Annotated in this window: 45 protein-coding genes (1 of these 45 running past the window's edge); 15 read left to right on the top strand and 30 right to left on the bottom strand. The window is 68.7% G+C overall.

Annotated elements, in window-relative coordinates; genetic code table 11:
- The first annotated feature begins 91 nt into the window (after positions 1-91).
- Entirely contained in the window at positions 92-1,102 is a 1,011-nt protein-coding gene (locus tag JMV16_RS23895) for an STAS-like domain-containing protein (RefSeq protein ID WP_201496835.1), read from the top strand.
- Positions 1,103-1,162: 60 nt separating this feature from the next.
- Here JMV16_RS23895 and JMV16_RS23890 read toward each other — a convergent pair whose 3' ends face one another.
- Positions 1,163-2,296, bottom strand: a complete 1,134-nt coding sequence (locus tag JMV16_RS23890; RefSeq protein WP_201496834.1) for a hypothetical protein — start codon at positions 2,294-2,296, stop codon at positions 1,163-1,165.
- Positions 2,297-2,299: 3 nt separating this feature from the next.
- On the opposite strand from JMV16_RS23890, the gene JMV16_RS23885 reads away from it, so the two are divergent.
- Complete coding sequence (locus JMV16_RS23885) at positions 2,300-2,491, top strand: hypothetical protein (protein ID WP_201496833.1); 192 nt, start codon at positions 2,300-2,302, stop codon at positions 2,489-2,491.
- Positions 2,492-2,706: 215 nt separating this feature from the next.
- Here the strand turns inward: JMV16_RS23885 and pyk are convergent, their stop codons facing one another.
- Positions 2,707-4,137 carry a pyruvate kinase gene (gene pyk, locus JMV16_RS23880; RefSeq protein WP_201496832.1) on the bottom strand — a complete coding sequence of 477 codons (1,431 nt, stop codon included), beginning with the start codon at positions 4,135-4,137 and terminating at the stop codon, positions 2,707-2,709.
- Between the two features lie 562 nt (positions 4,138-4,699).
- Here pyk and JMV16_RS23875 point away from each other — a divergent pair.
- Positions 4,700-8,173 carry a hypothetical protein gene (locus JMV16_RS23875; protein ID WP_201496831.1) on the top strand — a complete coding sequence of 1,158 codons (3,474 nt, stop codon included), beginning with the start codon at positions 4,700-4,702 and terminating at the stop codon, positions 8,171-8,173.
- Positions 8,174-8,336: 163 nt separating this feature from the next.
- Here the strand turns inward: JMV16_RS23875 and JMV16_RS23870 are convergent, their stop codons facing one another.
- From JMV16_RS23870 to def, 9 genes are all read right to left on the bottom strand, one after another.
- The gene (locus JMV16_RS23870) at positions 8,337-8,651 is read right to left on the bottom strand and encodes a hypothetical protein (protein WP_201496830.1); all 315 of its coding nucleotides are present in this window, start codon (positions 8,649-8,651) and stop codon (positions 8,337-8,339) included.
- Positions 8,652-8,771: 120 nt separating this feature from the next.
- Positions 8,772-11,087: an NADP-dependent malic enzyme gene (locus JMV16_RS23865; RefSeq protein WP_201496829.1), complete on the bottom strand. Its 2,316-nt coding sequence runs from the start codon at positions 11,085-11,087 to the stop codon at positions 8,772-8,774.
- A 95-nt stretch (positions 11,088-11,182) separates the two neighbouring features.
- Entirely contained in the window at positions 11,183-12,376 is a 1,194-nt protein-coding gene (locus JMV16_RS23860) for a phosphoglycerate kinase (protein WP_201496828.1), read from the bottom strand.
- Positions 12,377-12,419: 43 nt separating this feature from the next.
- Entirely contained in the window at positions 12,420-12,752 is a 333-nt protein-coding gene (locus JMV16_RS23855) for an AzlD domain-containing protein (RefSeq protein ID WP_201496827.1), read from the bottom strand.
- Complete coding sequence (locus tag JMV16_RS23850; protein WP_201496869.1) at positions 12,752-13,423, bottom strand: AzlC family ABC transporter permease; 672 nt, start codon at positions 13,421-13,423, stop codon at positions 12,752-12,754. Before JMV16_RS23850 ends, JMV16_RS23855 begins: the two co-directional genes overlap by 1 nt.
- 159 nt (positions 13,424-13,582) lie before the next feature.
- Positions 13,583-14,287 (bottom strand): head GIN domain-containing protein, encoded by a 705-nt coding sequence (locus JMV16_RS23845; RefSeq protein ID WP_201496826.1) that lies wholly within the window; start codon positions 14,285-14,287, stop codon positions 13,583-13,585.
- Positions 14,288-14,396: 109 nt separating this feature from the next.
- A complete protein-coding gene (locus JMV16_RS24380) occupies positions 14,397-14,807 on the bottom strand; it encodes a hypothetical protein (RefSeq protein WP_236580680.1) in 411 nt (136 codons plus the stop codon).
- A gap of 75 nt (positions 14,808-14,882) precedes the next feature.
- Positions 14,883-15,818 (bottom strand): methionyl-tRNA formyltransferase, encoded by a 936-nt coding sequence (fmt, locus tag JMV16_RS23835; protein WP_201496825.1) that lies wholly within the window; start codon positions 15,816-15,818, stop codon positions 14,883-14,885.
- The gene (gene def, locus JMV16_RS23830; RefSeq protein WP_201496824.1) at positions 15,815-16,342 is read right to left on the bottom strand and encodes a peptide deformylase; all 528 of its coding nucleotides are present in this window, start codon (positions 16,340-16,342) and stop codon (positions 15,815-15,817) included. Before def ends, fmt begins: the two co-directional genes overlap by 4 nt.
- 287 nt (positions 16,343-16,629) lie before the next feature.
- Between def and JMV16_RS23825 the strand changes: the two genes are divergently transcribed.
- From JMV16_RS23825 to JMV16_RS23815, 3 genes are all read left to right on the top strand, one after another.
- Positions 16,630-17,823: a LysM peptidoglycan-binding domain-containing protein gene (locus JMV16_RS23825; protein WP_411565067.1), complete on the top strand. Its 1,194-nt coding sequence runs from the start codon at positions 16,630-16,632 to the stop codon at positions 17,821-17,823.
- A 29-nt stretch (positions 17,824-17,852) separates the two neighbouring features.
- Positions 17,853-18,980 (top strand): DNA-processing protein DprA, encoded by a 1,128-nt coding sequence (gene dprA, locus JMV16_RS23820; RefSeq protein WP_201496823.1) that lies wholly within the window; start codon positions 17,853-17,855, stop codon positions 18,978-18,980.
- 100 nt (positions 18,981-19,080) lie between these two features.
- Positions 19,081-19,533, top strand: a complete 453-nt coding sequence (locus tag JMV16_RS23815) for a DUF494 family protein (protein ID WP_201496822.1) — start codon at positions 19,081-19,083, stop codon at positions 19,531-19,533.
- A gap of 17 nt (positions 19,534-19,550) precedes the next feature.
- On the opposite strand, the gene JMV16_RS23810 is transcribed toward JMV16_RS23815, so the two are convergent.
- The 8 genes from JMV16_RS23810 to JMV16_RS23775 all read right to left on the bottom strand — a co-directional run bounded on the left by JMV16_RS23810 (position 19,551) and on the right by JMV16_RS23775 (position 32,587).
- On the bottom strand, positions 19,551-21,941 hold the full coding sequence (locus JMV16_RS23810) for a DUF1631 family protein (protein WP_201496821.1): 2,391 nt from the start codon (positions 21,939-21,941) through the stop codon (positions 19,551-19,553).
- A 46-nt stretch (positions 21,942-21,987) separates the two neighbouring features.
- A complete protein-coding gene (secF, locus tag JMV16_RS23805) occupies positions 21,988-23,022 on the bottom strand; it encodes a protein translocase subunit SecF (RefSeq protein WP_201496820.1) in 1,035 nt (344 codons plus the stop codon).
- A gap of 14 nt (positions 23,023-23,036) precedes the next feature.
- Positions 23,037-24,908, bottom strand: coding sequence for a protein translocase subunit SecD (secD, locus tag JMV16_RS23800; RefSeq protein ID WP_201496819.1), 1,872 nt, complete (start codon positions 24,906-24,908; stop codon positions 23,037-23,039).
- A gap of 48 nt (positions 24,909-24,956) precedes the next feature.
- Positions 24,957-25,289 carry a preprotein translocase subunit YajC gene (yajC, locus tag JMV16_RS23795; protein WP_201496818.1) on the bottom strand — a complete coding sequence of 111 codons (333 nt, stop codon included), beginning with the start codon at positions 25,287-25,289 and terminating at the stop codon, positions 24,957-24,959.
- A gap of 78 nt (positions 25,290-25,367) precedes the next feature.
- A complete protein-coding gene (locus JMV16_RS23790) occupies positions 25,368-27,770 on the bottom strand; it encodes a hypothetical protein (RefSeq protein WP_201496817.1) in 2,403 nt (800 codons plus the stop codon).
- 64 nt (positions 27,771-27,834) lie between these two features.
- Positions 27,835-29,073 carry a pyridoxal-dependent decarboxylase, exosortase A system-associated gene (locus JMV16_RS23785; RefSeq protein ID WP_411565066.1) on the bottom strand — a complete coding sequence of 413 codons (1,239 nt, stop codon included), beginning with the start codon at positions 29,071-29,073 and terminating at the stop codon, positions 27,835-27,837.
- Between the two features lie 52 nt (positions 29,074-29,125).
- Positions 29,126-30,886, bottom strand: a complete 1,761-nt coding sequence (locus tag JMV16_RS23780; protein WP_201496816.1) for a hypothetical protein — start codon at positions 30,884-30,886, stop codon at positions 29,126-29,128.
- Positions 30,887-30,976: 90 nt separating this feature from the next.
- Complete coding sequence (locus JMV16_RS23775) at positions 30,977-32,587, bottom strand: acyl-CoA ligase (AMP-forming), exosortase A system-associated (RefSeq protein ID WP_201496815.1); 1,611 nt, start codon at positions 32,585-32,587, stop codon at positions 30,977-30,979.
- A gap of 222 nt (positions 32,588-32,809) precedes the next feature.
- On the opposite strand from JMV16_RS23775, the gene JMV16_RS23770 reads away from it, so the two are divergent.
- The 8 genes from JMV16_RS23770 to JMV16_RS23735 are packed head-to-tail and all read left to right on the top strand — an operon-like array spanning position 32,810 to position 40,614.
- Complete coding sequence (locus JMV16_RS23770; RefSeq protein ID WP_201496814.1) at positions 32,810-33,055, top strand: acyl carrier protein; 246 nt, start codon at positions 32,810-32,812, stop codon at positions 33,053-33,055.
- Between the two features lie 5 nt (positions 33,056-33,060).
- Positions 33,061-33,921, top strand: coding sequence for a hydrolase 2, exosortase A system-associated (locus JMV16_RS23765; RefSeq protein WP_201496813.1), 861 nt, complete (start codon positions 33,061-33,063; stop codon positions 33,919-33,921).
- Positions 33,918-34,784, top strand: coding sequence for a hydrolase 1, exosortase A system-associated (locus JMV16_RS23760; RefSeq protein ID WP_201496812.1), 867 nt, complete (start codon positions 33,918-33,920; stop codon positions 34,782-34,784). Before JMV16_RS23765 ends, JMV16_RS23760 begins: the two co-directional genes overlap by 4 nt.
- Positions 34,766-35,509 (top strand): tetratricopeptide repeat protein, encoded by a 744-nt coding sequence (locus JMV16_RS23755; protein ID WP_201496811.1) that lies wholly within the window; start codon positions 34,766-34,768, stop codon positions 35,507-35,509. The genes JMV16_RS23760 and JMV16_RS23755 overlap by 19 nt, the downstream gene beginning before the upstream one ends.
- Positions 35,510-35,547: 38 nt before the next feature.
- On the top strand, positions 35,548-36,768 hold the full coding sequence (locus JMV16_RS23750; RefSeq protein ID WP_201496810.1) for a DegT/DnrJ/EryC1/StrS family aminotransferase: 1,221 nt from the start codon (positions 35,548-35,550) through the stop codon (positions 36,766-36,768).
- Positions 36,758-37,855, top strand: coding sequence for a GNAT family N-acetyltransferase (locus JMV16_RS23745; protein WP_201496809.1), 1,098 nt, complete (start codon positions 36,758-36,760; stop codon positions 37,853-37,855). Before JMV16_RS23750 ends, JMV16_RS23745 begins: the two co-directional genes overlap by 11 nt.
- On the top strand, positions 37,852-39,162 hold the full coding sequence (locus JMV16_RS23740; protein ID WP_236580679.1) for a glycosyltransferase: 1,311 nt from the start codon (positions 37,852-37,854) through the stop codon (positions 39,160-39,162). The genes JMV16_RS23745 and JMV16_RS23740 overlap by 4 nt, the downstream gene beginning before the upstream one ends.
- 6 nt (positions 39,163-39,168) lie before the next feature.
- Positions 39,169-40,614 carry a lipopolysaccharide biosynthesis protein gene (locus tag JMV16_RS23735; RefSeq protein ID WP_201496808.1) on the top strand — a complete coding sequence of 482 codons (1,446 nt, stop codon included), beginning with the start codon at positions 39,169-39,171 and terminating at the stop codon, positions 40,612-40,614.
- 74 nt (positions 40,615-40,688) lie between these two features.
- Here JMV16_RS23735 and JMV16_RS23730 read toward each other — a convergent pair whose 3' ends face one another.
- The 7 genes from JMV16_RS23730 to JMV16_RS23700 all read right to left on the bottom strand — a co-directional run bounded on the left by JMV16_RS23730 (position 40,689) and on the right by JMV16_RS23700 (position 50,950).
- Entirely contained in the window at positions 40,689-41,435 is a 747-nt protein-coding gene (locus tag JMV16_RS23730; protein WP_201496807.1) for a class I SAM-dependent methyltransferase, read from the bottom strand.
- A gap of 206 nt (positions 41,436-41,641) precedes the next feature.
- A complete protein-coding gene (locus JMV16_RS23725; protein ID WP_201496806.1) occupies positions 41,642-42,769 on the bottom strand; it encodes an acyltransferase family protein in 1,128 nt (375 codons plus the stop codon).
- 64 nt (positions 42,770-42,833) lie between these two features.
- Positions 42,834-43,850, bottom strand: a complete 1,017-nt coding sequence (locus JMV16_RS23720; RefSeq protein ID WP_201496805.1) for an acyltransferase family protein — start codon at positions 43,848-43,850, stop codon at positions 42,834-42,836.
- 124 nt (positions 43,851-43,974) lie between these two features.
- Positions 43,975-44,913, bottom strand: a complete 939-nt coding sequence (locus tag JMV16_RS23715; protein ID WP_201496804.1) for a class I SAM-dependent methyltransferase — start codon at positions 44,911-44,913, stop codon at positions 43,975-43,977.
- A 170-nt stretch (positions 44,914-45,083) separates the two neighbouring features.
- Positions 45,084-48,164: a hypothetical protein gene (locus JMV16_RS23710; protein WP_201496803.1), complete on the bottom strand. Its 3,081-nt coding sequence runs from the start codon at positions 48,162-48,164 to the stop codon at positions 45,084-45,086.
- A gap of 399 nt (positions 48,165-48,563) precedes the next feature.
- Positions 48,564-49,757: a glycosyltransferase family 4 protein gene (locus JMV16_RS23705; RefSeq protein ID WP_201496802.1), complete on the bottom strand. Its 1,194-nt coding sequence runs from the start codon at positions 49,755-49,757 to the stop codon at positions 48,564-48,566.
- Positions 49,754-50,950, bottom strand: coding sequence for a glycosyltransferase family 4 protein (locus JMV16_RS23700; protein WP_255511434.1), 1,197 nt, complete (start codon positions 50,948-50,950; stop codon positions 49,754-49,756). The genes JMV16_RS23705 and JMV16_RS23700 overlap by 4 nt, the downstream gene beginning before the upstream one ends.
- Before the next feature lie 153 nt (positions 50,951-51,103).
- Between JMV16_RS23700 and JMV16_RS23695 the strand changes: the two genes are divergently transcribed.
- Positions 51,104-52,780: an asparagine synthetase B family protein gene (locus tag JMV16_RS23695; protein WP_201496800.1), complete on the top strand. Its 1,677-nt coding sequence runs from the start codon at positions 51,104-51,106 to the stop codon at positions 52,778-52,780.
- Between the two features lie 25 nt (positions 52,781-52,805).
- Here the strand turns inward: JMV16_RS23695 and JMV16_RS23690 are convergent, their stop codons facing one another.
- From JMV16_RS23690 to JMV16_RS23675, 4 genes are all read right to left on the bottom strand, one after another.
- Entirely contained in the window at positions 52,806-53,798 is a 993-nt protein-coding gene (locus JMV16_RS23690; protein WP_201496799.1) for a polysaccharide deacetylase family protein, read from the bottom strand.
- Between the two features lie 33 nt (positions 53,799-53,831).
- Positions 53,832-55,145, bottom strand: coding sequence for a putative O-glycosylation ligase, exosortase A system-associated (locus tag JMV16_RS23685; protein ID WP_201496798.1), 1,314 nt, complete (start codon positions 55,143-55,145; stop codon positions 53,832-53,834).
- Between the two features lie 72 nt (positions 55,146-55,217).
- Positions 55,218-57,134: an XrtA/PEP-CTERM system amidotransferase gene (locus JMV16_RS23680; protein WP_201496797.1), complete on the bottom strand. Its 1,917-nt coding sequence runs from the start codon at positions 57,132-57,134 to the stop codon at positions 55,218-55,220.
- Between the two features lie 8 nt (positions 57,135-57,142).
- Positions 57,143-57,671, bottom strand: partial view of a TIGR03088 family PEP-CTERM/XrtA system glycosyltransferase gene (locus JMV16_RS23675; protein ID WP_201496796.1) — the end only. The gene runs 626 nt beyond the window's last position; only the last 529 of its 1,155 coding nucleotides appear in the window; its start codon lies beyond the right edge, outside the window; it ends in the stop codon at positions 57,143-57,145.

Here is a 57,671-nt window from a genome sequence, read left to right as displayed (position 1 = left end):
ATGGCCCCGCTTTTCCGCCCGTGGCGCGCGGCCGCGGTTCGCCACACTTTGCGCCCGGCCGCCTTGAATTCGGCCGCAGACGAGGCCGCGCATGGCACGCATAGAACTCGCCCCGCTCACGCAATGGATCACCGCCGGGGCCGTCCACCACGGCGACACGCTGCCAGCCCAGCTGATGGAGAGGCTTGCCATCGGCCGCCGCCATGCTCATGCCTTGCTGGCGCGCCTGCAGGCGGCACAGTGGCTGGTGGCCGAGGGCCCGGCCCGCCGCCGGCGCTGGCTGCCAGGGCCGCTGCGCCAGGTGGTGCGCCGCTACGCGCTGGCGGGCCTACAGGAAGACCTGCCCTGGCGCCAGGACTTCGCGCCCTGCTTTGCGTTGCCCGCCACGGTGCAGCGCATGGCCCAGCACGCCTACACCGAGCTGCTGAACAATGCCATCGACCACAGCGGCGGCGGCAGTGTCACCATCTCCATGCGGCAGACGCCACTGCAGCTGCAGTTGCTGGTCTCGGACGACGGCTGCGGCCTCTTCGAGCGCATAGGACGCGACTTCGCCATCGCCGATCCGTTGCTGGCCATGTTCGAGCTGAGCAAGGGCAAGCTCACGAGCACGCCCGCAGCTCATCTCGGCCACGGCCTGTATTTCACCTCGCGGCTGGCCGATGTCTTCGACATCCACGCCAACCAAGCCGCCTTCCAGTGCCGCAGCTGGGACAGCCGCAGCTGGCATGCGGCGCGTCCGGCCACCCAGGACGGCACCTCGGTCTACCTGGCGCTGCAGCTCGACACACCGCGCACACTGGACGCGGTGCTGCGCGCCCACAGCGTGGACGGCGCCGGCTACGGCTTCGAGACCACCGTGGTGCCGCTGCAGCTGATCGGCGGGGCCACGCTGGCTTCGCGCGCCGACGCCAAGCGCGTGGCCGCGCGCCTGCCGCAGTTCCGCCGCGCCGAGATCGATTTCACCGGCATCGCCGAGGTCGGCCACAGCTTCGCCGACGAACTGTTCCGCGTCTTCCGCAACCAGCATCCAGGGCTGGACCTGCGGCCCACCGGGATGGCGCCGCAGGTGGCGGCGATGGTGGGCAGCGTGGGCGCCTGAAAGCGGCGCAGGCGGCGCGCAATTCCGGGCTCGGGGGCCCGCGGGCAGCCGTTCAGCGGATCATGGTGCCGGCGAAGGCCTGAACAGCGATTGCAGGCGGGCGCGCTTGGCGACGCCGGCCGCGATCCTGCCGCACGACTGCAGGGTGGCGCGCAGCACCGGGCGCCAATCGCCGGAGCCGAAATAGGGGAAGGCCTGCCGCTTGCCGCGCGGCCGCAGGGTCTTCTCGCGCCAGCACAGCTCGGCATAGGCCAGTGCGTCGCGCTCCGTGTCGTACCAGACGCAAGGTGTCTGGGGCGCCGGCGGCGTGACCGGCAGGCCCGCGGCCAGTTCGTACTCCATCAGCGGCAGGTTGAAGCCGGCACGGATGCAGACGTCGACCCAGAAGTCCGTTCGCCCTATGGTCGGCTCTATCGTCCAGTGCCGTCCCCGCGTGTCGCGCTTGGTTTCCAGCGAAACCGGCCCGGACAGACCCATGCCGTCGAAGAACTGCTCGGTCAGCCGCAGCACCTCAGGCTCGTCCACCGTCTCGCACACCGTGGCCTGGCCGCGCGCCAGCGGAAAGGACTTGAGCTTGCGCCCGGTCATGCCGTGCAGCACACGGCCGCGATCAAGCATCAACACGCCGAAGTAGATGGCGGTGTCGTCACCCTCGATGTACTCCTGGCACAGAACCGGGAGATCGGCGGCGCATTCGCGAAGCAAGCCCTCCAGCGCCTGCCGGTCCGCGGCCAGCAGCGTCTTGAAGCGCGACAGCGGGCGCACCGGCTTGAGGATGACGGGGAAACGGAAACCGGCCGCGAAGTCGGCAGGCGTGTCGGCGCCCACGATCTGCGAGCGCGGATAGGCCAGCCCGCGATCCAGGCTCAAGCGCTCCAGGAGATCCTTGCGCTGCAGCTTGACGATGGTCTCGGCGCGATCAGCCCAGGAAATGCGGTAAAGCGCCACCAGGCGGTCAAGATGGCGGGCGATGGTCTCGACCTGGCGGTCGTTGATCGGCATCAGCACGATCTCGCGGTCCTGCGGCAGGCGCGCTCGCAATTCGACCAGCGACGCGATCAGCCCCTCGCCTGAAAGCTCGGCAACGCGGAATATCTGCCGCACGCGGTTGGTGGCAGCACCCGGGATCTTGGGGTTCGCGTCCAGCGCATAGGTGGCGACGCCGGCATCGGCGAGCGCGCGGGCGACCGCCAATCCATGGACGTCGAGCCCAAGGACAAGCGCGGCAGCAACGACTTCGCCCATGGCCCGCGCCGAATCAGGAGGCGCCGGAAAATTGCGCCATCCGACCCGAAAGTTCTTGCATCCGTCCAGATTCCTTGGTTCGCCGCATGCTGGTTCTATTTTGTGCCGACGGACGCCCGCAAGGCGATTGCGCGGCGGAGCTGACGCGATCAGCCCGTCCCATTGTCAGGCCCGAAAGCCGTCAGGCCCAGCGACGGACGCTTCACGGCCACTTCGGCACGACGGAGTGCAAACTATCGCACGCTTGACACGCCGGGCGCGCGGTGGACAGTATCGAACCGATTCTGGCGCCGCCCCCTGCCTGCGGCCTCTGGCAAAAACGGGCCCGCCCCGGACCCGATCATCCGAGGCGCCGAAGGCTACCTCACCTGGCAGACCTTCAGCATATTGGTGCCGCCCGGATAGCCCATGGGCTCGCCGCAGGTGATGGCATAGGTGTCGCCGGGGCGCAGCACGCCGCGCTCGACCAGCAGCGACTCGGCCATCGCCAGCGCGGCGTCGCGGTCGGTCAGCTTGGGCATCAGCAGCGGGCGCACGTTGCGGTACAGCGTCATGCGGCGCTCGGAGTTCTGCTGCGTCGTGAGGCCGTAGATCGGCACCTTGATGTTGTGGCGGCTCATCCACAGCGCGGTCGAGCCCGATTCGGTGAGCGCGATGATGGCCTTGCAGCCCAGGTGGTGGGCGGTAAAGAGCGCGCCCATCGCGATGCTCTGGTCGATGCGGCCGAACTTCTTGTTGGTGAAGTCGGTCTCGATGGACACATCTTCGGCGCGCTCGGCCTCGAGCGCGATCTGCGCCATCTGCTCCACCGTCTCTATCGGGTACTTGCCGGCCGCCGTCTCGGCGCTGAGCATCACGGCGTCGGTGCCGTCGAGCACGGCATTGGCCACATCGCTGACCTCGGCGCGCGTGGGCACCGGCGCCAGGATCATGCTTTCCATCATCTGCGTGGCGGTGATGACCACCTTGTCCATCTCGCGCGCCATGCGGATCATGCGTTTTTGCAGCGCCGGCACGGCCGCATTGCCGACCTCGACCGCGAGGTCGCCGCGCGCCACCATGATGCCGTCGCTGGCGCGCAGGATGGATTCGAGCAGCGGAATCGCCTCGCTGCGCTCGATCTTGGCGATCATCGCCGGCTTGTGGCGCGTGGCCTCGCCGGCCACGTTGGCAAGCTGGCGCGCCATCTCCATGTCGGTGGCGTTCTTGGGAAAGCTCACAGCCAGGTACTCGCACTGAAAGGCCACGGCGGTCTTGATGTCCTCCATGTCCTTGGCGGTGAGCGCCGGCGCCGTGAGGCCGCCGCCGGCCTTGTTGATGCCCTTGTTGTTGGACAGCTCGCCGCCCAGCACCACGCGCGTATGTACCTCTTCGCCGCGCACCGCCTCCACCGTCAGCTTGATGAGACCGTCGTTGAGCAGCAAGGTGTCGCCGGGGCGCACGTCGCGCGGCAGTTCCTTGTAGTCGAGGCCGACGCAATGCACGTCGCCCGGCTCGCTGCGCTGGGCGTCGAGCACGAAGGCCGCGCCCGGTTCGAGCATCACCTTGCCTTCGGCGAACTTGCCGACGCGGATCTTGGGGCCTTGCAGATCGGCCATCAGCGCCACCGGCTTGCCCACGCGGGCGGCGATGGCACGCACCATGTTCGCGCGGTCGATGTGGTCCTGCGCCTTGCCATGGCTGAAGTTCAGCCTCACCACGTCAACCCCGGCCCGCAGCAGGCGCTCGAGCACCTCGGGGTCGCTCGACGCCGGGCCCAGGGTGGCGACGATCTTGGTGGCACGGGTCATGACGGAGTCTCCTCGTTGTAGGGCCGCGATTATCGGCGCCGCAGGGCGGCGCGGGTTACGGCTGCGTTACGGGGAAGTGGCGCGGCGCAGGCGGTTGCCAGCAGCTTCGGCACGCACTGTAGAAGGGCCTTTTGCACAGGCAAACCCTCCAGGTTAGCGAAGATCGGCGAAGGCCGGCAACTGTCAGTCCTGACAGCTTGCGCGCTGCGATTCGAGTTTCAGAATTTCAAGCCTTCGACAGATGCGAAGGGAAAAGCTCATGGGCCTGAGATTCGGTACTGGAGAGAAGCGCAGCCGTCGATGGGCAGCAGCAGTTCGATGCGCGTGTGGCCGGAGCAAAGCACTGCCTGCCATTGCCAATGACCCACGCGCCCTGGCTCGAACGTGGCGACAGGTAGCCGTACGGCAGACTCCGGCAGGAGTCATGCGGTCGCAGACACCCACCTGTTCACCAGGTGAAGAATGGAGTCCACCGAAGGAGAACCGAACGCGCCAAACCAGCCAGGGTAGTGAACCTGCCTTCGCGTGGATACGCCGGCTCGGAATTCTGGTCTTCTGCTGCATGCTGATTGGTGCCGCGCAGGCCGGATCGCTGAGATTCCGGGCCAGCGGCCTGCTTGCCACGGGGATGTCGGGCGCCCTCGCACTGGACCTTATCAACGGTGGCCTTGCTGCCAATCAGATCGTCCTGGGTGACTTCACGAGCGACGGGACACTGCGCGCAGGCCGACGAGCCGGTTCGGTTGATGGCGATCTCGCCTCCGGCCTCGTGCTGCGCGACACCAGTCCATTCAGCGAGATGCTGGTCGAGTTCGTCGGAACGGACAACCTGAGCTTCGTTTTCGATGCGACCTCGCTGACCCCAGAGGCGGAAGAGTTCGGAGACAGCTTCTCGATCTTGTTGCTTGGCACTGAAGGGCAACCGCAGTTGGAAACCGACGACCCCACCGGCAACAATGCCTTGTTGCTGCTGGTCGTGGACGGCACCAACGGCGGGCACTTGACGGTCTACCATGCGACAGCCGACGAGGGCGTATCCTGGAGCGCAACGCCGACAGAGATGGCTGCCGTGCCTGAACCAAGCGCATGGAACCTGGCATTGGCTTCACTGCTGGTGCTGGGGTTAGCGCGTTTGCGCTTGGGCCGCCGAGGTGTCGCGGCGCTGATGGCCGGAATCCTGTTGGCCGCAGGCGCCCAGGCCGAGAATCTGACGAGCGCTGTCCAGGTGGTACGTGGTGGTTTGGTGCCCAACCGCACGACCGGTACGTTCGACGCCCAGGTCACCGTCACCAACTGCTCGACCGACACCTTTCTCGGCCCGCTGGCGTTGGCCTTGGAGTCCGCCACGCCGGCTCAGATCGCGCTGTACAACAGCGACGGCCGCACGACAGGAGGTGCAGATTACGTCGCATTGCCGCTACCGGCCGGCACGCTGGCGCCGGGCGCATCGGTGTCCACCGTCGTGCGACTGCTCACCTATGGAAAGAGCGTGGGCACAACCGTGTTCGGCGTGCATGGGCGCAGGCTCGCAGATGCCAATTCGGCGCAGATCGTGGTCAGTGCGGTCTACCCGGCTGGAGTCGCAGGCCCGGGCGAGACGCCCGTCGGGGCGGGCTGGGAAGTCAGCGTCGACGGCGTCGTGCGAGGCATCACTGACGGCGCCGGGAAGTTGTCGATCCAGGCACCCACTGATAGCCGGACCATTGCCGTCACGCGTCCGCCCAATGAGGGCGGCAGCAGCCTGCTTCCACCCACCGTCGCCGGGTCGAGTACGCCGGTGAAGATTGTGGTCGACGAGGGCAAGGAAATAGGTGTCGGCAGTTTGGTGAGAATCGAGCAGGTCCGGCAGCGTGTGCTGCCACGCGGCAGTGCCGCTGTCACGCTGCGTTTCTTCAAGGATGAGAAAGCCGTGAAGCTCGTGAGCCTGGACAACGTCAGCCTTGTCGACGTTCGCGGCAACTACAGCAACCTTGGCCAACTGTTCACGCTGCAAGCCGACGGCAGTGCAGCAGCCAACGGTGCTGACTTCATCCAGGCACTGGCCGGCAAGCTGGGCCGGCTGAGACTGGAGGTGGGCGGCTCCGACCTGGCTGGCGCCGTCCATGTCGCTTCCACGTCCTTCTACCTGGCCGCCTACCGGGTACGCGTGCAGTTGGTCGCGCCGCCGTCGAACCAAGCCCTGCCACTGGCGGGGGTACGCATCACCGCCGCGGTACTCAACAGCGACGTCCGCTTTGTCACCCAATCCGACGCCAATGGCTTCATCGCGCTTCCCGACGTCCCCGCTGGCAACCTCAGCTTCAGCGGCGGCCTATCCGCTGGCACCACGATGTATGTGGCCTCAGGCAGCGCTGCGATCACTCGCGACACCATGGTGCGCCTGACGCTGCGCGGGCCAGCCGACATCCTGGCCAACGTGCCGCCGCTTTCGATGCAGCCCCTCCCGATCAATGCGATGGGAATCGATACCGGCCGAACTGCCGAGCACGCCACCTTGTCCTCGGAACAGCTCGCTGCGCGCAGGTCCGCCATTGCACGAGCCGCGCAGCCTGCCCGGCTGCGGGCCCCAGCAACGGCCTTGATCGATGCCACCAGCGCCACCGTTGCGGCGGAGGGTGCCGCGCGTAACGTCATCGCGCAGGGTGCTGCTCGACTTCCAGTCAGGCAGGGCACGAAGAAGGTGACCCTGAGGTACTCTGTCTTCACGAATGAGTATCCGACCTTCGTATTGCAAGACAGCATATTCGATGACGTGTGGGGCATCTCGGTGCATGCGCCCGATGGTGAGCTATTGTTCGATATCAGGCGGCAAATCAATTCGCAGTTGACCACAGAGCCGGTATGGCGCGGCGACGGAGCCACGGACGAGATCAAGCACGAGATCGATGTCGAGGCACTGGCAGCTGCCAGCGACACCGCGCTGCTACTGTACGCCACCAGCGTCAACGTCGGTGACGACCGATTGGCGACGGAGGTATTGGCAACGCTGGAATCGACGGCGACCTTGTTGATTGGCGCCGTCAGTTCCGACACGATTCCGGGCGCCGCCAACGATGGCAATTACTACAGTATTCCTCGCCCCTCAGCGAGCAACTTGCTTCAGCGCACCTTCGACATCGATGTGAGTAAACCATCGAGGTCGGTACTGAGAAACTTGAGTGTGGAACTGCGCAGCGGTTCAGGTGAGGTATTGCAAACCGTGCTTCAGGACGCGACGCCAGGCTCTGCCGAGGTGCAGGTCATATCTCTGGACGATACCAGCGCCATACTTCGAGTGCGCGTCACGCATGAGATGTCAGCATCCATTGTGGCCAGCCAACCCCCGCCTGCACGCGATATCGTCTACCGCTTCATGGTCACAGCAACCACCGCCGAAGGTGGCGATCTGCGGGACGAAAAAAGTGTCGGCGTCAAGAGAGCGCTGTGGCGCATGCCTGACGGCATCGCGCGCTACGGCCGCCGCGACGCGGGCGGTGACGACTGGGTCGCTCGCGGCACTTATGGTTGGTTGCTGACCAACTCCGGACTGATACGTGAAATCGATGACATATCGGGCGAACACGGACGCAATATCCGGCACCATACGCACGGTCGGGGCACCGACGTCGATACTTTTCACTTCTACCGTTTTCCCGGTGCCGGCAGCGGAGGTCAGAACTTCCTTGCGTTGCAAACCAATGTAATTGGCGCATTCGGGTTGCTCTCCAGTCCGGCGCCACAGGCGGCCATCCAGGCGTACAACCGCGTCGCGGCTTGGGTCACGGCCACTCGGAATGGACTTGCCGCACTGGCGGAACTCGACAGTGTGGCGCAGATCATCTATTGCAGCGGCACACCGATAAGCGGAGTCGCCGCAGGATGGTGTTCTGCGCTGATACGCACTGGAGTTATTTCACGCACGCGCTTCGAAACGTCAGGATCGGTAGTGGAGTCCTTGAACTTTGGCGGAAGCTTCTCGAATGCAAAGGTCATCTTTCGCAATGATCACAATGATCATGTGCATGTGACATTGAGCGCGGCGCAAATCGGCGAGTAGTGAATGCCGCCCACAAAAACCGACACACGATTCAAGCGCGCCGAATCATGCGCCCCGTTCTAACGGCCTGGGCTTGGGAACCGACGCCAAGATATGTCCCACCCATGGCGCAAGAGCGCGGAACCCGCGCCGCGCCCAATGCGGCCCCGCGGCCCCTCACTCCCTACTTCTTCGCACTCGGCTTGCGGATGATCGTCCGCTGAAACCAGGCCTCGTTCATCGCCCCCAGGAACTGCATGCTGGGGTGGAAGCCGGACTTGTCGCCAATCACCGATTCGCTGCCGCAGCGCGGGCAGAGGGCGGTCTGCTTGGCGATGGCGGCGGGGTCGTCGAAGTTGTCCATCTCCAGTCCGGCCCAGGCGACGATCTCGTCAGGCGGAAAGATCTGCATGCAGGCGCAGCAGCCGCAGGTCTTGCTGGATTGGATTTCCTGCCAGTTGTTCGAAACGTGGCGATAGGCGGCAAGCAGGTCAACCATCTTCGCTACACACGAGGTTTCAAACGGAGCCCAAGTATAGCGGGGGGCCTTGCGGCGTCAGGGCGGGCGCCCGGGGGGCGGCGCCCGACCCGGCCCCCTGCCCGCCAGCCCGCTCGTCCCTCAGTCGACCTCGGCCGCGTCGGCCACCGCCAGCGCCGTCATGTTGACGATGCGGCGCACCGTCGCCGACGGCGTGAGGATGTGTACCGGCTTGGCCGCGCCCAGCAGGATGGGACCGACGGTGACGCCGTGGCCGCCGGTCATCTTGAGCACGTTGAAGAGGATGTTGGCGGCGTCCAGGTTGGGCAGCACCAGCAAGTTGGCGGCGCCGCTCAGCGTGGTCTCGGGCAGGTAGCCGCGGCGCACCGTTTCCGACAGCGCCGCGTCGCCGTGCATCTCGCCGTCGCTCTCAATGTCGTGCGGTGCGCGCTCGCGGAACAGCGCGTTGGCCTCGCGCATGCGCCGCGCCGCCGGCCGCGACGAACTGCCGTAGATCGAGTGCGAGAGAAAGGCCACCTTGGGCGGCAGGCCGAAGCGGCGCACCTCGGCCGCGGCCATCAGCGCGATGTCGGCCAGTTCTTCGGCGCTGGGCTCCTCGTTGACGAAGGTGTCGGTGATGAAGAGGGTCTGCTCCTGCAGCATCAGCGCATTCATCGCCGCCAGCGTGCGCACGCCCGACTTGCGGCCGATGACGTGGCGGATGTGCTCAAGATGGCCGTCGTAGCGGCCGACGAGGCCGCAGATCATCGCGTCGGCCTCGCCGCGCTTGAGCATGATGGACGAGATCAGCGTGTTGCTGCGCCGCACCGCCGACTTGGCCACCTCGGGCGTGACGCCGTCGCGCCCCATCAGGCCGCGGTAGGTTTCCCAGTATTCGCGGAAGCGCGGGTCGTTCTCGGGGTCGCAGATCTCGAAGTCGCGCCCCACTTGCAGGCGCAGGCCGGCACGCTCGATGCGCATCTTCACCACTTCGGGCCGGCCCACCAGGATGGGCTTGGCCAGGCCTTCGTCGAGCACCACCTGCAGCGCGCGCAGCACGCGCTCGTCCTCGCCCTCGGCATAGACCACGCGCGCCGCACCCTTGGAACAGGAGGCCTTGGCGGTGGCGAACACCGGGCGCATGAACATGCCGGTCTGGTAGACGAAGCGCGACAGGCTCTCGCGATAGCCCTCGAGGTCGGCGATGGGGCGCGTGGCCACGCCCGACTCGACGGCCGCCTTGGCCACCGCCGGCGCGATGCGCAGGATCAGGCGCACGTCAAACGGTGTGGGGATCAGGTAGTCGGGGCCGAACTTGAGCTCGCGGCCCTGGTAGGCGGCGGCCACCTCGTCACTGGTCTCGGCCTTGGCCAGGGCGGCGATCTCGCGCACGCAGGCCAGCTTCATGGCCTCGGTGATCTTGGTCGCGCCGCAGTCCAGCGCGCCGCGGAAGATGTACGGGAAGCACAGGACGTTGTTGACCTGGTTGGGGTAGTCGCTGCGCCCGGTGGCGATGATGCAGTCGGGCCGCGCGGCCTTGGCCAGTTCGGGGCGGATCTCGGGCTCGGGGTTGGCCAGCGCCAGGATGATGGGCTTGGCCGCCATCGTCATAACCATCTCGACGCTGAGCACGCCGGCGGCGCTGCAGCCGAGAAAGACGTCGGCGTCCTTCACCACGTCGGCCAGGGTCTTGCTGTCGGTGCGCTGGCAGTAGCGCAGCTTGCTCTCGTCGAGGCGGGCGAAGTCTTCGCGGCCTTCGCGAATCACGCCCTTGCTGTCGCAGACGAAGACGTTCTCGCGCTTGACGCCCAGGCCCACCATCACGTCCAGGCAGGCGATGGCCGCCGCGCCGGCGCCCGAGACCGCGAGCTTGACCTCGCCGATGTTCTTGCCCACCAGTTCCAGGCCGTTGAGCAGCGCCGCCGACGAGATGATGGCCGTGCCGTGCTGGTCGTCGTGGAAGACCGGGATGTTCATGCGCTCGCGCAGCTTCTTCTCGATGTAGAAGCACTCGGGCGCCTTGATGTCCTCGAGGTTGACGCCGCCCAGCGTGGGCTCGAGCGCGGCGATGATCTCGATCAGCTTGTCGGGGTCGTGCTCGGCCAGTTCGATGTCGAAGACGTCGATGCCGGCGAACTTCTTGAACAGGCAGCCCTTGCCCTCCATCACCGGCTTGCCGGCCAGCGGGCCGATGTCGCCCAGGCCCAGCACCGCCGTGCCATTGGTGACCACACCCACCAGGTTGCCGCGGCTGGTGTATTCGTGGGCCAGCGAGGGGTCTTCCTCGATGGCCAGGCAGGCATAGGCCACACCGGGCGAATAGGCCAGGCTCAGGTCGCGCTGGTTGGACAGCGGCTTGGTCGGCGTGACCGCGATCTTGCCGCGCGTGGGCGCCCGGTGGTATTCGAGCGCGGCTTCGCGCAACGCCTGTTCGGCATCAGAGAGCTTGGGGGCCACGGCGGTCTCCTGTTGGGATTGTTGGATGGCGGCAGACTACTGCGGATCGCGCTGTTTCTCGCTCCGCAGTGTCCACTTGGGCAGGCGGCGCGCGCTCAGCCCTGGGCGCGCCTGGACAAGATCTCGAAGGCCGGCAGCGTCTTGCCCTCGAGCACCTCGAGGAAGGCGCCGCCGCCGGTGCTGATGTAGCCGATGTCGCGGTCGAGCTTGTACTTGGCGATGGCCGCCAGCGTGTCGCCGCCGCCGGCGATGCTGAAAGCGGGGCTTGCCGCAATGGCGCGCGCCACCGTCTCGGTGCCGTGGGCGAAGGCGTCGAACTCGAACACGCCCACCGGGCCGTTCCAGACGATGGTGCCGGCGGCCATCAGCTTCTTCGCCAGCAGGGCCGCGGTCTCGGGGCCGATGTCGAGGATGAGATCGTCGGCGGCCACGTCGGCGGCGGCCTTGACGGTGGCCTTGGCGTCGGCGGCAAAGCTCTTGGCGGTGACCACGTCGGTGGGGATGGGCACCTCGGCGCCGCGCGCCTTCATGGCCGCGATGACGGCGCGCGCCTCATCCACCATCTCGTGCTCGGCCAGGCTCTTGCCGATGGGCAGGCCGGCGGCCAGCAGAAAGGTGTTGGCGATGCCGCCACCGACCACCAGGCCATCGACCTTGGACGCCAGGCTTTGCAGGATGCTCAGCTTGGTGCTGACCTTGCTGCCGCCCACCACCGCCAGCAGCGGCCTCTTGGGGTTGGCCAGGGCCTGGGTGATGGCGTCGATCTCGGCCGCCAGCAGCGGGCCGGCGCAGGCGATGGGCGCGAACTGCGCGATGCCGTAGGTGGTGGCCTCGGCGCGGTGGGCGGTGCCGAAGGCGTCATGCACGAAGATGTCGCACAGCGCCGCCATCTTGCGCGACAGCGCCTCGTTGTTCTTCTTCTCGCCCTTGTTGAGGCGACAGTTCTCGAGCAGCACCACCTGGCCCGGCTCGACCTCGACGCCGTCGACCCAGCCGTCGCGCAGCGGCACCTGGCGGCCGAGCAGCTCGCCCAGGCGGTCGGCCACCGGGGCCAGGCTGTCCTCGGGCTTGAACTCGCCTTCGGTGGGGCGGCCCAGGTGGGAGGTGACCATCACCGCGGCGCCGGCGTCCAGCGCCAGGCGTATCGCCGGCACGCTGGCGCGGATGCGCGTGTCCTCGGTGATGCGGCCCTCGTCGTCCTGCGGCACGTTGAGGTCGGCGCGGATGAAGACCCGCTTGCCGGCCACGCGGCCCTGGGCAACGAGATCGGCCAGTCGGAGCACGTTCATGGTTCTCTCCTGTCTTGGATAGCGGGGGAATTCTAGGTTCGGACTACCAGCCCAGGCCCAGCCGCAGCGGCAGCAGCACGGCCATGCCGGTGAGGATGGTGCCGAGGATGCCGCGCCGCCACCAGAAGTAGGCCAGGCCGGCGGCGGCGGCAAAGAGGCGCGCGTCGCGCCAGGTGCTGATCAATTGGCCCTGGCTCATCACCACCTCGGGCAGCACCACCGCGGCCAGCGCCGCCAGCGGCGCATAGCGCAAGCCCTGGCGCAGCCATTCGGGGATGGGAATCTCGCGCTCGGAGAGGAAGAAGAAGCCGCGCGTGACCACGGTGATCAACGTCAGGCCGACGACGGCGATCGCGCCTTCCCAGAGGCCCATCATCAGGTGCGGTCGTCCATGGCCGGGGATTCGCGCGTGTGGTGGTCGATCAGCAGGCCGATGGCCACGGCCGCCGCGATGGCCACCACGATGTTGAGCTTGAAGGGCAGGCCGTAGGCGGCCACCGCGGCGCAGCCGGCCACGGCGCCGGCCAGGCCGGTGGCCCGGCCGTGCAGCAGCGAAGCCGCCACGCCCACCAGCGCCAGCGTGCCGGCGAAGCCGAAGCCCCAATGCACCGGCACGGCATCGGCCAGGAAGATGCCGCTGATCGACGGTATCTGCCAGGCAAACCAGTTCGCGGCGGCGCCACCCCAGTAATAGGGCAGTTGGGCGGGCTCGGGGCGCGGCTCGGGAAAGCGGCGCAGGAACATCACGAAGTTGAGGTCGGCGGCGAAATAGGCCAGGCACAAGCGCTCGCCCAGCGGCCGGCCCATCACATATGGGCGCCACTGGGCGCTGAAGATCATGAAGCGCAGGTTGACGCACAGCGCCGTGGCCCACACGACCCAAAGGGGCGCGCCAGCGGCCATCAGCGGCAGCACGGCAAGCTGGGCGCTGCCGGCAAACACCAGCAGCGACATCATCACCATCAGCGCCGGCGGCAGCCCGCTCTTGCCCATCGCCACGCCGGTGATCAGGCCCCAGGCCGCGATGCCTAGGGCCGTACCCGCCATTTCGCGGGCGCCGCGGGCGAACTCGGGATGGCGCCAAGCGGGCGCGGCGGGGGCGACGGTCACGCCGCCATTGTCACCGCCTGCGCGGCCCTTGCCCGCCTTGCCGTGGCCGTGCCGCCACGGCCGCTTGCTTCAGCGGCGGCCTTCAACGCCGGGCCTTCAACGCCGGGTTATGCGCCCGCTGCCAGCAATGGACTGGCTCACCACGGCCGCGCCGGTGTAGCTGACATCGCCGCTGCCCGAGATGCGCACGTCCAGCCTCTGCTGCGCATTGACGGCGACATCGCCCGCGCCGGCGATCTTTACCGCCACCTCGTCCGCGGCAAGCTCGGCCAGGCGCACGTCGCCGCTGCCCGAGATGCCCACCTTCAATCGCGTCGCCCGGCCACTGCCGGACACGTCGCCGGCACCGGCAATGGCGATTTCCAGCGCCTCCGTGCGCAGCCCCGCCAGCCGCACGTTGCCCGAGCCCGCGAGCGCGATGTGCAGCGCCGGGGTCTCAAAGGCCGCAAGGCGGATATCGCCCGAGCCGTTGGACGACAGCGCCTGCAGGCGCGGCAGCACCAGGCTCACGCGCACGCGCCCGCTGAACCAGCGCAGCCCGGGCTTGAGGCGAACCTCCAGCGTGGCGCCGTGGCGGCCGTTGGCCACCACCGTCTCGACATCGGGCAGCAGCTTGTCGTCGGCCTGTACCTGCACGGCCTGGGTCTCGCCCTGGCTGACCTCGAGGTCGATGGAGCCTGCCAGCGCGACGGCCTGGAAGGGTGGCAGCGTGCGCGCCTCGGTGGCGGCATGGGCAGCGGGCAGGCCGGCGATCAGGCCGAGGGCAGCGATGCGCAGCAGGGCGCGGCGAAGAGCGGTCATGGCGGCTTTCCTTCCGGGATGCGAGGGCGCACTGTGCCGCACCGCGCTGATCGCGTGACAGCGGGCTGCGACGGATTGCCGCCAGCGCCGACAGGCTGCGCTCGCAAGCTCAGTGCTTGGCCGCCGCGGCCTTGGCGGCCGGCTTGGCGGCGCCTTTACCGTCAGCCTTGCCCTCGGCCTTGGCGCCGTCCTTGCCCTCTTCCCCATCGGCCGCGTGCTCGGTGGGCGTTGGTGGCGGCGGCGCGGCGCGCGGGGCTGACTCCATCTTGTTCTCGCGCATGTACTCGTTCATTTCCTTCCAGCCGGCAAACACCGAGGCCTTGTCGGCGCGCTTGTTGCCGTCGTAGCACTCCTCGACCGAGCGCCCGGCGTGGCGGCAGCCAGCACCTATGGCCTTGCCCTCGGCCTCGCGCTTGGCGGCCACGGCGGCGGCCGACTCGATGCCGAGCTGGTCGCAGCCAGCAAGCAGGCTGGCCAGCGCAAGGGCGGCGAGGGTGACGGGACGGACAGGGCAGCGCATGGAAGGAGGGCCAGGAAGAACCGGGAGCAGCAGCCGGTTTATCGGCCGGCCGCGGTGCCGCCTTGAGCCGCAGGCTCAGCCCAGCGCCAGCGGATGGCGCTGCAGGAAATCGCGGGCCGTGATGCGTCGGCCGCCGGCCAGCTGCAACTGCAGGACTTCGAGCGCGCCCTCGCAGCAAGCCACGACCAGGCGGCCGTCGGCAGCCGCGAGCATGCGACCCGGCTCGCCCTGCCCATGCACGGCGCGGCCGCGCCACAGTTTCACCGGCTGGCCCGCGAGCTCGGCGGTGGCGCCCGGAAAGGGATCGAAGGCGCGCAGCCGGCGTTCGATCTCGGCCGCGCCCTGGCGCCAATCGATGGCCGCCTCGGATTTCTCGATCTTGCGCGCATAGGTGACACCCTCGGCGGGCTGGGGCGTGGCGTCCAGCGTGCCGGCCTGCAGGCGCGCCACACCGTCAACCACCAGGCGCGCGCCGATGGCGGCCAGGCGGTCGTGTAGCGTGCTGGCGTCGTCATCGTCGGCGATGGGCGTGGCCTCGACCAGCAGCATGTCGCCGGTGTCGAGGCCGGCGTCCATCTGCATCAGCGTGATGCCGGTCTCCAGATCGCCGGCCTCGATGGCGCGCTGGATGGGCGCGGCGCCACGCCAGCGCGGCAGCAGCGAGCCGTGGATGTTGAGGCAGCCGCGCGGCGGCAGCGCCAGCACCCAGGGCGGCAGGATCAGGCCGTAGGCGGCCACCACCATCAGCTCGGGCGCGGCCTGCTGCAGTGCCACTTGTGCGGCGGCGGCGTCGTCGGCCCAGCGGCCATCCAGGCGCAGGCCGCGCGGCTGGGCCAGCGCCAGGCCATGGGCCAGCGCGCATTGCTTGACGGCCGAGGGCTGCAGCTTCAGGCCACGGCCGGCGGGGCGGTCGGGCTGGGTCAGCACGAGGGCGATCTCGTGTCCGGCCTCGATCAGGGCCTGCAGCGCCAGGCGTGCGAACTCCGGCGTGCCGGCATAGGCGATCCTCATGCCCGCGGCTTGCTGTCGCGCTGCTCCTCGCGCGTCTTCTTGAGCATCTTGGTGCGGATGCGGTCGCGCTTGAGCGGGCTCAGGTATTCGACGAAGACGCGGCCCATCAGGTGGTCCATCTCGTGCTGCACACAGACCGCGGCCAGGCCCTCGGCATCGAACTCGAAGGGCTCGCCGTCGCGGCCGAGGGCGCGCACGGTGACACGGGCGTGGCGCTCGACCTTGTCGTAGATCTGCGGCACCGAGAGGCAGCCCTCCTCGTTGACCGCCATCTCGGCGCTGCGGCGCACGATTTCGGGGTTGATCAGCACCAGGGGCTGGTTGTGCTGCTCGGAGGTGTCCATCACGATCAGGCGCTCGTGGACGTCGACCTGGGTCGCCGCGAGGCCGACGCCGTCGGAGCCGTACATCGTCTGCAGCATGTCGTCGACGAGGGCGCGGATGCGTTCGTCGACCACCTGCACGGGGCGGGCCACCGTGTGCAGGCGGGGGTCGGGAAAGCGAAGAATGGGCAGGATGGCCATGGCGGACAAGAGCAAGGGAAAGTGCCAGAACGTGTGCGGCCGCGGCGCCGGGAAACAGCTGGCAACAGCTGTGGACGGGGTGCAACGCGCGGCCGTGGAATGGCCGGATGCGCGCTGCCGCGAGGCCTCAGTTTGTTTGCGGCATCAAGGGTTTACGGGCAGAATCTGTGAAACCATATGAGCATTGTCGCCGCACTATCGCGAGACGCACGCGCGGCGCACTCAACACCATTTGCCGCGCGGCATTTTGGCAGCGGCCGCCGCGCCGCCGGGAGACCCACAGCGTGATCAGCAACACCGCACCTCAATGCCGCCGCGGCGGGCAGGCCGCCCCCAGGGTCACCCGTGTGGCCGCCGAACTGGTCGGCCTGCTGGCGCTGGCCGCGGCGCTGCAAGGCAGCGCGACAGCCCAACCCAGCCGCATGCCCATCGCGCCCGAATGGCGCGACACCGCGCAGCGTGTCGCCCAGGCCGGCGTGCCGCTGTCCGATCTGGTGCCCAATGCGCCCGACTCCCACACGGTGCAGCCCGGCGACACGCTGTGGGGCATCTCCACCCTCTTCCTCAAAAGCCCCTGGCGCTGGCCCGAGCTGTGGGGCATGAACCTTGAGCAGATCCGCAACCCCCACCTCATCTTCCCGGGCCAGGTGCTGGTGCTCGAAAAGCTCGACGGCCGCGCCCGCCTGCGCCTGGCCAATGGCGCACCGGGCACGATGCCGGGCAACACCGTCAAGCTCTCGCCGCGCATCCGCAAGGATCTGCTGGCCAATGGCGCCATCGCCGCCATCCCGCTGCACCTGATCGGCCCCTTCCTCACCGAGGCCGTGGTCTTCGACACCAATGCGCTGGACAAGGCGCCGCGCATCGTCGCCACGCAGGAGGGCCGCGTGATGGTCTCGCGCGGCGAAACCGCCTATGTGCGCGGCGACCTCGCCGGCGCCAGCGATTTCCGTCTGTTCCGCCAGCTCACGCCGCTGGCCGACCCCCTCACGCGCGAGGTGCTGGGCTATGAAGGCCGCTTCGTCGGCACGGCCGAGGTGGCGCAGCCGGGCAGCGAAGGCGCCACCATCGTGCCGGCCACCTTCAAGGTCACCAGCACCCGGCTCGAAGCTGGCGTCGGCGACCGCCTGTCGCCGGTGCCGCAGCAGGAACTCGTGGCCTACGTGCCGCACCCGCCAGCCGGCAACATCGAAGGCCACATCGTCTCGATCTACGGCGATGGGCTGCGTGCCGGGCAGAACCAGGTCGTGGCCATCAACCGCGGCTCGCGCGACAACATCGAGCGCGGCCATGTGCTGGCCCTGTGGCGCAGTGGCAAGGCGGCCACCGACACCACCAACGGCAGCCGCGTCGCGATGCAGTTGCCCGACGAGCGCCACGGCATGCTCTTTGTCTTCCGCGTCTTCGAGCGCGTGAGCTATGCGCTCATCCTGACCGTGAAAGAGCCGGTGCGCGCCGGCGACCGCATCTCGCAGCCTTAAGCAAGGCGCCCGCGTCCGTACTTTCCGCCGTGGCCAACGCTGCCCCGGACGAGGATTACGAAGCCTGGTTTCGCCTGCTCGAAACCCCCGGCGTCGGCCGTGAGACGGCGCGGCGCCTGCTGGCCGCCTGCGGCTCGCCCACCGCCGTGTTCGGCGCCGGCCGCAGCGCCTTGCGCGCCATCGCCGGCGCGGCGGTGGCCGATGCGCTGGCCGCCACGCCACCGCAGCTGAACGAACGCTGGCAGGCCGTGCAGCGCTGGCGCGGCGGCGGCGAGGCCCGACACCTGCTGGCGCTGGGCGACCCGCGCTACCCAAGCCGCCTGCTGCAGACCGCCGACCCGCCGCTGATGCTCTATCTGCAGGGGCCGCCGGAGCTGCTGGCTGCCGACGCCATCGCCGTGGTCGGCAGCCGCCACGCCACGCCGCAAGGCCTGGAGACCGCCCGCGCCTTCGGCCGCGCATTGAGCGAGCGGCAATGGGTGGTGATCTCCGGCCTGGCCGCCGGCATCGACGGCGCGGCCCACGAAGGCGCATTGGCCGGCGCGGCGGCCGGAGGCGCCGCCACCGTCGCCGTGGTCGGCACCGGCCTCGACCTGGTCTACCCGGCGCGTCACCGCGAGCTGGCGCGGCGCATCGCCGAGCGCGGCGCCCTGCTCAGCGAATACGCCCCCGGCACGCCGCCGCTGGCCGAGCACTTTCCGCAGCGCAACCGCCTCATCGCCGGTCTCGCGCTGGGCACGCTGGTGGTCGAGGCGGCGCTCAAGTCGGGCTCGCTGATCACCGCCCGCCTGGCCGCCGAGGCCGGCCGCGAGGTCTTCGCCGTGCCGGGCTCCATCCACGCGCCGCAGTCGCGCGGCTGCCACGCGCTGCTGCGCCAGGGCGCCAAGCTGGTGGAGACGGCCGAGGACATCGTCGAGGAACTGGCCGGCATCAGGACGGCAACGGCAACGAAACCAACGCCCACCGCGGCCGGCGATGGCGATGAATCCGACCCGCTGCTGCGCGCCCTGGGCCACGCACCGGCGACGCTCGATGCCTTGCTGGCCCGCACCGGCTGGCCCACGGCCGAGCTGACGGCACGCCTGCTCGAGCTCGAGTTCGACGGCCAGGTCGCGCGCATGGCCGGCGGCCTCTACCAGCGTCTGGGCCGCGCCTGAGGGCAACAGCCACTGAATTGGGCAGTCCTCACTTCAGGCCGGCCAGCCCCCCCGACTCGTGTGACATGGCCGTGGCGGCCTCGGGTATAGTGGAATCACCATGTTCGACGTCCTGGTCTATCTCTACGAGAACTACTGGCGTCCGGACGCCTGCCCCGAGCCCAAGCAATTGAGCCGCAAGCTCTCGGCCGTCGGTTTCGACAACGAGGAAATCCAGGACGCCCTGCGCTGGCTCGATGGCCTGGCCACGAGCGCCGAGGCCTGCACCGGCAGCCCGGTGCCCGAGAGCATGCGCATCTACACCGCGGCCGAGCAAGAGGCGCTGGGCGAGGCCTCGATGGGCTTCATCATGTTCCTCGAGTCCTCGGGCGTGATGCCCGCGCCCATGCGCGAGATGGTGATTGATCGCGCCCTGGCCGTCGGCGACGGCCCGCTCGACCTGGAAGACCTGAAGATCATCGTGCTGATGGTCTTCTGGAGCCTGGGCGAGGAACCCGATGCGCTGGTGCTCGACGAGTTGTTCGTCGCCAGCGAGGACCGCGTCATCCACTGACGCCGGCGGCCAGCGGCTCAGTTCAAGAGCCGCGACGCATCCACATCCAGCTTGGCCAGCGCACTGCGTGTGGCGCGCACCGTCAGCGCCTCGTCCTGCGCCGGCAGCAGCAGGCCGGCCTGCAGATAGCTGGCCAGCCGGTGCTGCTGGAACAGCACACAGCGCCCCTGGGGCGTGACGAAGAGGCTGAGCTGCTTGCGCATGCCGTGCCAGGCCAGCTGCACCGGCTCGCTGTGGCCGCCGCGGTCGAGCATGTACCAGCTGCCCACCTGCAGCTCGCGCGCCCAGGCCACCATCGCCGGCGTCGGCATCGAGCCGCCCTCGAGCACCACCTCCAGCTCGGAATTGCGGTGGCCCGACAGATCGAGCACCATCGATTCGTCGACCTCGACATCGGCCGCGTCGGGCAACAACTCTTCCAACGTCTCCAGCCGCTCCATCAGCTCGCGCAGGCGGTCGTCGGGGATCACCGCGGCCTTGGCCGTGAAGGCGGCGGCGAGCGAGTTGTTGAGCTGCTGGATGTGCTCGTCCTGCTTGGCCGAGTCCATGCCGGCCGAAAGCATGCCCTCACGCAGGCTCTTGAGCAGCAGGGGTAGGCGGCGTATGACCTCGGCGCGCTCTTCGCGCGTGACCTTGGCGCTGGCGCTCCAGATCAGGTCGGCGGCGGCGCGCTTCATGGTCTTGGTCTGCTGACCCTGGGCGCCGTAGCGCACGGCCGTGGTGGCCAGCACATCGGCCCAGACGTGAAAGAGGAACTGGCGCACGCCCTCCTGCACCGGCACCTCGTTGAGCATGCGGCGCAACTCTATCGTGTACTGGATGGCCATGGTCTCGCGCTGCTCGACCTGCTGGGCCAGCGAGACGCCGCGCCGCGTGGCCTCGTTCTCGTTCTTGAAGTAGTGCTCGAGGAATTTCTCGAACTCGGTGAGCACGGTCTGGAAGACGCGCCTGCCGGTGTCGGGGTAGGCCTCGACCACCTGCACCACGCGCTTGATTTCCTTCTCGAGCGCCTCGCCCACCGTGCCGGTGCCGTCAAAGCCCATCACGCAGGCGCCCATGCGGTCGATCAGGCGGCGCGCCGGGTGGTCGATGGTGGCAAAGAAGTCGGGCTCGGAGACGGCCACGCGCAGCACCGGCATCTGCAGGCGCGCAAACCAGACGCGCACGCTGGCCGGTATGCGCTCTTCGGTGAGGATGCTCTGGAACAGCAGGGCGACGATCTCGATGGTGGCGCGCTCTTCGGGCGAGGCCGCGGCCTTCTTGAGCACCTGCTTGCGCTGGTGCAGTTCTTCCAGCAGCACCGGCGCGGTGACCATCATGCCGCCGCCGGCCGCGGCCGGTGCCAGGCGCTGGCGCAGGCCACGCTCGGCCTGGTCTATCGCCAGGGCGAGGCCGGGCGACATCGGCGCCGTGCGCCGCGGCAGGTCGCCGGCGCGGGTGGACGGCGCGAAATCGGGCACATGGCGGCCAATGAGCCGGTTCAGCCGCCCGAGCACCGCCTCGGCATGCTCGCGGCTGCGCGCCAGCGGTGCACCGCGCGTCATCATGCGCGTCTCTTCACCGACGCCACCGCCACGCGGATCGCCACCACCCGCCCAGCTGCCGTAGCGCCCGCCCCCCGGAGCGGAGCCGAACTGCGAGATCGGGCCGAAGGCAGAGCTCGGGCCGGCGCGTGTGGGCTCGCCCGCACCGCCGCCGCCCGCACCGCCCTGCCAACCGCCGCCGCCACCGCCGGCCCCGGGATGGGCGCGGGCGCGGCGGATGAAGGGGCGCAGGTCAACCTCGGGCAGCACGTTCTGCTCGATCAGCCAGCGGTTGGCCTCGTGGTAGCACTCCTCGACGAGCAGCGCGAATTCGTCGTGCAGCGTGGCCTGCATCTCGCGCCAGCCTTCCAGGTCGAGCCCGGCGCTGCGCCAGGCGTCGAAGACCAGGCGCGCCAGCACATGGGCGCGCAGCATGTCGTTGGGATCGAGCTCGTTGCGCGTCTCGAGGTGGGCAATGCGCGAGCGCAGGTCGGCAAACTCCCACGAAGCGCGGTCCATCACCGCCAGCGCCAGGCGCGAGGTCACGATCTCCAGCTCGATGGTGTCGTCGGGCACCAGGCTGAGTGCGTCGCGGGCGCCGGGCGCCGCCGCCAGATCGCCCAGACGGGTGCCGCCCACGCCCTGCTGCAGCACCTGACGCAGCCCGATGACGATGCCGCGGTGCCAGGCCTGAGCGCCGCCAGTGAGGCCTTGCACCAGGGCGCGGCGGCGCTGGAAGATGGTGTGTTCGCAGGGCTTGTCGAGCAGCGACTTGGCGCCGTCGAGCACGGTCTGCACCAGCGGCGACAGGCCCTTGACCAGCTCTTCGACATAGAGCCTGCGCGCCTGGCCGGCGATGGAGTCGGGCGAGGCGCGGGTGGCCATGTGGAGGGGTTTTGGAACTGCTGGTGGCTAGGGGAGCGAAACCACTCTACACCACGGCCCCGGCATTCGGATCGTCGGGGTCGGCCTTCTCGCCCCCTATCTTCACCAGATCGTCGCGCTTCACCCCCAGCCACATGGCGATGCCTGCGGCAACGAAGATCGACGAATAGATGCCGAACAGGATGCCGATGGTCAGCGCGATGGCAAAGTAGTGCAGCGTCGGGCCGCCGAAGACCAGCATCGACAGCACCATCATCTGCGTGCTGCCGTGGGTGATGATGGTGCGGCTGGTGGTGCTGGTGATGGCATGGTCGATGACCTGGGGCGTGGTGAGCTTGCGGAAGCGCCGGAAGGCCTCGCGTATGCGGTCGAAGATGACCACCGACTCGTTCACCGAATAGCCCAGCACGGCCAGGATGGCGGCCAGCACGGCGAGCGAGAACTCCCACTGGAAAAAGGCGAAGAAGCCCAGGATGATGACCACGTCGTGCAGGTTGGCCACGATGCCGGCGAGCGCAAACTTCCACTCGAAGCGCACCGCCAGATAGGCCATGATGCCCAGCACCGTGACGAGCAGCGCCCAGGCGCCGTTCTCGTAGAGTTCGGCGCCGACCGAAGGACCGACGAACTCGGTGCGCGTCAGCGTCAGCGGCTCCTGGCCGCCGGCGGTGGCGCAGGAAGGCCGGCTCACCTGCTCGCCCTGGGGCGTGGTGTACTGCTTGGTGCCTGCAGTGCCGCTCTCGACCTTGCACAGCGCCTCGAAGACGCGGCCGGCCACGTCGGCCTGCTTCACGTCCTTGCGCACCGGCAGGCGGATCAGCACATCGCGTGCGGTGCCGAACTTCTGCACCTGCACCTCGCCGAAGCCCATGGCCTCGACGGTGGCGCGGGCGCGGTTGATATCGGCCGGCTGCGCGTACTGCACCTCGATCAGCGTGCCGCCGGTGAACTCGATCGACAGGTGCAGCCCGCGCGTGACGAGGAAGAACACCGCCAGCCCGAAGGTGACGAAGGAGACGATGTTCAGCACCAGCGCATGGCGCATGAACGGGATGTCTTTGCGTATCCTAAAAAATTCCATGATTCAGTCCTGCTTCAGGCTTCGGCTTCGACCGTGGCCGCCGGCGCGGCGCCGTCCGGCCGCCACACCTGCCCGATGGAGACCGACTTCAGCCGCTTCTGGCGTCCGTACCAGAAGTTGACGAGGCCGCGCGAGAAGACGACGGCCGAGAACATCGAGGTCAGGATGCCCAGGCAATGCACCACCGCGAAGCCGCGCACCGGGCCCGAGCCGAAGGTGAGCAGGGCCAGGCCGGCGATCAGGGTCGTGACGTTGGAGTCGAGGATGGTGCCCCAAGCCAACTCATAGCCCGAGTGGATGGCCTGCTGCGGGCTGGCGCCGCCGCGCAGCTCTTCGCGCACGCGCTCGTTGATCAGCACGTTGGCATCGATGGCCATGCCCAGCGTGAGGGCGATGGCCGCGATGCCGGGCAGCGTGAGCGTGGCCTGCAGCATGCTCAGCACCGCCACCAGGCACAACAGGTTGAAGCCCAGCGCCAGCGACGAGAACATGCCGAACAGCAGGTAGTAGGCACACATGAAGATGGCGATGGCGGCAAAGCCGTAGATCACGCTGTCGAAGCCCTTGGCGATGTTCTCGGCGCCCAGGCTGGGGCCGATGGTGCGCTCTTCGATGATCTCCATCGGCGCGGCCAGCGCGCCGGCGCGCGTGAGCAGTGCGATGTCGGCGGTTTCCTGGGGCGTGAAGTTGCCGGTGATCTGGAAATCGGTGCCGAACTCGCCCTGGATGGTGGCCACCGAGACGGCCTCGCCCTTGCCCTTCTCGTAGAGCACGATGGCCATGGGCTTGCCCAGGTTCTCGCGCGTCACCGCGCGCATGGCGCGGCCGGCGACGTCGTCCAGGCGCACGCTGACGGCGGGGCGCTGGTCCTTGTCGATGGTGGCGGCGGCCTGCTTGAGCTGCTCGCCGGTGGCGATGACCTCGCGCTTGAGGCCCACCATGCGGGTGGAGGTCTCGCCGGCCTGGGCCCGCTGCGGCACGGTTTCGCCAGCGCTGGCGGTGTCGGTCTCGACGAGGCGGAACTGCAGCGTCGCGGTGCGGCCGATGATGTCCTTGGCGCGCGCCGTGTCCTGCACGCCGGGCAGCTGCACCACCACGCGGTCAGCGCCCTCCTGCTGGATCACCGGCTCAGCCACGCCGAGCTCGTTGACGCGCTTGTGCAGGGTCTCGATGTTCTGCGTCAGTGCCTGCTTCTGGATGTCGGCGATGGCCTTGAGCGAGAGCCGGCCCAGCACGCGCTGGCCGCCGCCGTCCACCGGCTCCTGCGTCCAGTCCATCGAGGGCAGGCGGTCGAACAGGATGTCGCGCGCCAGCTTGGCCTGCTCGGCATCGGGCACCGAGACCGTGATGCCGTTGCTTTCGCGGGCGATGCCGCCGAAGCGCACGCGCTTCTCGCGCAGCGCGGTGCGCGCGTCGCTGGCGTAGGTGTCCACGCTCTGCTTGAGCGCGGCGCGCATGTCCACCTGCATCAGGAAGTGAACGCCGCCGCGCAGGTCCAGGCCCAGCGACATCGGGCGCGCGTGGATGGCGGCCATCCATTCGGGCGTGCGCGAGACCAGGTTGAGCGCAACGATGTAGCGCGGGTCGGCCGGATCGGGGTTGAGCGCCTTGGAGATGGCGTCCTTGGCCTTGATCTGGTTGTCGGTGTCGGAAAAGCGGGCGCGCACCGAGTTGCCGTCGAACTGCACGAAGTCGGGCTTGAGCCCGGCCGCCTGCACGATCTGGCGCACGCGCTCGATCATCGCGGCGTCCACCTTGACGGTGGACTTGGCCCCGGACACCTGGACGGCAGGGGCCTCGCCGTAGAGATTGGGCAGGGTGTAGAGCAGGCCGATCAGCAGCGCGACGCCCAGCATCGCGTACTTCCACCAGGGGTAGCGGTTCATCAGAGTTCCCGGGGCTGGCAGCGCGGCCGCAGGGCCGCGCCTGTGCCGTTACTTGAAGGTGCCCTTGGGCAGCACCTGGACGATGGCGACGCGCTGCACCTGCAGTTCGACTTCCTTGGCCACCTCGACGTGGATGTAGGTCTCGCCGAGCTTGGAGACGCGGCCGAGCACGCCGCCGGCAATGACCACCTCGTCGCCCTTGGCGACGGCCTCGATCATGGCCTTGTGCTCCTTCTGCTTCTTCATCTGCGGCCGGATCATGATGAAGTACAGCACCACGAACATCAGCACCAGCGGCAGCATGCTGAGCAGCGAGGATTGGGCGTCGCCCCCGGCGGCGGCGGCCGGGGCGGTCTGGGCAATGGCTTGCGAAATGAACACGGCTGTCGGTCCTTGGTTCGGGCGGGGCCCTGGGGCGGGCGGGAGTCGGACCCGGCGAGAGCGGGCGAATCGCGCATTTTAGGGGGCGCGGCGCGGCGCCGGTCCGGCAGGGCGATGCCCGGGCAGCGTCACGGCCACCAGCAACAGCCACCATGCGACAAAGGCCACACGGGGGATGTCGAGCAGGCTGTCGACCATGCCCACGGCCAGCAGGCCCAGCATGGCCCCGGCCAGCGGCGGCGCCAGCCGGTGGTGGCGCGCCGCTCCCAGCGTGACGCGCCACAGCGCCGGCAGCAGCAGCACCAGCACCGCCACCGCGCCCAGCAGGCCTTGCTCGAACAGCACATGCACGCCCACATTCTTGGCATGCCATGGCAGGTGGTTGTGATCGCTGGTAACGAACCAGCGCGCCAGGCCGCGCTCAAAGGCGCCGTTGGCGAGCATCTCGCCGCGCGGGTCGACCAGACTCAGATCGTCGACCTCGATGCGCGCGCCCGGCGTGCCGACGCCGATGGAAAGCACCACCAGGCGCGGCGCGTACCAGGGGCCACCGCTGATGGCCTCGCCCTTGAGCGGCCATTCCAGCGTCTGCCACAGCCCGGCCGCCGGCTTCAAGTGACGCTGGCCGCCCAGGCAGGCTGCGTTGTAGAGCAGATGCTTCTCGCACAGGTCGACCTGGATCTCCGCCGCCTGCTCGGTGCGCAGGCGCAGGCGCAGCCGGGCCGTTCCCTGCGGCACGGCAACCCGCTGCGAGAGGCGGAATACCGCCCCCCAGCCCAGCATGTGCTTGCCCCCGCTCAGCACCACCCAGCGGGCGCCGTCGTCGCTCTCGCGCAGCCTGGCGTCGCCGATCTGGTCCTGAGTCTGGCCCGACATCGCGCGCTGCGCCGTGAAGCGCCCCAGGCCCTTGCCCAGAAACTGCTCGGCGGGCGAGCGCAACAGCCCCAGGGCTTCGCGCCAGTGGGTGCGGCGGTCCTCGCCGTCCTGGCGCGTGGCCGTCATGCGGTCGCCCATGTAGGCGCCGGCGCCGAACACGCCCACCACCGCCGACACCAGCAGGCACAACCCCAGCAGCCGGCCCTGCCAGCGCCAGTCAGCCGGCCAGGGCGGATCGCGTCGCGCATAGGCAGCCAGCGCTGCCAGCACCAGCGCCACGGGCAGGCTGCGCTCCAGCCCCTCGCCTTCGCCCCAGTGCAGGCCCACCGCCGCCAGCGCTGCCAGCACGCCGGCAAAACCGGCCCAGGACAGCACCACCGCGCCCAGGCCGCCGCCGCGCCCACGCCACAGCGACGTCGCAGTGGCCAGCCAGGCCAGCGCAAACGCCAGGTAGGCGCCCTTGGGCGCCAGCAGCACCAGGGCAGCGACGGCCATCACCGCCAGCAGGCCGAACACCAGCGCCGCCGGCACCCAGGGCGTGCGGCTGCGGCTAGGCAGGGTGGCCAGCGGCAGCAACAGCGCCACCGCCGCCAGCAGCGTCACCTGGCCGCGCCAGCCGCTACCCGGAAACAGCCACCAGGCCAGCGCCAGGTAAAGGGCGGCCGCCACCGCCACCGTGACCCAGGTCGGTGCCACCGCCTGCCCCTGGCGCTGCTGCTGCCGCGCCAGCAGCACCAGCGTGCAGCCCAGGCCCAGCGGCACCCCCAGGTAGACGATGCGCGAAAAGGTCACCAGCGCGGCGTAGAGGCCGAGCGCGCAGACCAGCGCCACCAGCGCCCAACGCCGCGGCGTCGCAGCCGAGCGCCAGGCCAGCAGGGCAAAGGGCAGCGAGGCAGACAACACGGCGTCGAGCGCGGCGCCGCCGACGTGCATCTCCCAGAACAGGCCGGTGGCGCGATAGTCGCTGGAAAAATCCAGCAGCCCGGTGAAGGCCAGCCGCTCCCAGACCACGCCCAGCGCCGTGGCACCCAACATGCCCACCATGCCGGCCTGGAAGGCCCAGGTGGCCGCGGCGGCATCGGCGCGCCAGGCGCCCCGCCACAGCGGCAGCAGCAGCGCCACCGCCAGCAGCGGCTTGGCCAGGCGCAGGCTGTTCAGCGGCTCGTGATAGCCCTGCCACCAGCCCCAGGCCAGGCCGCCGGCATCGGCCACGCCGATGGCCGCGGCCAGCGCGGTGGCCGCCAACAGCGGCGCCCCCAGCAGCCAGGCGCGCGCCAGGCGCATTCGCGCCGTGGGCTGGGCCGGCCAGCCGGCGGCAATGCGCGCATGCCCGCCGGCCGCCACGGCCAACACCAGCAGATCGAACTCTTCCACCACCAGCCAGCCGGTCCAGGGCATCAACCCGGCCCAGGGCAGCAGCGCCAGCAGGCCGGCCAGCGCCCAGGTCGGGCGCCAGAAGGCCGCCGCCGCCGCGGCCACGACGCCCACCAACGCCAGCGCGGGCGACAGCGGGTGGTGGGCCGCCAGCCACAGACCGCAGGCGGCGCAGGCCAGAGCCAGCAACGCGGCAACGCCCTGCCGCAGCGGATGCCTCAGCCCGCGCATGCGAGCCCTGCGCGGACATTCGCCAGCCCCACGACAGTCCGCAGGGACTGTCGTGTGTCTGGGCTCAGACCAGCACTTCCACGCACACCGGGTGCCCCAGAAAGGCCTGCGGGCTGGCACTGGCGCCATAGGCCCCCGACTGGAACACGGCCACCAGGTCGCCGACCTCGGCGCGCGGCAGTTCCATGCGGTCGGCCAGCAGGTCCAGCGGCGTACACAGCGGGCCCACCACCGAGACCGTCTCGCGTTCGGCCCCCTCCATGCGGTTGGCGATGGCCACCGGGTAGTTCTTGCGGATCACCTGGCCGAAATTGCCCGATGCCGACAGGTGGTGGTTGAGCCCGCCATCGGTGATCAGGTAGGTGTGGCCGCGCGAGACCTTGCGGTCGACGATGCGCGTGATGTACACGCCGGCCTCGCCGACGAAGTAGCGGCCCAGTTCGATGACCAGGTGCGCCTGCGGCAGGTCGGCCGCCGCCCGCTCGGTCAGCGCCGCCAGGTTGGCGCCGATGGGTGCCAGGTCCAGCCGCTGCTCACCCGGAAAGTAAGGGATGCCGAAACCGCCGCCGAGGTTGAGAAAGCGCACCGGCGCCGGTGCGTCTGCGGCCAGCCGCAGCGCCAGCTCGTAGCTCTTGAGCTGTGCCTCGCAGATCGACTCGGCGCGCAGGTTCTGCGAGCCGGCGAAGAGGTGAAAACCCTCGAACGCCAGGCCCTCGCGCGCCATCCAGGCCAGCATCTCGGGCACGACCTCGACATCGACGCCGAACTGCTTGGGTCCGCCGCCCATCTTCATGCCCGAGCCCTTGAGCTCGAAATCGGGGTTGACGCGCACCGCCACCCGCGCCGGCAGGCCCAGGGCCTGCGAGGCTGCGGCCAGCACCGGCAGCTCGCGCATCGATTCGACATTCACCAGCACGCCCGCGGCCACCGCCTGCTGGAGCTCGATGTCGCGCTTGCCCGGCCCGGCAAAGCTCACCTCGGCCGGGTTGGCGCCGGCATCCAGCGCCACCTTCAATTCGCCGGCCGAGGCGACATCGATGCCGTCCACCAGGCCCGCCATGAACTGCACCACGGCCGGCATCGGGTTGGCCTTCATCGCGTAGTGCAGCTTGATCTGCGGCGGCAACGCCGCGCGCAGCTGGGCCACGCGGGCACGCAGCAGGCTGCGGCTGTAGGCGTAGAAGGGGGTCTGGCCGACGCGGGCGGCGAGCCTCGTGACCGGCTGGCCGCCCACATGCAATTCGCCGGCGGCGGTGGCAAAGGCGTCCATGGCTGCGTGGACGGGTTTGCTCGTCTCCTTCATGGCTCGAATGCTCCAAATGCCTGCGCGCCGCCAGGCGCGCGGTCAGCCGCGGTCATGCGGCGGCGACAGGGTCGAAAGAGGGTGACAACAGCGCCCGCAGCGTCATCAGGCGGTTCAACTGGGCCGTGTCCGACAGGTAGCGCACATCGATCCAGTCCACCTCCGCATCCGGCAAGGCCGCCGTCCACTCGGCCGGTGCCCGCGCCTGCGCGCTGCGGCCCAGCGCATGGCGTATGGCCGTCGAGGCCCGCCGCAACGCGACCGGGCGGACCAGCGTACCCGCGAGCCGCATCCGATGCGCCAGATGGGGGCCGCTGGCGAAGGAAAAGCCGTAGTCGCTCGGGCCGTCGGCGACCCGCGGCGAAAGCCGGTTGATCACCGCGCTTTCGAGCTGGCCGTAGGTCTTCCAGCGTATGGGTATGCGTGCCGCCAGGCTGACGAGCCCGGGGTGAGGCAGGGGCGTCAGGAAATCGCCGTAGCGCGACGCCACCGAATTGTTTCGCCCCATCCAGTAGCGCAGACGGTACAGCGAGTACACCAGTTCGACATCGCTGCGCGACAGGCGCCGGGCCGTCGTGGCGGCAGCATTTGAATCGAATCCCAGGCAGGCCAGGATGCCGCTTCCCAAGGCCGCCCGCAGCGCCAGCCGGTCCTCCGGTGACGGCACGGCCTGCGGCACCCAGTTCGAATAGAAAACGCCCACCAGTTCATCGGCGGTGTAGGCGCGGTCGCGGATGTAGAAGAAGTTGCGCAGGATTTCGCCGCCGCCGCCATTCAGGTTGAGCGTCCCGCCCTCGACCTGCAGCAAGCGCGTCAGGCGGTCGGCACCGCGGTCGAAGACCCCATCGGTGGGCAGGCCGTCGAAGAAGCCGAGGCTCGCCCGCAGTCCGGCGGCATCGAACGCGGGCTGGCCGGCGTTCAGCACCGACTTGTCGATGCAGCGGATGGCCAGGCCCAGGTCCGCGGCCTTGGCGCTGGCGATCTGCACATCGGCATCGCCTTCGCGGCCGTAGACATAAAGCGCCGGCCGCACTTCCAGGCTGTCGAGCACGGCCAGGATCAGGCGCGAGTCGAAGCCACCGGACAGCGCCATGCCGATCTTGCTGCCAAAGGCCGAGACCATGCTGCGACCATCGTCCAGCAGACTGGAGGCCACCTGCTCCACCGCCTGGTCGAACGTGGCCGGCGGCGTGGCCTGCCGCCAATCCTCGGGCCGGTGGACCGCCACCCCTGAGCCGGTTCCCAGCTCGAGGGCCAGCGTCGGGTCGCAGACTTCGATGTCGGCCAGCGGCGTCTCGTTGGCGTGGTTGGCACCCAGCAGCACGAACTCCTGGGCGCGCAGCCGGTTCAGGCGTGGCCGCTGCAGCGTGCTGCGGCACAGCAGCAGCGAGGTCGAATACAGGCGCCGGTCGCTCCTGGCATAGGTCTTGTGCAGCCCGACCGCATCGTTGAACAGCCAGGCGCGGTGGGCATCGCCGATGAGCATGGTGTACGAACCGGCAAGCTCGCGCAGCGGCAGGCTGGCCGGGTCGGGTCCGGCCTCCAGCAGGCGCCGCAGCAGCGCCGAACGCGTGAGCCCGCGCCAATGAACGGTGCCGACATAGGCCGCGAACCGCGACCCCTCCACCAGGCAGGCGCCAGCGGCGCCAGCATTGCCCGGCGTGTCGAACCACATCGCCTGGCCGCCAGTCCACGTCAACAGGACGGGATCGCCATGCCCCTGCATGCGCGCCGACGCGAGGGCCTGTTGCGAGAGCGCGGCGGCCTCGGCCTGGGCGGCAACGCCGGGCGTGATCGCTACCAGCAGGGCCATCGTGTACTCAGGTAGGGCCGGCGCCCGGCCAGCGCGCGGCCGGGGTGGAAGGGGAAGACACGGCTGGCCGGTCTCGCGGGGGGACGCATCTCAACCGCCGGCCTGGTCGGCGGCGGCCAGCCACTCGGTGGACAGCAGCTTGCGGTCGATCTTGCCGTTGGGGTTGCGCGGCAACGGGCCCGGCTGGGTGGCGACGCCGGCCGGCACCATGTAGGCCGGCATGCGCCTGCGGCATTCGGCCAGCAGGGCCGGCACGTCGACGGTGGCGCTGCCGTCGGGGGCGGTGGCGATCACCTGGATGGCCTGGCCCAGCGTGGCATGGTCGACGCCGAAGGCCACGCATTCGCCCACCAGGCGGGTGGCGTACAGCACTTCCTCGACCTCGGTGGGGCTGACGCGGTAGCCCGAGGTCTTCATCATCTCGTCGCGGCGGCCGATGAAGTACAGGAAGCCTTCGGCGTCGCGCCTCACCGTGTCGCCCGAGAACACCGCCAGCTCGGGGATCTGCAGGCCGGCCTCGCGCCCGCCCGTGCCGGCCGGCAGCGGCTTGTAGCGCTCGGCCGTCTTCTCGGCATCGCCCCAGTAGCCCATGCCCACCAGCGCGCCGCGGTGCACCAGCTCGCCGGGCTCTTCAGGGGCGCATTCGCTGCCGTCCTCGCGCAGCACCAGGATCTCGGCGTTGGGGATGGCGCGGCCTATGCTGTCGGGCCTGCGGTCCACCTCGTCGGGCGGCAGGTAGGTGCTGCGGAAGGCCTCGGTCAGGCCGTACATCAGGAAGGGCCGTGCCGAGGGCGCGCGCTGGCGCAGCGCCATCAGCGTCTCGCGCGGCATGCGGCCGCCGGTGTTGGCGAAGTAGCGCAGGTGCTGGTCAATGGCCGCCGGCCATTCGAGCGCGGTGAGCTGGATGTAGAGCGGCGGCACCGCGGTGAGGCCGGTGACGCGCTCGCGCTCCATCGCCTTGAGCACATCGCGCGGCATCAGGTAGTTGAGCAGCACCACGCGTGCGCCGCTGTGGAAGCCGGTGGTGAGCTGGCTGAAGCCGGCGTCGAAGCTCAGCGGCAGCGCCGCCAGCAGCGTGTCCTCGGGGCCGTTCTCGAGATAACTGGCCACGCTCTTGGCGCCGGCCACCATGTTGCGGTGGCTCAGCACCACGCCCTTGGGGCGGCCGGTGCTGCCGCTGGTGTAGAGGATGGCCACCATGTCGGTGTCGATGACGCGGTGGCCGGCGCGCGCCGGGGCCTGCAGCAGATCGGTCCACAGCGTGACTGGCAGCGCCCCATCGGCCGCGGCACCGGAGGCCGGCGCGGTGAGCACCAGATGGCGCAGCGCCGGGCATTGCGCCAGCACCGGGGCCAGCAGGGCCAGGCGGTCGGGCGAGGTGACGAGCAGGCGCACGCCGCAGTCTTGCAGGATGTAGGCCACCTGCTCGGGCTTGAGCATGGGGTTGAGCGGCACGAAGACGGTGCCGGCGGCGGCGCTGCCGAAGCTGGCCACCACGGTCTCCGCTCGCTTCTCGAGGTAGATGGCCACGCGCTCGGCACGCTGCAGGCCCAGGGCCATCAGGCCGGCGGCGAAGCCCTGCACGGCGGCGTCGAGCTCGCCATAGCGGGTGTGCTGGTCGCCGTGCGTGAGGGCCGTCGCAGCGGGCGCGCGTTGCGCGCCAAAGCGCACGAAATCGGAGAGCAGGGTGGCGTCGGTCATCGGGTCGGAATGAGGCCTGGATAGGGGGGCCGCGTGAGACCGCCTGCCCTCGCTGAAGAGCGCCAAAGAGTATTGCACAGGGCCCCTGGCGAGCCAGGGCCTGCACTCGTGACGTTGTAGCGCGCAAGCGCACTCCCAGCACGATGGCGGGCAGGCCCGGCCACCTAGAATCATCGGTTGTCTGCACCCGGCCTCGCGGGTGCCGCCGCACTGGGAGCTGCCATGAATGTCGAACAGGAAGTCTTGCGCGTGCTGGACGAGGTGCTGAGCCTGGCCGGCCGCAGCGCCGGCTTCACGCGCGACACCCACCTGCTGGGCGCCATCCCCGAACTCGACAGCATGGCCGTGGTGACCCTGCTCACGACGCTGGAAGAACGCCTGGGCATCGCCGTCGACGACGGCGACATCGACGGCAGCACCTTTGCCACCGTGGGCAGCCTGGTCGACTTCGTCGCCGAGCGCATCTGATCCCGATGACGGCCGCGTTCGAGGCCTTCTTCGCTCCGTTGCGGCCCGGCCCGCTGGGCCAGCGCCTGTGCCTCTGGCACGCACCGCCGGCCGGCACCGCGCCAACGGGGCTGGTGGTTCACGTCCACGGCTTTGCCGAAGAGATGAACAAGTCGCGCCGCATGGCCGCGTGGCAGGCACGCGAGCTGGCCGCCGCCGGCCACGCCGTGCTGCAGTTCGACCTGCTGGGCTGCGGCGACAGCGCCGGTGATTTCGGCGATGCCAGCTGGTCCGACTGGGTGGACGACGTGGTGGCCGCCGCCGCCCTGGCGCGGACGCGCCACGCCCAGGCCTGGCCGGACGCACAGCCGCCCGGCCTGTGGCTGTGGGGCCACCGCATGGGCTGCCTGCTGGCCAACGCCGCGGCGCCGCGCATCGAGGGCGGCTGCGACTTCCTCTTCTGGCAACCCACGCCCAACGGCAAGACGGTGCTGCAGCAATTTCTTCGCCTCGAAACCGCGGCTGCGCTGATGGGCAAGGCCACGCCAGGCGATCAAAAGCCGGCGCGCGAGCGCCTGGCCGCGGGCGAGACGGTGGACGTGGCCGGCTACCGCATCCAGCCGGCCCTGGCCCAGGGGCTGGAAGCCGCCCGCCTGCAGGTGCCGGCACGCCCCGCACGGCTGGAGTGGATCGACGTCTCGCCACAGGAGCCGCCCACGGCATCGCCCGTGGCACAGCAGAACCTGGCCGCCTGGCAGGCCGGGGGCTGCCAGGTACGCCACCAGATGGTGCAAGGCCCCGCCTTCTGGCAGACGACCGAGATCGAGGATGCGCCGGCGCTCATCGCCGCCACCGTTGCCGGGATGAAGGGCGAAGCCCGGGCATGAACTACGCCGAGGAAACGGTGCTGATGCGCTGCGCCGACGACACCCTGGTCGGCATCCTGGCCCGCCCGCAAGTTGCGGCGCGCACCGGCGTCGTGGTGGTGGTCGGCGGCCCGCAGGTGCGCGTGGGCAGCCACCGGCAGTTTGCGGGCCTGTCCCGAGAACTGGCGACCCAGGGGCATGCCGTGCTTCGCTTCGACGTGCGCGGCATGGGCGACAGCACCGGCGCGCAACGCGGCTTCGACCAGCTCGACGAAGACATCGAGGCCGCGGTGAGCACGCTGCGCAGCCTGGTGCCCGGGCTTCGCAAGGTGGTGCTCTGGGGCCTGTGCGACGGCGCTTCGGCCGCCCTGCTCTACACCGCGCGGCCGGGGGCGCCGCTGGTGGACGGGCTGGCGCTGGCCAACCCCTGGGTGCGCTCGCCCACCCTGGCGGCCAAGACCCGGCTCAAGCACTACTACGTCCAGCGCCTGCTCAGCGCCGACTTCTGGCGCAAGCTGCTGACGGGCCGCGTGGCGGTGTCCAGCACACTCGGCGAAGTCGTCCAGACTGCGCGCACCGCCCAGGCCTCCGCAACCGAACCCGCTGCCGCCCAAGGCCAGCCTGCCGCCGCCCCGGCCTACACCGAGCGCATGACCGCCGCCGCCAAGCAGTTCCGGGGTGCGATGGTGCTGATCCTGAGCGGCGACGACCACACGGCCGACGAGTTCCGCGAGTTCGTGAAGGCATCGCGCACATGGCGTACCCTGATGCGCCGCGCCGATGTCACACGGGCCGAGCTGGTCACGGCCGACCACACCTTTTCCAACCCAGGCGCGGCGCATGCAGCCGCCGAGGTGACCCGCAAATGGCTGTCGACGATCTGAGCCTGGCGCGCCACCCCCTCGCCACAGCGCCGGCCCTGGCGCTACTGCGCCGCCTGGCCGTACTTGCGCTGGCGCTGTGCGTGCCCGCAGCGGCGCAAGCCCAGACCGCCAATTTTTGCGGCGACCTGCGCAATCCACACGGCCCGTTCGACTACCGCACAGCCACGGTGGATGAGCGCAGCCTGGTCGAGGGCCGGCACTTCACCCCGCCGGTGCAGGCGCTCATCACCGGCACAACGGGCACTCGACCAGGGGGTGATATCGACTACACCTTGCGGGCGTTTCCCAACAACCCGCGGGCGCTGATCGCCGTCATCGCCCTGGGCGAGAAGGAGAAGACCGACCAGCCGGCCGACATGCGCTACACGGTCGAATGCTGGCTGGAGCGCGCCGTGCGCTTCCGCCCCAAGGACCACATCGTTCGCATGATCCGCGCCGGCTTCTTCGGCAAGCGCGGGCGCAAGGCCGAGGCCATAGCCGACCTGAAGGTGGCTGAGAGCATTGCCGGCGACAACCCCTTCACCTTCTACAACCTGGGCCTGATCTACCAGGAGCTGGGCGAATACGAAGAGGCACTCAGGTTTGCCCACCTGGCCATGGCCGGGGGCATGCCGCGCACCGAACTCAAGGACAAGCTCGTGGCCGCCAGGAAGTGGCGGGAGCCCGAAGCCGCAAGCGCGGCGGCGAGTGCAGCAGCGCCGGCGACACCGGCCAGCGCGCCCTAGAGCCCACGGCGAACGCACTCCCGATGTCCAGCCCTGCCATGACCCCGGTGTCAGCCTTCCCCATCCCCAAGGTTCCGGTGTTCGACTGGAACTACCTCCGGCCCTGCCGGGCCGAACCGGTTGCGAACCTCTCGCAGTTGCCGGCCTTTGCCCACACCACCAGCGGGCGCGCAGCCCTGTTCGCCGCACTGAGACAGCTCGACCTGCCACCGGGCGCTGGCGTGCTGGTGCCCACCTACCATTGCCCGACCATGGTGGCACCCGTGCTGGAGGCAGGCCTGCGTCCGGTCTTCTACCCGCTGGGCGCCGACGGCCAGCCCCTGCTCGACGCCATCGAAGGCGCCGCGGGTGCGGCGCCCGGCGCCATGATCGTGGCGCACTACTTCGGCCTGCCTCGCTCCTGGTCGACCCTGGCCCGCTGGTGCCGCGACCGCGGCATCGTGCTGATCGAGGATTGCGCGCACTGCTACTTCGGCATGGCCGGCGAGCGCCCGGTGGGCCATTGGGGCGATTTCGCAACCGCCAGCATCTCCAAGTTCCTGCCCGTGCCCGAATGCGGGCTGCTGGGCAGTGCCCACCGGCCCTTGCGGCCTCTGGGATTGCGCCCACCGGGCGCACGCTCGCAGGCCAAGGCGGCCTGGGACGTGATCGACACGTCGGTACGCTACGGCCGCCTGGCAGGGCTGAGCCATCTGCTTTCGCCCCTGGCCCGGCTCAGGGGATCGGCCGCCCCGGGCCCGGCCGGCGCGCTGTCAGCGCTCGAAGATCGCACGCCCACGGACGAGGAGATCATCGAAGGCTGCGACATGGGGCGCGTGCGCGACAGGCCGACCTTCGTGGCGCGCCTCATCCACCGCGCCTTGCCGTTCGGGCGGCTGATTGCCAAGCGCCGCGAGCACTACCGGCGGTACGACGAGGCCTTTGCCAGCGCGCACGGCGCCCGCCCGCTGGTGTCTGATCCGCCGCCGGGGGCGGTGCCCTATGTGTACCCGCTCTGGATCGAAGGCAGCGAGCGGGCCGACGCCATCTACGCGGCAGCGCGGCAGGAGCGCCTGCCCATCTTCCGGTGGGACCGCCGCTGGCCGGGAACCCCGGTGCTGCCCCATGACAACGGCCTGCACTGGAGCCGCCATGTGCTGCAGCTGCTGTGCCATCAAGACCTCAGGCGCGAAGACATCGACCAGGTGACCTCGCGCTTGCAATCCCTACTCAAGGCCTGCCCTTCGCGTGGGCCAAAGGTGAATTCCATTGCCCCTTAACGCTCCCATTGCCTGGCGCCGCCTGGACGCCAGCAAACTCCGAGTCGATGCCGCTGTCAGCAACGACTGGGACCGCCTGAACGCCCTGGGCCTGAACCAGCCCTTCATGTCCGCGCAAGCGGTGGCAAATGCCCTCGAGATCTTCGGCATCGGACGCGAGCAGCTTCTCGTCGGATCGGTGGGCGGCAGCTCCGTTGCCATGTTCGTGCTCGTCCCCCAGGGCCGGCTGCGCTGGCAGACCTTCCAGCCTTCGCAGATGCCGCTGGGCGCCTGGGTGTCCGGCGGCCAACAGCCCGGGATCGACCAGTTGGCCGGCGACCTGCTTCGCAGCGGCGCCCTGGGCCTGTGCCTGGCGCTGTCGGTCACGCAGATCGACCCCCTGCAATCCCCCCGCCAGGAAGATGGCCCGGCCTCGCGACACTCGGATTACATCGACACCGCCTGGCTCGAGGTGGAAGGTGACTTCGACACCTACTGGAATGCCCGCGGCAAGAACCTGCGCCAGAACCTGCGCAAGCAGCGCAACAAGCTCGCCAGCGACGGCACCGCCACCGAGATGCGCCTGTTTCGCGACGAGAAGGACATGGGCCCGGCCCTCCAGCGCTACGGCGGCCTCGAAAGCCAGGGCTGGAAGGCGCAGCAGGGCACGGCCATCCATCCAGACAACGAGCAGGGCCGCTTCTACGGACGCCTGCTGGCCGAAGCCGCGCGCCGCAACGAGGCGCTTTTCACCGAGTACCTGTTCGGTGAACAGACGGTGGCGATGAATTTCGGGCTGGTGCGCGACGGCACCTGGGTGGTGTTGAAGACGACCTACGACGAATCGATACCCAAGAGCCTGTCCCCCGCCTCGCTGCTGCGCGAAGATGAATTGAAATTCGTCTTTGCGCCCGACAGCGGGCTCAGGCGCATCGAGTACTACGGCCGCATGATGGACTGGCACACCAAGCTCACCGACAGCCACCGGCGCCTGTACCACCTGACCACCTACCGCTGGCCCTGGCTCAAGAGCCTGGCCGAACGGCGGCGGGAGCGTGCCAAGCCGACGGCAGTGCAGGCCGCAGCAGAAGGCGAGGCCGCCACATGAAGGCAAGCACCCCTCCGGACAGCCGTGGCAAGGCGGGCCGCGACATGCCGCCCCTGCGCCGGGTGTTGATGATCGCCTACCACTTTCCGCCGCTGGCCGGCAGCAGCGGCATCCAGCGCACCCTGCGTTTCGTGCAGCACCTGCCGGCCCAGGGCTGGCAGCCGCTGGTGCTGACGACGCGGGCCGAGGCCTATGAGCGCGTGAGCAACGACCTGCTGGCCGATGTCCCGCCCGGCACGGTGGTGAGCCGGGCGATGGCCTGGGACACGGCGCGCCACCTGTCGATCAAGGGCCGCTACATCGCCGCCATGGCCCGCCCCGACCGCTGGATGACCTGGCGCTTCGACGGCGTCAGGCGCGGCATGCAGCTGATCCGGCAGTACAAGCCCGAGGCCATCTGGAGCACCTACCCCATCGCCACCGCGCACCTGATAGGCGCCGAGCTGGCGCGCCGCTCGGGCCTGCCCTGGATCGCCGATTTCCGCGATCCCATGGCGCAGGCCGGCTACCCCACCGACCCCGTGACCTGGGCGCAGTACCGCGACATCGAAAGCCACGCCCTGGCCACCGCCGCGCTCAGCACCTTCACCACGCCCAGCGCCACGGCCGAGTACCGCCAGCGCTATCCCGCCAGTGCGCAGCGGGTGGAACTGCTCGAGAACGGCTACGACGAGGAAACCTTCGCCAACGCCGACGGGGCGCGCGAAGCCCGGCCGCTGAACCCGGGCGCGACAACGCTGCTGCACAGCGGCGTGGTCTACCCGAGCGAGCGCGATCCCACCCAGCTGATGGCGGCGCTGAAGCTGCTGCACGAGGCCGGCGCCACCAGCCCGGCCCGGCTTCGGGTGCGCTTCCGCGCCCCTGTGGCCGAGGCCCTGCTGCTCGACCTGGCGCGGCAGGCCGGCGTCGAGGCCTACATCGAGATCCTGCCGGCCGCGCCCTACCGCGAGGCCCTGGCAGAGATGCTGAATGCCGACGGCCTGCTGCTGCTGCAGGCCAGCAATTGCAATGCGCAGATCCCCGCCAAGCTCTACGAATACCTGCGCGCCGGACGGCCCATCGTCTGCCTTTCCGACCCCGCCGGCGACACCGCCACCACGGTGCGCAATGCCGGCATCGATGCCATCGCGCCGCTGGACGATGCAGCCGCCATCGCGCAGCTGCTGACGCGTTTTCTGGCGCCGGGGCGGCCCGGCCTGCAACTGATGCCCGAGCCCGGCTTCGTGGCCGCCGCCTCCCGGAGAGGCCGCACCCAGGCGTTGGCGGCGATGCTCGACAGCGTCACCGCGGCCAGCCGGCGCGGCTGATCGGCCATGGGTACGCGGCGCGCGCTCTTCTTCTCGTTTCTCGACCGCTACTCGGCCCTCGCGCTGTCGATCCTGTCGTCGATGGTCATCGCGCGGCTGCTTACGCCGGCGGACATCGGCGTCTTCTCGGTCACCATGGTGCTGGTGGCCTTTGCCAATTCGCTGCGCGACCTGGGCGCAGGCCAATACCTGGTGCAGGAGCGCGACCTCAACGCCACCCGCATCCGCGCCGTGTGGACCGTATTGTTGGGCACGGGCCTGCTGATGGCGGTGATCGTCTCGGTGGCGGCCTACCCGGTTTCGAAGTTCTACCGCGAGCCCCGCATGGCCCTGATCATGGGCGTGGTGGCGGTGAACTTTGTCGTCAACCCCTTCGGCTCCATGACCTATGCCTGGCTGATCCGCGAGATGAGCTTCCAGCGCCTGGCGGTGATGCGCTTCTTCAGCAGCCTGGCCGGTGCCGTCGCCTCGGTGATCCTGGCCTGGCAGGATTTCGGCCCGCTGAGCCTGGCCCTGGGCAACTTGGCCGCCACCTGCGTCAACGCTGCCATCGGCGCCTGGTTCCGCCCTGCCCACTTCAGCTGGCTGCCCGGCAGGCATGAACTGCGCCGGGTGCTCAAGTTCGGCGGCACGACCTCGGCCACCAACATCATCTGGGATTTCGCCATCGGCGCCCCCGAGTTGCTTCTGGGCCGCCTGCAGACCCTGGGCGCAGCGGGCTACTACTCGCGCGCCAACGGCCTGACGATGATGTTCCAGCGCCTCGTGCTCGATGCCACGAATGCCGTGGCCATGCCGCTGTTCGCCCGCGAGCATCGCCAGGGCGGCAACACCAGCGCCTCATTCCTGCGCGCCACCTCCTACGTCACCGCGCTGGGCTGGTCGTTCTTCATCGGGCTGGCGCTGATGGCGGGGCCGACCGTGCGCGTGCTCTACGGCGACCAATGGGATTTCTCGGCCCGCATCACCCAGGTGCTGGCCATCGGCATGTGCATCGCCCTGCCGGCGGCCATGTGCCAGACGCTGCTGCTGGCCCTAGGCCGGGTTGCCACCATCATGCGGACAACCGCCTTCCTGGTGCCGGTTCAGGTGGCCTGCATCGCCGTGGGCGCCACCAGCGGCGCACTGCAGGCGGCGGTCGGCTTTGCCGTGGCGCAGATCGTCGCGGTCAGCGCCTGGCTGCTGGTGACCCGCAGCGCCATCGGCTTCGAGTTCCAGGGACTGCTGAGGGTGCTGGCACGCAGCGCCGCCCTGGCCCTGCTGGTGGCCATCGTCCCGGCCGCCAGCTTGGCCGCGTCCACCTACTGGAAGCCGCTGGGGAACCTGGCCCAGGTCTCGCTCGTCTTCGCGCTCAGCCTGCCGGTGTTCGTCGGGGCGGTGCGACTGCTCGGCCACCCCTTTGCCGCCGAAGTGAATCTCGCGCTCGCCAAAGTATTTGGCCCCAAGGGCTGACCCGGCGCGCGAGCCGGCTTGCAAGCATCCACCCGCGGGCCGCGCCGCCCGAATGCGGGCCCTGCAGCCCGCTTTCAGCTGCGCGTGAGCAGGACATGCACCCAGTTGCCGTGAGGGGTGTACAGGGGTTGCAAGGCACGCCGGATCACCACCGCGGCCCTTGCCAGAAAGCGTTGGGCCAACGACCGCGGCGGTGGCGGCTCGAAGGGTGAGTCGCAATGGATGCAGTGCTCTTCCTGGTCGTAGGGACCGTAGGGATTGCCGGCCCAATCCATCAGCCGGGCCGACAGCGCATTGGTCGGCACATCAGCCACGCCGACGAACTGCTTTTCAGTCAATGCGAAACCGGGAAACAGGCGGCACAGGCGCTGCTCGTCAAAGCTATTGACATGGCCCCAAGGCGGGCTGACCTTGCCGCACTTTCGGCAGGTCAGGCGCCCCCACCGGATGTCTTGCCGGTAGGGGACGCCGACGATGATGTGCCGCGCGCACACGCGCGCCATGTCAAGGCACGCCTGTTCCAGGGCCGGGGAAGGAATGTGCTCCAGCACCTCGGCACAGAACACGAGATCAAAACTGCCGTCCTCGAAGGGCAGCGCCGTGGCATTGCCCTTTACGCAGCGAATGCGCGCATCGTCGATCTGCGGCATGGCCAGGTCCAGCGCCGTCACGGCCACAGAGCGGTCGGCCAGTTGGCGCGAGAGATACCCGTCGCGGGCGCCCACGTCCAGCACCGAGAAAGTGCGCATGGGCACCAGCGACATCAGCGAGGCGACGCGCTTCTGCTCATTGGGACTGCTACGGTAGTCGGTCAGGTCCACTTCGAATCATCCAATCCAGCCAAGCTCGTCACAGAACCAATTCCAGCCATTGGAAATTCTCACTCCCACGCAATCAAGCCGCCCATGACCCCGCGCAACCCAGGGGAACCTCCTGCATTCCAGCACGCGAAGCAGGTGAGCGAGCATCGCGCAATTCCACGTCTCTTTCCTGCACTGGCGCAAAATCCCCTTTGCCTTTCCGTAAATTAAGCACCAACTCTGGCGTCTTTTGACTCGCCACGCCCTGACACCGCAGAAAGCGAATACGTCCGCTCAATTGCGACAAATAGCACCCCCGACGGGACCAGCGTAACCAGAAACATAAGCGGCAAGAGAAGCCAGAATAGCCAAGGGCCATAGACCGCAACCGGAACAAGTACCGCAAGCATGGAAAAGGCAACTTTGAGAGCCACCCCATGAATCAGATAATACGAGTAGCTCATATTTCCCAGCCATCGCATTGGCGTCCAGCAAAACATACGCGCCAGCCAACCCGACGGCCGGAGGAAGCAGGTGAGACATAGGAAGAAGAAAGCGATGAAGAGTATACCTATCTTGGTGGTATAGCTAGCGGAGCCATCTATTGGAAACAGCCCACCCATGATCCCAACAACCATCGCTGCAGCACCCACAAAATCAAAATAGCCGGATAGTTTTTCCGTACAGGCAATCGCCTCATGGAGAAGAATACCTGCAATGAACATGATCAATCGGATATGCCCGCCGTATGCCGCGCAATAAACAGCAGCCAGCACCACCACAAAAACGAAGAAAGAAATACGCCAAAACGGCCTTCGCTCACGAAGCCTGAGACCCTCGATAGCGACCGGGATAATGAGATAATAAAACATCTCATAACTCAACGACCAAGCCACAGTAATCATTGGCTCAATTGGAAACAGTCCCGGCAAGAGCAGAAAGTTCTGAGCGAGATACAAAGCAGCATCCGCAAACTCGACCGGAATCTTGCTTTCCCTGCGAAACAAAAACGACAAACAAATATAAAACAAAAACACAACCACAAATGTGGGATATATTCTTTCAATACGTCGATATATAAATCGACTGTACGCCTGCCTTCGCCTTATCAATGAACCATAAATCAGGTAGCCACTCAGCACAAAAAACAGATCAACCCCGCTGTTTCCAATGGCACGCAAGCCATCGGCAATCTCCATTGTGCGGGTTTCACTCGAAATCCAAGGCTCCACAAGAGTCACGTAGTGGACAAGAAAAACCAGGAACACCGCATAACCTCGCAGCCCTTCCATCGGCCGTACATTGGCGGCATCCCCGCCGCGAGTTAGTTCAAATTTTCCTGCAAGCCAATTCATTTCGATTCAATACTTTTTTGGTTTCAATCCCGATGATCTCGTCGGCCCGTGTAACACAATCCGGTCACCTGCCCCAGTGCGCATTCAGGTAAGACCGCAGCGGCCGCTCGACAGAATAATATGAGAGAAGCCCGGCAGCCAAAGCCGCGATCAACGCCAGATAGGGCGAGATACCATTTTCCCTGTGGGACAGGAGATAGAAAGGCTGTTGCCAGAGATAGAGTGAATAGGACCAGAGGCCCAACTGGCGAAGCGGCGCCCACTCCAGGAGCGTGGCAAACCAGCCCCCATGGGCGGTCAGCAAGCAAAGCGCGGCCACAAAGCAGCCGACACCCAGGATTCTTTGCACTGCGAGTGGCAGGGACCACCAGTGCAACCCGATCCCCAGCAGCACGAGCGCCGGAGCCACGAAAGCCGGCAACCTGTCCCCGCCCGCCCATCTTCTGCCTGCCGCCACCCACGCCGCGGAAGCCATCAACCCGTAGGCAGCCACTTCGGTGTGCAGCCATTGCACAAAGGCCAATTGGGGGGGATTGAGAATCTGGTAGCCGACGGCAAAGCAGATGCAGGTCGCGAGCAGAAAGCCGGCCCCCGCACCGGCGGACATCAAGCCCCTTCGGGATGCGATGGCCACCAGCGAAAGGGCGATGTAGCTGTGCTCTTCTACAGACAGCGACCAGATATGGCCAAAGGGCATCAGGGCGGTGCCTGGCCCTCCTTCGGGGAGGCAGTAATTGTTGACGAACAGCAACGCGGCGGCAATTTCCCGGAGGCTGATGGGGTGGCCCATCAACAGATAGGCCAGCGTCATCACCAGCACAAAAACAAGGTGGGCGGGCAGAATTCTGGCAATTCGCCGCCGGTAGAACTTGGCAATGGGTTCCTGCTTCTCGAACAGAAGCCCTCCCATCAGAAGGCCCGAGAGCACGAAGAAGAGATTGACGCCCACGGCACCGAAACTGATGCCGGGAACCGGCAGGAAATGCCCCACCATGAGCATCAGGATGGCCAGTCCGCGCCAGCCATCCAGGTAATCGACATGGCCGCTGCCGATGTTGCGCTTGTGTTCCGGTGCCGTCATCAGCGTGGTTCTGCAGTTGCCAGGCGGCCCTGGAGTGGGGTAAGGCGGACTCATCGTAACACCCGACCTTCCGGCCATCGGCCCGCTTTCGTGGGGCTCTGGAGGCCCACAGCAGGCCCGCCCGTCAACCGCCGCGATACAGCGCAAGCAATTCGCGGTCACCCAGCGGTTCGGTGGCAAGGCGTCCAAAAAAATAAAAGCCCGACGCCGAATCGTAGGCCGCGAGCTTGCCCAGGCAGATGCGGTCGATCCAACGCATCGGGTAGGTCAGCAGCAGCGCTGCCAGCTTGAGCCATCTTTTCACCGCGGCCCGCTCGGACAGCGATGCGATGACATAACGCAGCATCTGCCCGGCACTGGTTCCGGGCCCGCCGACAATTCCGGAATCCAGTTCGTCGAAGTGCCGGAACAGCCTTCGGTGCCCGAGATGGGAAAAGCGCGTGAAGTCATAGGCGCCCATATGCACCGGCTGCATGAAGGGCGTCTCGGCATAGACGAAGCCGCGCGGCCTGAGGACACGGCGAATCTCTTCCACACAGCGGTAGGGGTCCACCACATGCTCGAGCACCGCGATGGCGATGCAGGCGTCGAAGCTGCCATCGACAAAGGGCAGGTCGTGGGCGTCGGCGATGCACTGGACATGGGCACCGAAGGCCACGTCGGTGGTCACGACATTGCTGCCGCCGATGTCGCTGTCGCCGGCGCCGATGACGAGCACGCGCGCATCCGGCTGCTGCGCCTGGATCTGCTTGACGGCCTGCGCTGCATCAAAGGTTCGCCCGGGAGGATTGGACTCGCTGAGCGCGGCAATCGCGCGCCTGTACAGCTGCCGCCAGCCCCGGCTGTTGTCGAGATGGCCACCATAGGAACTGGCCCCTTCATAGCCGCGTGCCTGGAGATAGTCCGCGGTCTGGAAGACGCTGTTCGCATCATTGATCAGCACCGGAATGCCATTGACCGACGGGTAGGGCTTTGCGCAGGCCGTGCAGAACAGGTTGTCGCCGAGCGCGTGCTTATGCACTGGGCACGCGAAAGCGCTGGGTTGAAGTGCTTGCTCTTGCATAGGCCTTGTCTAATGGATGGGCGGGGCACGCCCCTTGCCCGAGCCTGCAGCCGCAGACCGCGCCACAAGGCGCTGCCGGACGGCCGCCGATTCTGCAGCACGCGCCGCCCCGCGGGCACCCACCGGGCCAGGGGGCACCGGTCCTGCCGGCCGCTGCCCCGCCCGCGCTATCAGAAGCGGTAGAAGACCGCCGGGGACGCTGCCGCCGGCAAGAGGATGACACCCCGGATGCCGTTGCCCAGTTCGATGTACTGCAAGCGCCCGTAGATGCCGAATTCGGTGACGTTGCTAGGCCCTGCCCCCGTGAAGGTCTGGCTGCTCCAGGCCCAGGCGTCGGTGGCCGGGTTGGCGGCGGGCGGCGTCAGGAAGTACAGCGTCTTCGTGATCGCCGAACTGCCCACGACGAAGCGCCGCCCCACGGCATCCCAGGCCAGGGAGGCGGTGTTGGCCATGTTGGGTGCGGCGCCGCTGATGTTGGTGGGCGTGAAGATTGGCGCGTCGGGCGTCGCGAGGTTCTGCACGTAGACGGTGGCGTTGTTGACGAAGACCATCAAGCCACTGGCAATAGCCGCCTTGCCCGAGGTGGGGCCGTTGGGGTTGTCCTTGTTGTAGCTGGACCAGGTGCCCGACGCCGCGTCATAAGCACCCAGCTTCTGCGAGTTGCCATTGCCCAGGCCCCAAGCCTTGCCGGTGCTGGCTTCGTACCCGGAAATCAGGGCGATGGTGCCCACCCCGCCGCCGCCATAGGCTGGAAATCCGGCGTCGGCGGTGGTCCATGGATTGGCCCTGGAAGGATCGACCGCAAAGTCGAAAACATCCGCCTGCAGGAAGCCGAAGCCGGTATGAAAGTAGCCGGCCGCACCGATGCAGAGCATCTTGTTCTTCGTCGGCAGGTAGACCAGCGCATCGTATGTGTGGCGGCTCACCGGGTATCCGCCCAGGCGGCCAACGTCGTTGGGCGCCGGTATCGTGGGATCGATGATGCGGCTCCAACGCGGCGCATTGGAGTTCAAGGGGCCGAAGGCGTAGACCTCGTTGCCCGCGTAATCGTTGTGCCCACCGCCGAAAACGACCAGGAACTGGCCCGAAACAAAAGCGCCGTCGCGGTAAATGCCCACGGTGTTCAGGACGCCGCCGCCCCAGGCCCGCATGAGCGCGGCGATGCCGCTGCTGCCGCCCGGATTCACGCCGGACCAGGCCTGGCCGCTGGTCAACAGCGCGCTATCGGGCAAGGTCGCCACGGTACCGGGCACCGACATCCAATTGGGCTCCGATGGCGGAACGACCGACCAGACGCAGTTCTTGTTCATATCGGCCTTCAAGACCGAGAACTGACCGGCCGAAGCCATGCGTGCATAAGCGGTCGCGGCGCCGCTGACCTCATGCTCGACCGCATAGGCGATAGCCGGCTGCAGATTGCCCCAATAACTGGATGACGCAGGCAGATTGCCGCCCCGCAACTCGCCATCAGTGAACGCGCCGGGGGAAGTCGTGTAGGTCGCGTCGTACATCGCCCGCCAGGATGCCGGCCAAGGGCCGGTGCCGGCGGCCCAGTCCGGCAGATCCGTCTGGGCTACCACCATGTTGTAGACGGCGGCATCCCGGTACAGCCAGTTCGCGGCGCTGGCCGCAGAACCCAGGCGGCCAACCACGCACTTGGCGGTCCAGGCGAAGAAGGCCTGCAACCGCGTCTTGACCGCCGCGTTGATGGGCGGGTTCGCGGCCAGCATATAGCCGGTGGTGGCGGTGTAGAAGTCGTGCTGCCAGGGCGCGATGGTCACCTTGCCGTCGGTCGGCGTGCCATAGGCGGTGTCGCCGGGCGGCTCGATGAAGCCGAACGGATTGTTCGGCTGCGCCACGTACTTGTTGTAGTTGAAGTTGATGTTTGCCTCGGTGGAGGCGATGAATTCATTGCGCAGCGGCAGGTCGTCGTCGGGGGTGGCCGTGAGGGCCTGCAGCAGCGTGCGCAATGCCCACGCGGCACCGCGCACATTGTTGGCGCCTGTTTCCGGCGCCAGGATGCCGTCAGAGAAGTTTCTGCGCGCATAGGAAACGCCGCCGTCGACATTCCCGAGGTAATTAAAAGTGGCCGCGAACTGGATCGTTTCCATGTGATACCAGCGCCCGGACACCAGGTAGGCCATGTAGCCCACGGACGGATGGTGCGGAATATCCCAGTGCGGCACCGTCGTGCCCGTGCCCGCCGGCGGCTTGTCTCCGGTCGAACTCGAATCCACGCTGGCATTGGGATTGGTTGAAAAGCGCAGCGGCCGGTTGGTGGTTTCGTGGCGGTAGTGGATGCCCCAGCGCCCGGCGCTGTAGCCGTTGCGGATGACGCCCTCGTAGACGCCCACCGCCGTGCGGGGGGTGGTGAGGTACAGCACATCCCACTCGGGCAGCAGGCCGATGCTGGGTTGATAGCCGCCATCGCTCATGGACAGCGTGAAGCTGCCCAGTTGCAGCGGCGCAAAACTGGCGGGCAGCGAAGCCACCGCGGTGGCCGTGGCAGCGACCGTCGCGCCGTACTTGGGCACCAGGCGGGTGGACTGCAAATAGCCGGCGTCATGCCGCACATTCAGGGCCGGATCGGCACCCAGCCAATGCGAAAGCGCGGTGCCGCCAAGCAGCGGCGTGCGCGAATGCGAGGGCAGATCGAAGCTTGCGCTGAAGCGCTGCGTGCCGCCCAGGCTGAATGCATAAGTGGCGGCCTTGCTGCTGGGGCCGGCCACCCGCAGGTAGCCGTTCTCGACCCAGGGCAGCACCTCGACGGCGCCGTGCAACCACAGGCGCACTTCGAGCCAGGCCACCAGGTGGGCGTCGCTGCCCACCGGCTTGCGGTAGATCCACGACGACATCTGCGGGCCGCTGGCCCAGGCCTGGAAGGGGCTGTCCCAGTCGGCGCCCGACCAGGTGACAGCGCCTATGGGCAGGCAGGAAATGCCGGCCGTCACGCCGGTGGCGCGCAGGTCGGCCGTCGTCAGCGCGGCGCCAGTGGGAGCGCTGGCGCTGGGGGTGAGGCTCACCGCCAGCGGCACGCCGGCGGTCATGGTGGCGCGGCCCGCGACGACGCCGAATTTGACGCTGCCATCGGGCCAGGTGTTCTTGACCGTCACCTGCGACTCGGGGAAGTCGCAGACGGCAAACTGCCCGGCCGGAACATCGCCTTGCTTGAAGGCAAAGCCCACCGCGAAGGGAATCACACCGCTTGAGGTGGAAGTCAGCGTGAACTGCCGGGTGCTGCCCGAGGACACGGCAGGCGGGGGCGGGGGAGGAGAAGGCGGCGGCGGCGGCGGCGGCGGCGGGGGAGGCGGCGGCGGCGGGGGCGGCTCGGCGGCGGGCGGGGTTGGCACCCCGGGAGCGACAGGCGTGCTGGGCTCGGGCGCGGCATCGTCGCCACCACCGCCGCCGCATCCCGGCAGCGCAACCAGCCCTGCGGCAAAGGCCCACAGCCGCAGGAAGTCCCGTCTTTCTTGATCACTCATGCTAACCCCAAGAGAGCCTGCCAAATAGGCGGCCGGGAATCTTAGTCCGATAGCGGTGACAGCAGTTTGATCTGATGCCGGCATAAGTCGGACTCCGCCCCCCCATATTCGAGGTGGGTTTGAGGGCTTATCGGCAGCGCAGCGCCAGCGCGCGCCGAAAGGGTTACCTCATGTGACGGCACGCCTGAGCACGCCATCAACCTCGCGCGCCACCACCGGCCAGGTGCGCACCGCCCCTTCGCGGGCGATGGCCTGGCGGTCCCAGTCGGTGTGCAGGGCCTGGCGGATACCGTCGGCAAAGGCCGCGGCACTGCGGTCGGCTACCAAGAGGCCCAGCCCGGCATGGCGGACGATCTCGGGGATGCCCCAGGCGCGGCTGGCAACGATGGGCAGGCCCATGGCCTGGGCTTCGCACAGGACATTGGGCCAGCCCTCGCGCGAACTCGCCAGCAGGAAGAGATCGCAGGCCGCATACCACTGCGGCAAGGCCTCCTGAGGCACGGCGCCGGCAAACACCACGCGCTCGGCGAGGCCCAGCCGGGCCACCAGTTCGTCGAGTTCCTGGCGCTGCGGGCCGCCGCCCACGATGACGAGCTTCAAGGCCTGCCCCTGCGGCGCGCTTGCGCCCAGGCGCACCAGGCTCTCGATCAGGATGTGGAAGCCCTTGCGCTCGGTGAGGTGCCCCACCGAGAGCATCAGCGTGGCCTGCGCCGGCAGGCCCAGCCGGTTGCGCGCGGCCTGGCGGTCGCCGGGGCTGAACATCTCGGGGTCGATGCCGTTGCCGATGACCGAAACCTTGGCCTCGGGCTGGCCCAGGCCCAGTGCAACCTGTCGCAATTCGTCGCAGACGCACACCAGGTGGCGGGCGCGCTCCAGCGTGTCGACGATGCGCGGCCGGATGGCCGGCAAGGTGGGATAGAGATTCAGGTCGGTGCCGCGGCTGGACAGCACCACCGGCAGGCCCAGCGCCGCGCCCAGGGCCACGGCGGCCTCGCCGTCGGGGTAGACGTAGTGGGCGTCGATGACGTCGAAGCGCCGCTGCTCGTGCAGGCGGCGCACCAGGGCCATCGTCGCCGCGGCCATCCAGCGCCCGTAGAAGCGCATGCCGAGCTTGGGCGTCACCAGGTAGCGCGGGTGGTAGATCTCGTAGCCCCAGGGCGACTCGTGCGCGGGCACGCGGGCGAAGGTGTCCCAGGCCGCGGCGGTCTTGAAGGGCAGGCGGGGAAAGTAGGGCACGGGCGCCACCACGGTCAGCTCGTGCCCGCAGAGCCGGGCGCAGGCCTCCATGCGCCGGCGCACGAAGACCGCGTTCAGCGGCATGAGCGAGCTCGGGTAGAGCGTGCTGAAGGTGAGGATCTTCATCGGCCGCAAAGCCCCAGATGCCGCAGCACGCGCTCGGCGTGTGCGTCCCAGGTGAGGTGGCGCACCACATGCTCCTGTGCGTTGCGGCCGACGCGGGCCAGGGCAGCGCCATCGTCCAGCACGCGTTCCAGCGTCGCCACCATGGCCGCCATGTCGTCGCGGGGAAAGATGAAGCCGGTCTCGCCGTCGACCAGCACCTCCAGGATGGGCGGCAGCGCCGGCGCCAGCACCGGCAGGCGCATGGCCATGAACTCCATCAGCTTCATCGGCGAGCCGTGGATGTTGCTGAACGGAATGATGGCGATGTCCAGCAGTTCGAGGTGGTCGGGCACGGCCGCCAGGCTCACCATGCCGGTGAAGCGCACGCGGTCGGCAATGCCATGCTGCCGCGCCACGTCCAGCGTCTCCTGGCGCGTGGGGCCGTCGCCGATGAACAGCACGTACAGGTCGCGCCGCCGGATGCAGTCGGCCGCGGCGGCCAGGAACCTGGGCAGGCCGTGCCAGGCCACGAACTGGCCGGCCGAGCCTATGACCCGGGCCGTGGCGATGCCGTGGCGCTCGCGCAGCGCCTGCCGGGCCTCGGGTGCCAGGCGCTGGCGCTCGACGAAGCGCGGCCTGGAAACCGCGTTCGGACAGACGAGCACGCGCTGCGCGTCCAGGCCCAGGCCCTCGACCATCTGGCGGCGGAACTGCTCGCTGATGGTCACGATCACGCACGTCCAGTCGACAATGCGGCGCTCGAACCAGCGCGAGGTGCGTGCCAGCGCCAGCGGGCGGCTGCGCTCGATGACGACGCTGTCATTGACCTCCAGCACATGCGGTATGCGCAGCAGCCGGCAGGCCAGCGCCGGCACGAAGGTACACAGCGAATAGCGCTCGTAGACCAGGTCCGGCCGCCGCAACAGCAGCTTGGGCAGCAGGCGCAGGGCCAGCGGCAGGTTGTAGAGCACTTCGAAGACGCCGAACAGCCACTGCGGTGCGCGGGCCGAGACGGCAGCCAGCAGGCGCCGCGAGAGACCGGCAGGCGCGCTTCCGGCCGCGGGCTCCGTTGCGGGGGGGCGCGTCGGGTCGCAGCCGGCCAGGCAATCGACCTCGACCTCGTGGCCCAGCGTCCGGAAGGCCTCGACCATGCCGGCAACGTGAGCGCCCTCCGCGCCCCTGCCCTGAGTTCGGTGTGTGTAGAGAACCTTCATCGTCCGATCCGCGGCCAGGCCAGCCGCCAGCGCCGACGATAACTTGCGCCTGCAGGGCACCGCCCCGGCCCGCCGGGGCGGCAGCGTGAAAAGTGACGCCGGACGGGCGCGGCCGAGCAGACACAATGTCGGGGTCCATTCGCCCACCCTCCCATGCCGCAAACCTCTACCCCGTACTTTTCCGGCCAGCCCCGCTTTTCGGTGCCCGAATGGCGTGCCACCGAGGTTCAGTCCGGCGCCCCCCAAGCTTGGCAGCAGGCCTTGCAGGGCACGCCAGCGGCCACTGCTGCCGCAGCCACCGCCGGCCACTTCGCGGCGGCCTTCACCGACGGCGACGGACGCAGCTTCCTGGCGGTGGACCGCTTCGCGACCCAACCCCTGTACTACCGGGTGGACGCGGGCGTGCTGCGCCACGCCGAGCGCGCCGATGCCCTGGCCGACGCCGACACGGAGATCGACCCGCAGGCCCTGCTCGACTATCTCTACTTCCATGTGATCCCCTCGCCGCGCACCGTGTTCAAGGGCGTACACCGCATGCGGCCCGGCCACTGCGCCACCTTCCAGGATCGCAGCCTGTCGATGGCCGCCTACTGGAAGCCGAGCTTCGAGGAGCGCACGCCGGCCTCGTTTGCCGCCGCCCGCGACGAATTCCGCGCCCTGCTGGCCGACGCCGTGGCCAGCCAGCTCGACGGCAGCCAGCCGGCCTGCTTCCTGAGCGGCGGCACCGACAGCTCCACCATCGTCGGCCTGATGGCCCAGGTCACGGGCAAGAAGCCGGTCGCCCATTCGATAGGCTTCGAGGCCGCGGGCTACGACGAGATCGAGTTCGCGCGCATCGCGGCGCGGCGCTTCGGCGCCGAGCACCACGAGCACTACATCCGCCCGGCCGACCTGGTGCGCCTGATCCCGGCGCTGGCGGCCCACCACGACCAGCCCTTCGGCAACTCGTCGGCGCTGCCGACCTATTTCTGCGCCCTGAAGGCGCACGAGGGCGGCGCCACGCGCCTGCTGGCCGGCGACGGCGGCGACGAGCTCTTCGGCGGCAACACGCGCTACGCCAAGCAGCGCGTGTTCGCGCAGTACGACAAGCTGCCCGAGGGGTTGCGCCGCGGCCTGCTCGAGCCGCTGGCCGACGGCGGCCTGATCGACCGCATCCCGCTGCTGCAAAAGGGCAGCAGCTATGTGCGCCAGGCCCGGGTGCCGATGCCTGATCGCCTGCAGACCTACAACCTGCTCGACCGGCTGGGCCGCGAGACGGTGCTGACCCCGGCGCTGCGCGCACGCGTCACCGCCGAGGGCCCGCAGGCGCAGGAGCGCGAGGTCTGGCGCGAGTCGCAAGGCGCCGACTTCATCAACCGCATGCTGGCCTACGACTGGCGCTACACACTGGCCGAGAACGACCTGCCCAAGGTGCGCGGCGGCACCGAGCTCGCCGGTGTGTCCGTGGCCTACCCGCTGCTCGACCAGCGCGTGGTCGACTTCTCGGCCCGCCTGCCGGTGGCCTGGAAGCTCAAGGGCATGCGGCTGCGCTGGTTCTTCAAGGAAGCGCTGCGGGGCTTTCTTCCCGACGAGATCATCACCAAGAAGAAGCACGGCTTCGGCCTGCCTTTCGGCGTCTGGGCCAGCCAGGACGCGGCGCTGGGCAGGCTGGCCCGCGACAGCGTGCGCGGCCTGGGCGAGCGCGGCATCGTGCGGCGCGAGTTCACGTCGCGGCTGGTCGACGAGTTCCTGCCCCAGCACCCGGGCTACTACGGCGAGATGGTCTGGATCATGATGATGCTGGAGCAATGGTTCCTGCACCACCGGCCCGACTGGCGCCTGCCGGACTGAGCGGCTGCCCGGGCGGCCGCAAGGGCTAGCAGCCGGTAGCGGCCGGCGCCGAACGCGCCGCGTACAGGTTGCGCAGCATCTGGCCGCCGAACTTGGCACGCTGGTGCGACCAGGGCGCGAAGCGCGGCAGTTGATGAAGGTCGGCGCCCTGGCGTGCCGCGCCGGCCATCGTGCTCACCGCGGCGTCGAAGCCCAGGCTGCGGGCGATGGCCACGTCGCGCGGGCTGTAATCCGCACCGGGCTTGCCATTGGGATAGGCGAAGAGCCGCACCGGCTGCGCCAGCATGTCCTCGAGCTGGGCCTTGCTGGCGGCCATCTCGGCCCTTGCCTCTGCGTCGCCGACGCGGGCGAGTATGGGGTGGCTCACCGTGTGAGCGCCGATCTGCATGCCCGCAGCCGCCAGTGCCCGCACCTGGTCCGGGGTCATCATCAGGTCGCGCGGCAGCGCGGCGCCCACGCGCTCGGCGATGGCGTCGACCGCCGACTGCCGCGCGGCCGGCGGCAGGTACTTGATGGCCGGCAGCAGGGCATCGATGGCGCTGCGCCGGGCCGCCGCGCTGCCGGTGTCGTGGTGGCTGGCACCGTGCAGGCCCAGGCCCGCCACATCCAAGCCTGCAGGTCCGCTGCGGCGCACGGCCTCGATGAGGGTGTCGTTCCACATGCGCCCGCCACCCAGGTAGCCGGTGGCGATGAAGAAGGTGGCGCACAGGCCGTGGGCCTGCAGTACCGGCAGGGCCACGTCGTGGTTGTCGGCATAGCCGTCGTCGAAGGTGATGGCCAGGGCCCGCGGCGGCAGCGAGGCCGTGCGCAGGCGCTGGACGGCCTCGTCCAGCGGCAGCACGTTGAACCAGGCCGCCAGCCAGGCGCAGACGCCGTCGAAGCGCCCGCGGTCCAGTTCCTCGGGGAACAGGGGATCAGGCTCGGGGAGCACGCGGTGGAAGATGGCTATCGTCAGCCGGCCGCTGCGGCCCGCCGGCGACAGCGAACCGACCGCCAGGCGCATGGCCGCATCGAACATGGGGGCATCCAATCGCATCGTCGGCCGCCCGGCTCAGTGGCCGTGCCGGACCTGCGGTCTCGGGGCGGGGGCCGGTGGCCGTCCGGCGGCCACGGGCGCGGCATGGGCCTGCAATGCGGCCATTCGCCGGCTCGCAAGGCGCCGGCCCACCGCCGCCATGACCATCACGTTGTAGGGCAGGTCGTAGTAGGTCAGGCTCAGGAAGGCGCCGGTGACGGCATAGCCGACCATGCTCACCTGCACCATCGCCCCCAGGTCGGCCGCCCACTTGATCTGCGGATGGCGCCGCCCGTCCTTGATCAAACCCTGGGCCGTCCACCAGGTCGACACGCCTATGGCCAGCCACAGGAAGAAGCCGATGAAGCCATGCTCGCCCAGGATCTGGAAGTAGATGCTGTGCGCGGCGTGTACGTCGTCCGGAACCGGGGCGTAGCGGGCGAAGACCTCGGCGTTGTAGATCATGAAGCCGCCGCCGAAGATGTTCTGCTTGGCCAGGTTGAAGGCCATCCACCAGGCATTGATGCGCCCCATCGCCGAACCATCCGCCTCGTAGGTCTTGATGGTGTTCATCCGGCTCCACCAGTGCTCGGGCATCAGCGAGAGCGCGGCCATGGCCATGAACACCAACACCACCCCCCACAGGATCTTGTTCTGGCCGCGCTGCCAGAGCACCAGACCCATGGCGGCCACGCCCAGCAGCGCGCCGCGGGAGTGCGTGCCCAACACCGTGGCAACACACAGGCCCATCGCCGCGGCCATCACGAGCTTGGCGCGGGAATCGGTCATCTGAAGGTGCAGGTAGCGCATCAGCGGCACGACGGTGATGACCGCCAGGCCCACTTCGTTGTTGCCCTCGATGAAGCCACCGGGGCCCCAGACGCGGTAATTGCCGCCCGACAGGATGGTGAAGACACCGCCCTTGACGCCGTAGAAGGCGATGGCGACGACGTTGATCCAGATGAACACCTTCAGCTTGCGCTCGTCGGTCACGACGGCCAGCGTCACGAAGATGAACAGGAAGGTCTTGACGGTGCGCTCCCAGAGGCGGTAGCTGGCATCGAAGTAGAGGGAGGCCGGCAGCGTGATGCATATCCACACCGCCAGGCCCAGCAGCCACCAGGGGGCGGCGCCGTACATCGGATTGACCTTGTCCTTGGTGACCAGCAGGCCCAACAGGGTGCAGATGGCGATGCCGCTGGCCACCGGCCAATAGGCCGCGGCATGGCCGAATTCCACATGGGGGCTGCCCAGGCTGACCAGGGTCCAGGCCATGACGCCGATCCAGGGCTCACGCAGGGCCCAGAGGCTGACCCCGACCAGCAGCAGCAGGATGAGGGCGTCTTTCATGGGGGGCTGGCGGCGCGGCGGCGCTGACGGGGTTCTTCACGGCCAGCGGGGCCGCGGCGGCGCGTGGACACGCTAGGCCGCCATCGGCGTGCGGGCCTCGCCCACGGCATTGCGCAGGAAGGCGTCGAACATCAGCAGCGTCCACAGGGGCGTGCTGTGGTCGTAGCTGCCCGACTGGTGCTCGGAGACGAGCTGCATGACCGGGGCCCGTTCGAGCCAGCCGCCCTCGAACATCGGGCTGTCGGCCAGCGCGCCGCGCACACGCTCGCGCAGCGGGCCGCGGAACCAGCGCGCCAGCGGCACGGCGAAGCCCATCTTGGGGCGGTAGAGCACGTCGTTCGGCAGCACCGGCTCCATCGCCTTCTTGAGCAGGTACTTGCCCTCGTTGCCGCGCATCTTGAGCGACGAAGGCAGCGTGGCCAGCCATTCGACCAGCGGGTGGTCCATCAAGGGCTCGCGCACCTCGAGCGAATGCGCCATGGAGGCGCGGTCGACCTTGGTGTTGATGTCACCCACCAGGTAGGTCTTGAAGTCGAGGTACTGGATCAGCGCCAGCGGGTCATCGGTGCCGGCACGGGCGGCATGGCGCTCGAACAGCGACAGCGCGTTGTAGCCGCCCAGCGCGCGCTTGAGCGAGGCGCTGTAGAGCGCCTGGCGCGCCGGCCCGCGCAGCAGCGACACCGAATGGAAATAGCCCTCGACCGAATTGCGCGCCATGCCCTCGAAGGTGGTCTTGGCACGCAGCACGCGCGGCGCCCAGTCGGCCTTGGGGTAGAGGCGGCCGAGCAGGCCGAAGACCGGGCGGCGCACGCTCTCGGGCATGGAGGCGCGCATGCGCTCTTCCATCAGGTGCAGGCGGTAGCGGCGGTAGCCGCCCATGGCCTCGTCGCCGCCGTCGCCCGACAGCGCCACCGTCACATGCTTGCGCGCCAGCTGGCAGACGCGGTAGGTGGGAATGGCCGAGCTGTCGGCATAGGGCTCGTCGTAGAGCCTGGCCAGGGTGTCGACGAGGTCGAAGTCGTCGCTGTCCACCGTCTCGACGCGGTGGTTGGTGCGGTAGCGGTCGGCCACCATCTGCGCGAACTGGCTCTCGTTGTACTTGGGGTCCTTGAAGGCGATGGAGCAGGTGTTGACGGGGCCGCTGGAAAGCCCGGCCATCGCCTGCACGACGGCGCTGGAATCGACGCCGCCCGAGAGAAAGGCGCCCAGCGGCACCTCGGCGATCATGCGCAGCTTCACCGACTCGCGCAGGCGCTGCTGCAGCTCGGCGCAGGCGTCCTCCGCACTCATCGGGTTGTCGAGCGTGAAGCGCACGTCCCAGTACTCGCGCGGCTGGCCCACGGGCTGGCCGCGGCGCATGGCCAGGCTGTGGCCGGGCGGCAGCTTGAGCGCCTGGCGGAAGATGCTGCGCGGCTCGGCCACGTAGCCGAGCGCGAAATACTCCTCGATGGCCAGCGGGTCGATGTCGCGCTTGAGGCCCGGATGGGCCATCAGCGACTTCAGCTCGCTGCCGAAGAGCAGCAGGCCGTCGTCGAGCAGCGCGTAGTACATCGGCTTGACGCCCAGGCGGTCGCGCGCCATGAAGAGCGTCTGGCGGTTGCGGTCCCACAGCGCGAAGGCGAACATGCCGCGGAAGCGCTGCACGCAGTCCTCGCCCCACTGCTCCCAGGCATGCACGATGCACTCGGTGTCGCTCTTGGTGTGGAAGACATGGCCGGCGGCCTGCAACTCGGGGATCAGCTCCTGGTAGTTGTAGATCTCGCCGTTGAAGACCACCACCACCGAGCCGTCTTCATTGAACAGCGGCTGTTGCCCGGTGGCGATGTCGATGATGGACAGCCGCCGGTGGCCGAAGCCGACGCCGGGCTCGAGGTGCAGGCTGCCCTCGTCGGGGCCGCGATGCTGCTGCGAATCGTTCATGCGCTGCAGCACGGCGCGGTCAATTTCGCGTGCGCCGCGGGTGTCGAACTGGCCGGTGATGCCGCACATGGGTTTTGTCAATCCTTGTTCGTGCGCCCCAGAAGGCGGCTGTAGATGCCTTCGTACGCGTTCACCATGGCCGTCAGGCTGAAACGGGCCTGCACCTGCTGCCGCCCTTCCAGGCCCCAGGCCCTGGCCAACGCGACGTCTGCGGCCACGGCAAGCATCGCATCGGCCATGGCCTGCACGTCGCCCACCGCAACCATGCGGCCGGTGCTGCCATCGGCCACCAGGTCGGCGTTGCCGCCCACTTTGGTGGCCAGCACGGGCAGGCCGCTGGCCATCGCTTCGAGAATGGTATTCGAGATGCCTTCGCCCAGCGATGGGAGGACGAAACAATCCAGCCCCCGCATGACATCCGGCACGTCGCTGCGTTCGCCGGCGAACCAGGCCAGTTCGGACACGCCGGCGTCACGCAGGATGGCCTCGCATTCGGCGCGCAGCGGGCCCTCGCCGGCCAGCACCAGGCGCAGGCGCTCGCGCAGGCCGGGCGCCTGCTGCAGCGCCCGCACAAAGGCCTGGGCCAGGTGGGTCTGCGCCTTCACC

This window comes from Rubrivivax sp. A210, from assembly GCF_904426505.1.
In the GTDB taxonomy this organism is placed as follows: Bacteria; Pseudomonadota; Gammaproteobacteria; order Burkholderiales; family Burkholderiaceae_C; genus Rubrivivax.
Note: the sequence above shows the minus strand (reverse complement) of the source record. Positions and strands in the feature narration are given on the sequence as shown.

What these genes read in the sequence shown, in the direction of transcription:
- JMV16_RS23715 (WP_201496804.1), bottom strand. Translation starts at nt 44,913, where the DNA reads ATGCAAGAGCAAGCACTTCAACCCAGCGCTTTCGCGTGCCCAGTGCAT.
- JMV16_RS23855 (WP_201496827.1), bottom strand. Translation starts at nt 12,752, where the DNA reads ATGATGGGCCTCTGGGAAGGCGCGATCGCCGTCGTCGGCCTGACGTTG.
- JMV16_RS23720 (WP_201496805.1), bottom strand. Translation starts at nt 43,850, where the DNA reads ATGACGGCACCGGAACACAAGCGCAACATCGGCAGCGGCCATGTCGAT.
- JMV16_RS23755 (WP_201496811.1), top strand. Translation starts at nt 34,766, where the DNA reads ATGGCTGTCGACGATCTGAGCCTGGCGCGCCACCCCCTCGCCACAGCG.
- JMV16_RS23815 (WP_201496822.1), top strand. Translation starts at nt 19,081, where the DNA reads ATGTTCGACGTCCTGGTCTATCTCTACGAGAACTACTGGCGTCCGGAC.
- JMV16_RS23770 (WP_201496814.1), top strand. Translation starts at nt 32,810, where the DNA reads ATGAATGTCGAACAGGAAGTCTTGCGCGTGCTGGACGAGGTGCTGAGC.
- JMV16_RS23870 (WP_201496830.1), bottom strand. Translation starts at nt 8,651, where the DNA reads ATGGTTGACCTGCTTGCCGCCTATCGCCACGTTTCGAACAACTGGCAG.
- fmt (WP_201496825.1), bottom strand. Translation starts at nt 15,818, where the DNA reads ATGAGGATCGCCTATGCCGGCACGCCGGAGTTCGCACGCCTGGCGCTG.
- secF (WP_201496820.1), bottom strand. Translation starts at nt 23,022, where the DNA reads ATGGAATTTTTTAGGATACGCAAAGACATCCCGTTCATGCGCCATGCG.
- JMV16_RS23750 (WP_201496810.1), top strand. Translation starts at nt 35,548, where the DNA reads ATGACCCCGGTGTCAGCCTTCCCCATCCCCAAGGTTCCGGTGTTCGAC.
- JMV16_RS23705 (WP_201496802.1), bottom strand. Translation starts at nt 49,757, where the DNA reads ATGAAGATCCTCACCTTCAGCACGCTCTACCCGAGCTCGCTCATGCCG.
- JMV16_RS23785 (WP_411565066.1), bottom strand. Translation starts at nt 29,073, where the DNA reads ATGAAGGAGACGAGCAAACCCGTCCACGCAGCCATGGACGCCTTTGCC.
- JMV16_RS23875 (WP_201496831.1), top strand. Translation starts at nt 4,700, where the DNA reads ATGCTGATTGGTGCCGCGCAGGCCGGATCGCTGAGATTCCGGGCCAGC.
- JMV16_RS23790 (WP_201496817.1), bottom strand. Translation starts at nt 27,770, where the DNA reads ATGCGCGGGCTGAGGCATCCGCTGCGGCAGGGCGTTGCCGCGTTGCTG.
- JMV16_RS23845 (WP_201496826.1), bottom strand. Translation starts at nt 14,287, where the DNA reads ATGACCGCTCTTCGCCGCGCCCTGCTGCGCATCGCTGCCCTCGGCCTG.
- JMV16_RS23810 (WP_201496821.1), bottom strand. Translation starts at nt 21,941, where the DNA reads ATGGCCACCCGCGCCTCGCCCGACTCCATCGCCGGCCAGGCGCGCAGG.
- JMV16_RS23685 (WP_201496798.1), bottom strand. Translation starts at nt 55,145, where the DNA reads ATGAAAGACGCCCTCATCCTGCTGCTGCTGGTCGGGGTCAGCCTCTGG.
- JMV16_RS23680 (WP_201496797.1), bottom strand. Translation starts at nt 57,134, where the DNA reads ATGTGCGGCATCACCGGCCAGTTCGACACCCGCGGCGCACGCGAAATT.
- JMV16_RS23775 (WP_201496815.1), bottom strand. Translation starts at nt 32,587, where the DNA reads ATGACCGACGCCACCCTGCTCTCCGATTTCGTGCGCTTTGGCGCGCAA.
- JMV16_RS23740 (WP_236580679.1), top strand. Translation starts at nt 37,852, where the DNA reads ATGAAGGCAAGCACCCCTCCGGACAGCCGTGGCAAGGCGGGCCGCGAC.
- JMV16_RS23885 (WP_201496833.1), top strand. Translation starts at nt 2,300, where the DNA reads ATGGACGTCGAGCCCAAGGACAAGCGCGGCAGCAACGACTTCGCCCAT.
- JMV16_RS24380 (WP_236580680.1), bottom strand. Translation starts at nt 14,807, where the DNA reads ATGCGCTGCCCTGTCCGTCCCGTCACCCTCGCCGCCCTTGCGCTGGCC.
- JMV16_RS23695 (WP_201496800.1), top strand. Translation starts at nt 51,104, where the DNA reads ATGCCGCAAACCTCTACCCCGTACTTTTCCGGCCAGCCCCGCTTTTCG.
- JMV16_RS23690 (WP_201496799.1), bottom strand. Translation starts at nt 53,798, where the DNA reads ATGTTCGATGCGGCCATGCGCCTGGCGGTCGGTTCGCTGTCGCCGGCG.
- JMV16_RS23725 (WP_201496806.1), bottom strand. Translation starts at nt 42,769, where the DNA reads ATGAATTGGCTTGCAGGAAAATTTGAACTAACTCGCGGCGGGGATGCC.
- JMV16_RS23700 (WP_255511434.1), bottom strand. Translation starts at nt 50,950, where the DNA reads ATGAAGGTTCTCTACACACACCGAACTCAGGGCAGGGGCGCGGAGGGC.
- JMV16_RS23895 (WP_201496835.1), top strand. Translation starts at nt 92, where the DNA reads ATGGCACGCATAGAACTCGCCCCGCTCACGCAATGGATCACCGCCGGG.
- pyk (WP_201496832.1), bottom strand. Translation starts at nt 4,137, where the DNA reads ATGACCCGTGCCACCAAGATCGTCGCCACCCTGGGCCCGGCGTCGAGC.
- JMV16_RS23850 (WP_201496869.1), bottom strand. Translation starts at nt 13,423, where the DNA reads ATGGCGGGTACGGCCCTAGGCATCGCGGCCTGGGGCCTGATCACCGGC.
- def (WP_201496824.1), bottom strand. Translation starts at nt 16,342, where the DNA reads ATGGCCATCCTGCCCATTCTTCGCTTTCCCGACCCCCGCCTGCACACG.
- JMV16_RS23765 (WP_201496813.1), top strand. Translation starts at nt 33,061, where the DNA reads ATGACGGCCGCGTTCGAGGCCTTCTTCGCTCCGTTGCGGCCCGGCCCG.
- secD (WP_201496819.1), bottom strand. Translation starts at nt 24,908, where the DNA reads ATGAACCGCTACCCCTGGTGGAAGTACGCGATGCTGGGCGTCGCGCTG.
- JMV16_RS23780 (WP_201496816.1), bottom strand. Translation starts at nt 30,886, where the DNA reads ATGGCCCTGCTGGTAGCGATCACGCCCGGCGTTGCCGCCCAGGCCGAG.
- JMV16_RS23735 (WP_201496808.1), top strand. Translation starts at nt 39,169, where the DNA reads ATGGGTACGCGGCGCGCGCTCTTCTTCTCGTTTCTCGACCGCTACTCG.
- JMV16_RS23860 (WP_201496828.1), bottom strand. Translation starts at nt 12,376, where the DNA reads ATGAACGTGCTCCGACTGGCCGATCTCGTTGCCCAGGGCCGCGTGGCC.
- JMV16_RS23760 (WP_201496812.1), top strand. Translation starts at nt 33,918, where the DNA reads ATGAACTACGCCGAGGAAACGGTGCTGATGCGCTGCGCCGACGACACC.